The sequence below is a fragment of the Streptomyces sp. NPDC047043 genome, from assembly GCF_040644055.1.
Classification (GTDB): domain Bacteria; phylum Actinomycetota; class Actinomycetes; order Streptomycetales; family Streptomycetaceae; genus Streptomyces.
This window is the reverse complement of sequence record NZ_JBEYVO010000007.1, coordinates 286,755-344,425: the sequence shown is the minus strand read 5'-3', so window position 1 is coordinate 344,425 and position 57,671 is coordinate 286,755. Positions and strand designations below refer to the sequence as shown.

The following is a 57,671-nucleotide window of genomic DNA, read 5'->3' as shown; positions in this document are numbered from 1 at the left end:
GTCGTGGCCCTCCCCCTTCTGTTGACCCGCGCGTTCCACGCGAAGGCGGACATCCCCGCCGTCCTGCGGGACGCGCCGCCGCAGCTGCGCATCCGCCAGGCGGAGGTGCTCGGCCCGTCGCCGCTGCTCCTGTCCGCGCTCGAACGGCGTTTGTACGAGGCCGGGTTGGCCCCCGGCGACAAGTCCTCGACCGGGGTCGTACTGGCCTCGGCGGGGTCCACCGACCCGGAGGCGATCGCAGTGATCGCAGAAATCGCGCGGGAGTGGCGGCACACCGGTTGGTGCGCCGTGCGACCTGCGTTCGCCTCCGCATCTCTTCCGCGCACGGAGGACGCCGTGCGGGAGCTCAGGGCACTGGGCTGCGAGCGCATCGCCGTCGCCCCGTACGTCCTGGCCCCCGGCTTCCTGCCGGACCGCATCGCGCGAGGCGCGGCGGAGGCGGACGTACTCGCCGACGTGCTCGGCCCGGCACCGGAGGTGGCGCGGCTGCTGCTGGAGCGGTACGACGCGGCGCGGAGGCCGGTGCTGGCGGCTCTCGGCGCCTAGCGTCCGTCCGGCGGATCAGGTCGGCTGCAAGGCGGAGGAGGGAGTCGACGCGGAGCGATGGGTGCCCCTCCCGCTCGAGCGAAGCCGAGAGTGGGGGAGAGTGCCGCCAACGCCGCTGGGGTCCTCCCACGCCTTCAAGGCAGTGGGGGAGCGCGTGCCAGGGCCCGCGACGCCGAGCTGATCCGCCGGACAGGCCCTGGTCCGGCGTTTCCCCGGCCCCGCGCCTACGGATCACGGCACAGGTCGTCGCCGAGCGGAGTGCGCGCATACCGCACGACCCGGCCACTGCGTGTGCGGCTCAGCAGCCCCGCGTCGTGGAGAACCGCGAGGTGCTGGCTGACCGCGCCCGGGGTGACGTGCAGGCGGTGGGCCAGCTCCGTGGTGGAGGCGGGTTCCGCGAGGAGCAGCAGCAGTCGGGACCGGGGGCGGCCGAGGAGTCGTACCAGTGCCGTGTCGGTGGGCGGGGGCGGGGTCTCGGAGAGCGTGGCGCGGCCGTACGCCGGATAGATCAGGGTCGGCGGGCGCAGGGGGTCGATCAGGGGCTGGGCACCACGGGCGAACAGGGTCGGCAGCAGCACCAGGCCGCGTCCCGCGATGCTCGTGTCGGTCCAGGGGGCCTGGAGCATGAAGTCCCGTGTGGACAGGCGTAGTTGACCGTCGGTCCAGGTGAGGCGGTCGTCGAGTCCCGCGAACAGCGCCCCGGCACCCTGTTCGGCGAGTACCCGGCTGCGGTGGGCGAGGTCGGACTCCAGGATGCTCTGGGCGCGCGGCCACCAGTCCGTGGCGAGGCAGGTGTGCCAGTAGGCGTCGAGAGCGTCGGTGATGCGCGTGAGGAAGGCGGCCGGGTCGGTCAGGCCCCGGGCCACGACGGGCGGCAGGGCTTCCGCGGTCCGGTACGTGGCGTGGAAGTCGGCGACGACGACGTCCGGTTGTGTGGCACGGAGCCGGTCGAGCTCGTCGGGGAAGGCCGGGCGGGCGCGTTCTGGGCGCGGGGTGAGGAAGTCCGGCACCCACAACCAGGGAGCGGCGAGGGCGGCGAGCAACTCGCCGTCGAGCGCGTCGAGTCGGGGGCGGATGCGACGCAGCCAGGGCCGGTGGTGGGGGTAGCGGGCCGGGTCGTGCAGACAGCGCAGCGAGAACACCGCCTCCTGCAGCGGGGAGTACGCGAAGGAGGTGGTCGCGAGGTCACCGACATCGAAGCGGAACTCGATCATTGAGCGCCACGCTAAATCATTGTCGGCGGACATGCACCACCGGCTTCGCTGTTCTCATGACCACGACACCCGCCTCACCGGCCTCCGAACAGGACGGCGACAGTACGACCGCTGCCCGCCCCGACCGGGCCACCCGGGCCGCCGGTCTCCTCCCCGCCGACCCGGCCCTGCGCCGCGCCACCGTGCTGACGCTCTTCAACTCCCTCGGAAACGGGCTCTACTTCCCCCTCGGCGTCCTGTACTTCACCCGCATCGTCGGCCTCGACGCGACCGCGGTCGGGCTCGGCCTGACGGTGGCCGGACTGGTCGGTGTGGCGGCGGGCGTACCGGCCGGGCGGGCCGCGGACCGGTGGGGCGCCCGGCAGGTGGGGGCGCTGCTGTGGGCGGGGACCGGGGTGGCCACGGCGGCCTACGTCCTGGTGCAGTCGTACGCCGGTTTCCTCGTGGCGGTCGTGTGCGCAACCGGGCTGCAGATGGCGAGCCGCGGGGTGCAGGGCGCGATCTACGCCGATGTGCTGCCGGCGGCGACCCGGGTGGAGGCGAGGGCGTATCTGCGGATGGTCACGAATGTCGCGATGGGCCTGGGGGGTGCGTTCGGGGCGATCGCGCTGCAACTCGACACGCAGGGCGCGTATGTGACGGTGATTCTGGTGAACGCGCTGTCGTTCGTGGCGCCCGCGCTGATGGTGCGGCGGCTGCCGCTCGCCCCCCACGTGAAGGAGCGGGTCGCGGCCGACGCTCCCGTCGGCGACCGCTGGCGTGCCGTGCGGGATCTGCCGTACCTCGCGGTGACCGTCCTGAATGCCGTGCTGGTCGTGCAGTACACCCTGTCCGAGGTCGGTCTGCCCCTGTGGATCGTCGAGCGGACCGAGGCGCCGCGCTGGACGGCCGCCCTGCTGATGATCGTGAACTGCGCGCTGGTGGCCCTGCTCCAGGTGCGCGTCGCCCGCCGGGCCTCCCAGGTCCCCAGTGCCGTACGGGCGATGGGCTGGGCCGGACTGCTGCTGGCCGCGGCCTGCGCGGTGTACGCCGTCTCGGCCGGCCTCTCCCCCGTGTGGGCCGTGCTCGCGCTGGCCGTCGGCGCGGTGGTCCAGGTCTTCTCCGAGGTGCTGATGGCGGCGGGCGGCTGGACCCTCGGCTACGAACTCGCCGACTCCCGTGCCCACGGCGTCTACCAGGGCGTGTTCGGCGCGGGCATGTCCGCCGGGATGATGGCGGGCCCGGCCCTGGTCACGGTGACGGCGATCCAGCACGGTGGGGCGGGGTGGGCGGCACTGGCCGTGCTGTTCGCGGCGGCGGGGCTCACGGTGCGTCCCGCCGTGCACTGGGCACGGCGGGACGGGGAGTGGCGGGGCGAGGCGGCCTGAGTACTCAGGACTTGGTCGTGGCCGTCACCGTGGCCGCCGGCCCGGTGCCCGCCGCCGTCACCGCGGCGACGGTCACCGTGTACGCGGTGCCTGGTTTCAGTCCGCCGATCACCCGGAACATGCCCTTGGCGGAGGGCTGGGTGACCAGGACGTCCCGGCCGGTGACATCGATCGGGGAGCGCCCGTCGGAGACGGTCACCCGGTAGCCGACGATCTTCGCATCGCCGGTCGCGGTGGGCGGGGTCCAGGCGAGGGTGGCCGCCGTGGATGCCGTGCGCAGCTTGGGACTTGTGGGTACGGGCGGCAGGACACTCGCGGCGGTGGGCGTCAGCGGCAGCGAGGCGAGCGATGCGGCGCTGTTGCCGTGCGCGTTGCTCGCGGTGACCGTCACGGTGAACGGCCCGCCCGACGACGGCAGTCCACCCATCCGGACCAACGCCGTGCGCCTGAACTCGGCGGCGGACACGCCCTGTTGGCCGACCTGCTTGCCGCTCGCGTCGTACGCCCGTGCCGTGTACGACGTCACGGGTGAACCGCCGTCCGCGAAGGTCGGGTTGAAGGTCACGTACAGGGCGCCCGCGCCCGCCGTGCTGGTGCCGACGCGGGACGGCGCCTCGGGTACGGACAGGGCGCCGATCCGGCGGTCGAGCAGATCCTTGTAGGAGGCTTCAAGTCCCGCATTCGCCATGACCTCTGACGGTACGTCGGAGACCGCGGACACGATCCGGTTCCCGGTGGTCACCAGTCCCTTGTTGTCGCCGTCGGCCGTGCCCTCCTCCCACCAGTTGTCCTTGACGAGCGTCGGGTCGTTGTTGCCGAGGTCGTCGCGGTAGTCGGTGTGGCGGGAGGCGACGTTTGCGTACGAGGCGTTGTAGAGAACGTTTCCCTCGACGGTCTCGTAGGTGCAGCCGTTGTCGGTGTAGACGTTCTTGCCGAGGCCCCACTGGTCGTGGATGACGTTTCCGGCGACCTTCTCGCCGTCGGCCATGGAGGTGCCGGTCAGGCCCTGGGTGTAGATGCCACCACCGTCGTCGAGCATCTGCATGTAGTCGAAGATCAGGTTGTCGCGGACGGTGTTGTCGTGGCTCGGGTTCGGGGTGGCCGCGTCGCCGATCTTGTCGGGCCAGCCGCCCCAGCCCATCGAGATCGCCGAGTAGCCGACATGGTCGATCTGGTTGTGGGCGATGGTGTTCTGCTGGGTGTAGCCGTTGAGGATGGCGACTCCGCCGTGGTACTCGCGGGGCAGCCCGTAGAGGTGATTGTTCGTCACCTGCACGCCGGAGGCGGGCGTCTGCCCGTCCACTCCCCCGATCTCCAGACCGTTGCCGGAGATGTCGGTGAAGATCGTGCCCCTGACGGACGAGTCCTTGCTTCCGGTGCCCAAGTCCAGTCCGGAGGCGCCGAGATGGGCGAAGACGTCATGGGTGAACTCGATGCGCTGCCCGTACGCGAACGACACGTTGCCGGGCATCTTCGTCCAGGACGCGAACGGGCACGTCCCGCCCTCGACGTACTGGCACAGGCCCTGGGTCGCCCAGCCCTTGTCGCCGGTGATGGTGTAGCCGGCCTGGATCTCGGAGAAGCCCTCCGGCTGTGACGGGGTCAGCCAGGTCGCGTAGCTGAACTGGATGCCGCGGAAGACGATGTCGTGCACGGGCGCGTCCGCCGTACCCCGGCCGTCGACCAGCTTCTCGGCCGCCGCGGCCTCGACGTCGGCGCGGGCGAGGTCCTCGCCCTTGCGGGGCAGGTAGTAAACGGTTCGCGCGCTCTTGTCGAGGTACCACTCACCGGGCTGGTCGAGGAGTTCGTAGGCGTTCTCTACGTACGTCGCCTTGCCGCTGTTGGTGAGGTGACCCGGGCCGACCATGCTGACGGTGCGGCCGGGGATGTCCGGGAACTCGACCCGCTTGTTGGAGTTGTCCCAGCAGGGCTGGACCATGGTGATCGTGGTGCCCTCGGCCGAGGCGATGCGGCAGCGCGGCTCGGTCCACTGGCCGAGGCCGTTGCGCTCGATGTTCCACAGGGCCTCGCCGCTGGTGTAGACGAACTCGGCGTCGGAGGGGTGCTTCCAGTGGGCGATCGTGTCCGAGGAGGCGGTGTAGCCGGTGGCCGTCTGGGTCAGGTCGACGGGCACGGCACCGCGGGCCCGCTGGGCGCGCACTCCGTCGACGTACAACTGCCGTGTGTCGCCGAGCCCTTGGGGCGCGGGCGCGGACCACAGCCCCTTCCGGCCGGGGACCTGGTGCCAGCCGACGACCTGGCGGCCGCCGCTGACGACGGTGGCGCCGGTGCCCTGCCAGACCACCCGGTGGCCGTTCGCGCCGGAGTCGCGGGCGTCGAGGACGAGCGGGCCCGCCTGGCGGTAGGTGCCGGAGGCGAGGTGGACCGTGAGGTCGGACTTCAGGTCGGCGGTCCGTGCGCGGACCAGGTCGCGGGCCCGTTGCAGGGTGCGGACGGGATGTCGTGCGCTGCCGTCGGCGTGGTCGTTTCCGGCAGGTGAGACGTAGAGGTCGGAGGTCGCTGCCTGGGCCGGGGCCGCGAGGCCCGGGACCCCGAGGGCCAGCACGGCGGTGACAAGGGTGACGAGGGCGGCTCTTCGGTGCGTGGGCATGTACCCCTCCCGTGGGATCAGCCTGTACCCAACGCCGGGAAAGGTAGGAGCATTTGGGAACCCCAGTCAATGAACGGGACGGAAAACGACGGAAGTCGCCTCCCTTTCGTATGGAATCATCGGATCAGTCGAAGCGAAGAGATCCCGTGCGGGTGCGCTTCAGCTCGAAGAAGTCCGGGTACGTCGCCAGCACGCGGAAGCTGTCGAAGAGTGCGGCCGCGCGGGCGCCCCGCGGGATCGCCCGCAGCACAGGGCCGAACCACACCGTTCCGTCGACATGGATGGTGGGCGTGCCCACATAGCCACCGGATTCCGGCTCGACGCCCGCCTCGTGGCTGCGATGGACGGCCTTGTCGTACGACGGGTCGTGTGCGGCGGTGGCGAGGTCCGCCGCCAGGCCCAGTTCGGCCAGGGACTCGGCGATCACGACGGCGAAGTTGTCGGCGGAGTCCGCCTTGCGTTCGTGGATGCGGGTGCCGAAAGCCGTGTACAGGTCGCGCAGGACCTTCTCGCCGTGCTGCTCTGCCGCCGCCACGGCGACCCGCACCGGGCCGATCGACCTGTCGACCAACTCCCGGTACCAGTCGGGGAGTTCGTTGCCGATGTTGTGCAGGTAGAGGCTCATCGCGTGGAAGCGGAGGTCGAGCGGGCGCTCGCGCTCGACCTCCAGCAGCCAGCGGGAGGTGATCCAGGCGAAGGGGCAGGCGGGGTCGAACCAGAAGTCGACGCGAGTGGGTGCGTTGCCAGTCATGCCATCGACGCTAGTAATCGAATGGCGCAGTAACACGGCCCAATCACGGACTGGTTCACTGACCCAATTCGGGGTCCCGTCCGCTGGAGGCGAGCGCGCGGTCGAACACGGGCGCGTCGTCCGGCACCGGCACCGGGTCGGCGAAGCCGTCGTACTGGCGGTAGAGGTCGCCGTGCTCGTCGACCACGTGGAGGACGAAGCGGGCCGCGTCGTCCGAGATGCGGAACTTCTGGCCGGTGGCGGTGGCGACGTCCCAGCCGTGCACGGCCATCTCCTTGATGACCATCGAGGCGATCTGGGTGGCGGGCATCTTCGCCATGCCGAGGTCGACCTCGCCCTGCCACGCCGCGGGATCGGCCCAGGCCGCGACGGCGCGGTCCAGCTGGGCGGCGTAGGCCGCGGGCCAGTCGGGGTCGGCGGTGAAGTCGCGGGCGGTCAGCTCCTCGGGGAGCTGCTTGCGCAGGGCGCGGTGCTCCAGGCCGTGGGAGGTGTAGAGGACCCAGTGGTTGACCAGGGCGCGGACGTCCCAGTCGGTGCAGTGGGTGGAGTCGCCGAGGCGGTCCGCCGGGACGCCGCGCGCCACGCGGGCCGCCTCGGCGGCACACTCGGTCATGTACGTGTGCAGGTGCTTCGGGTCGTCGTACGTCATGCACCCACGCTAGGAAGAGCCCGCTCAGGACTCTTGAACAAACGCGACAGCCTCGTCGGCGAGGCGGACGAGATCCTCTACCGGCATCGATCCCGGGGCCCGGCGCTCGCGCGCGAACGTGTTGGCGAGGTGCTGCAGGAGGTCGTTGAGCGGGGTCGGGACGCCGTGCAGGCGGCCCAGCAGAGCGATCTCGCCGTTGAGGTAGTCGGCCTCGATGTTGCCGGTGCCTCGGGTCAGGGACTGCCAGGAGGAGCCGCCGCCGCGCGGGGCGCCGTCGAGGGAGACGAGGTCGACCTTGTGGCCGCGCAGCGCCCGCTGCTCCTCGACGCTCGCGTACGCGATGCCGGCGGCGTCGAGCACGGCCTCGCCCTCGGCGCGCACTCTCTGGTACAGCTCCCCGGCCTTGTCGCCGGCGATCGGTCCGGCGACGGCCTCCAGTGCGTTGCCTAGGTTGGCCAGCAGCTTGGCGTACTGCCAGCGCGCCACGTCGGGCACGACCGGAGCCTCGAAGTGCGACTTCTCCAGGTCGGCGGCGACCAGCCGGGCGGTCTCGTCGGTGCCGTGCGGATGGCGGCCGAGGTGGAGCATGCCGGTGAGGGGGGCGCCGCCCGCGGAGACGGAGCCGGGCTCGAGGAAGGTCGAGGGCAGCCAGACGCAGACGCCGTACACCCGCCGGAAGACGCGCAGGGCGAGGCGCTGGCCCTCGACCCCGTTCTGGGCGCAGAACAGCGGCAGCCGCTCGGCCGCCGTCCCGCCGCCCGCGACCGGCGCCGGGCCCCAGGCCTGCAGGGCGGCCACCGTGTCCTGCGTCTTGACGGCGAGGACGAGCACATCGTCGGCCCTCAACTCGCCCAGCCCGTCCGGCCCTTCGACCGTCGGCAGACGGTACGTGTACTCGCCGTCCGGCACCCTGAGCCGCAGCCCGCCGTCCCGCAGCGCCGCGTGGTGCGCACCCCGCGCGACCAGAACCACGTCGTGCCCCGCCCCCGCGAGCCGCCCGCCGATCGAACCGCCGACGGCTCCTGCTCCGATGATGATGTAGCGCATGGGAGGAGCCTCGCACAGGCGTGTGTACGTTGCATGAAGCGCCGGGTTGACCTTGCCCCTGGGGCAGGGTCGAGGGTCCCGGCATGGACAGCATCGGTTACCTGAAGCAGACGCCGTACAGCGAGCCGGGGAACCTGGACATCGGCGGGCTGCCGCGCGATCCCGGCGAACTCGCCCATCTGGTACGGCACTTGATCATTCACCGGGGCGAGGGAGAACTCCTCGGACACGAGATCCCGCGCGAGCGCCTGCACCACGACGCCGAGTCGCGGTACGTCAGCGAGATCCTGCGGATCCTGCGCGAGCGCTCGGACCGGCCGCTGATCGAACCCCGCGCCTACGAGGAGCGTCTCGTGGGGACCTGCCGGGACTTCGCGCTGCTGCACGTCTCGCTGTTGCGGGCGACGGGCACGCCGGCCCGGGTACGCGGCGGGTTCGCCACGTACTTCGTCGACGGCTTCCACGAGGACCACTGGGTCACCGAGTACCGGCTGGCGGACGGGAGTTGGCGGCTGGCGGACCCGCAGGTGCTGCATCCCGGGTACGGCCTGGACTTCGATCCGCTGGACGTGCCGCGGGACCGGTTCGTGGTGTCCGGCGACGCCTGGCGGGCCGTGCGCGGCGGGGCGGCCGATCCGGGGACGTTCGGGCTGTCGTGGGACGAGAGCCTGCGGGGCGCCTGGTTCGTCCGGCACAGTCTCGTGCTCGACCTGGCCTGCCGGAACGGCGTCGAGACCCTGCCGTGGGACGGCTGGCTTCCGCTGGCCGGGGTCGAGAAGGACGCCCCGGTGTCCGCCGACGACCTCGGCCTCCTCGACACCCTCGCCGCCGCCACCGAGGAGGAGGCCCGCCTCCTGTCCGAGGACCCCCGGCTGGCCCCGCCCCGGGAGATCGTCTCCCTGGCGCCCTACCTCGGCCTCCGCACGGTCACTCTGCCGTGAGCTCCACCAGCTTCACGACCGTGTTCCAGTTGCGGGTCGTGGCGATCAGGCCCTTGTTGATGCGGGGCTTGGCGAGGTGCTCGGCGAGCTTGGAGCGGCCGAGGCCGTCGGGGGCGTAGAGGTACAGCTCGCGATCGCCGAGCCGGAACTCCTCGGGGAGGTACGCCTCCCGGTCGATCTCCGCGAAGCGCGCCGCGTCGACCGGCGCGGAGAAGTACGTGACGTGGAGCTCCTTGGCCTCCAGCTCCGCGGCCGGGAAGGGGCACGCCTCCACGATCGCCGCCAGATACGCGTGGTCGCGCACGATCACGTCGACGGAGAAACCGAAGTGGTGCTGGATCGCCTGCCCGAGCTCGGCGGCCAGCGACTCCTCGTCCCCGTGGTCGGAGGCGAAGACTGCCTGACCGCTCTGCAGATGGGTGCGTACGCCGTCGTAGCCGAGGCCGTCCATGAGCTGCCGCAGCTCGGCCATAGGGACCTTCTTCCTGCCGCCCACGTTGATCCCGCGCAGCAGTGCCGCATACGTCGTCGTCATGGCGCACACCCTAAGGCGGCCGTCGTGCCCCGTGGGGGTGGGCACGACGGCCGTGTCCGCGCGGGCGGACTGCGCGAAACTCTGGTCGAACCACGGGCCCGGATCAACACCTACACGCACCTGTGACTTGTTCAACAAGGTTTCGTAATAACAAAGCCGGAGCGATGCCGACGGACCGGACACGACTCCGACACGGCCCGGCATGGGGCGGCCACCCTGATCACTACCGCCCGGTAGCCCGGATAGATGTAAGGGGCCGTCGTCCTCCCCAGCGGTGAGAGCGCCGGGTCCGACGGGATGAGTTCGGGCCGCAGCACTTCACCGGGCAGCACGACGAGATGGCCTTATCCCGCCCATACCTTCGAAGCGAAAGGTGGCGGCAGGGGGCTGCCACCGGAGTCAAGGGGGCAAGCCCGTCATGGGGAACGGAGATTCGCGGGTGCGGGGCATAGCCGCCCGGGCCGGTGGCTGGAGCGCCCGGCACCGATGGGCTGCCGTCGGCATCTGGGTGCTGTTCGTCGTCCTGGCGATGGGGCTCGGTTCGGCCGCGGGCCGCGTCGACGTCAAGGACAGCGACCAGCTCAAGGGCGAGACACACTCCGCCGCCAAGATCATCGAGGACGCCGGGATCGAGGAGCCGGCCAGTGAGACGGTCCTGATCCAGGCGAAGGACGGCAGCCTGAAGGCCACGGACGCCGAGTTCAAGGCGGCCGTCGGCGCGGTCGTCAAGGCTGTCGACGGGACCGGCAAGGTCACGGACGTGAAGTCGCCGTACACCACGGACACGATCTCCAAGGACGGGCGCAGCGCGCTGGTGCAGTTCGACATGCGCGGCGACGCCGAGACCGCGGGCGACCGCGTGGAGCCCGTGCTGAAGGCCGTCGACGGGGTGCAGAAGGACCACGGGACGCTGCGGATCGAGGAGATCGGCGGCGCCAGCATGCAGAAGACGTTCGACGACGCGTTCGGGGACGACTTCCAGAAGGCCGAGCTCTCCGCGGTGCCGGTGGCCCTCGGCATTCTGCTCATCGCCTTCGGCGCGCTGGTGGCGGCGCTGCTGCCGGTGGCACTGGCGGTCACCGCGATCATGGCGACGATGGGCCTGATGGGCCTGGTCAGCCATCTGCAGCCGATGAGCGACACCGCCAACTCCGTGATGCTGCTGGTCGGTCTGGCCGTCGGCGTCGACTACTGCCTGTTCTACCTGCGCCGCGAGCGCGAGGAGCGCGCCGCCGGACGGGACGCCCGGACGGCCCTCAGGGTCGCCGCCGCGACCAGTGGCCGGGCGATCATCGTCTCCGGTGTCACGGTGTGCGTGGCGATGGCGGGCATGCTGTTCACCGGTCTCGCCGAGTTCGAGGCGATGGGCCTGGCCTCGCTGATGGTCGTGGCGGTCGCCATGGTCGGCTCCGTGACGGTGCTGCCCGCGCTGCTGTCGCTGCTGGGCGAGCGGGTCGAGAAGGGGCGGATCCCGTTCCTGCGCAAGGCCATGGAGCGCCGTGCCGCCCGTACGGGCGGAGAGAGCCGCTTCTGGACGGCCGTGCTGCGCGGGGTGCTCGCCAAGCCGCTGGTCTCCGTACTGGTCGCGGCCGGTGCGCTGCTGGCGATCGCGGCTCCCGCGATCGGCATGAAGACCCAGAACCTCACCCTGGACCAGGAGTTCGGCGACTCGCTGCCGATCGTGCAGACGTACAACCGCGTCAACGACGCCTTCCCGGGCGGCTCCGAGCCGGCCGAGGTGGTCGTCAAGGCGAAGGACATCAACGCCCCCGAGGTGAAGTCCGCACTCGCCGACTTCCGTGAGCGGGCGATCAGTTCGGGCGCCTCGCGCGGCCCGGTCGAGATCAAGCTGCACGACGCGCAGAACATCGCCTACGTCTACGTCCCGCTGGTCGGCGGCTCCGACCTGGACAAGGCGGGCGCCAGTCTGGAGAAGCTGCGCGACGAGGTGCGGCCCGCGACGCTCGGCAAGGTGGACGGCCTGCAGGCGCCGATCACCGGACAGGTCGCCGGCTCGCACGACTTCAACGACCAGCTCGGCGGCGCGGTCGTCCCGGTCTTCGTGTTCGTGGTCGTCTTCGCCTTCGCGCTGATGCTGCTGTCGTTCCGCTCGCTGACGGTCGCGATCACGTCGATCCTGCTCAACCTCCTTTCCGTGGGCGCGGCCTACGGCATCCTCGTCGCCGTCTTCCAGCACGGCTGGGGCGCCTCGCTGGTGGGCGCGGAGGGCGTCGGCGCGATCATCACCTGGCTGCCGCTGTTCCTCTTCGTGATCCTGTTCGGGCTGAGCATGGACTACCACGTGTTCGTGGTCTCCCGGATCCGCGAGGCGCGCCTCAGGGGCCGTACGACGAAGGACGCGATCCAGCACGGTGTGGTCACCACGGCGGGTGTCGTCACCAGCGCCGCGGTCATCATGGTCGCCGTGTTCGCGATCTTCGGCACGCTGTCCATGCAGTCCATGAAGCAGATGGGCGTCGGCCTCGCGGCCGCGGTGCTCATCGACGCGACGATCATCCGGGGCGTGCTGCTCCCTGCGGTGATGGCGCTGCTGGGCGAGCGCAACTGGTACCTGCCCAAGTGGCTGAACCGGCTGCCGGACCTCACGCACGACGAGTCGGCGGAGGTCATCACCCACTCGGTGCCCGAGCAGGGTGAGCGGCTGAGGGTCTGAACCCTCCTTCGACAGAGGGTCCGAACCCTCCTGTGACGAGGGCCCGTTGGTCTCCCGGGGGAACCAACGGGCCCTCACTCATGCGCGCCTCCGCTCGAGTTCGGCCTCGATGAGGTCGGCCGCCCTTTCCGTACCGCCCTCTTGGGCCATCCCGGCCTGGATCTCCTTGAGACGGCGGGCGACTTCAGGATCACCGACCAGCGCGAGGGCGGTCGCCCGCAGGGTCTCGGCGGTGGCCTCCTCCGTGGCGAGACGGCGCGCGACACCGAGCCCCTGGAGCGTGTCCGCGTTGCCGAACTGGTCCACGGCCTGCGGTACGGCGATCATCGGCGTACCGGTGGCCATACCCTCCTGGCTGCCGCCCGCCCCCGCGTGCGTGACGAACAGGTCGGCCTGCTTGAGGACCGCCAACTGCGGCACCCAGGACCGCACTTCGACGTTGGCGGGCACCTTCCCGAGCTCGGCCGCGTCCACCCGCTGCCCGATCTGCAGGACCAGATGCCAGCCCGGCAGATCCCCGAAGGCCCGCACACACTCCCGGTAGAAGGCGGGCCGGTCGGTGAAGGCCGAGCCCAGCGACACCAGCACCACCTTCTCGGCACCGCTCGGCCGCTCCCAGTCACCCTGCGCCGCACGGTCGCCCTGACAGGCGCCGACGAAGCTGTACACGCTCTCGTCGACCCGGTCGGCGTTCGGCTGCAGCGCCTTGGGGATCAGGACGAGCGACCGGTCCGGCCGCCCCGCGAACGGATCCGGATGCAGATCGACCCCGTTCTCCTCCAACCAGGCCTGGAAACGGGCGTAGTAGGCCTTTCCGCGCTCGGTGCTCTTCGGCTCCGCCCACATCGGCCCGGCGACCTCCTCCTCATACCCCTCCCAGGCGACGAGGTTCGGCGAGAGCGAGATCGCGGGCACGCCCCAGCGGTGGGCGAGGACACGGGCCGGGTAGGCGGTGATGTCCTGCAGGACGAGGTCCGGCTCGTCGCCCTCGTACGCCTCGATCAGCTGCGGCAGCGCCTGGATCGCGTCGGCGAGGAAGATCTCGACGTGGTCGAGGAGCTCACTGCCCCACTCCGCCGGGTCGGCGTCGGCCCCCGGCAGCGTGGAGTTCCACAGCTTCGGCTCGGCACCGGTCTCGGCGACCTTGTCCGCGAACGCCGGCGGAATCGCGTACGTCACCCGATGGCCACGGGCGACCAGCTCGCGGATCACCTCGAGACTGGGGTTCACATGGCCGTGGGCGGCGATGGAGAACATGGCGATGTGTGCACGACTGGTCATGTCCAAGAAACTAGGCGAGACGATACGTCTCGTGCAACCTCATTCGTCACGCCATCAGCACCTCGTGCAGCCGCGGCCACCGCCCCGGCGGCACCTCCCCCACGAGCACCCGCGGGTCCAGATCCGCCGCCCGGAACGCCGCGTCCACCCGGCAGGAGGAAGCAGGAGGAAAGGGTGGTGCTGTGCGGCGCTCAGCAGGCGCGGCTCAGTGGATGCGGCTTCCCGGACCGGTCAGGGCACCGGGGCCACGCCGCATCCGGATGGAGTGCGTGGTGCCCCGGCCGTGACCGGAGATGATGATCGCGTTGCAAGCTGCCACGGACGGCACGCCAGGCGGGCGGCCGTCCGCCGGGCAACGGGATTTCGGGAGCCGCCGGTCAGCGCTGGTAGCGGGCGAGCACCAGGTTGCCGTCCTTCTCCAGGCGTCTGCGCAGCTCGCCGAGGCCGATGGCCCCGCTGTAGTACTCCTGGAACGCGGGTGTCGCCACCTTGTCCTTCCACTCGGGGTAGCCGCGTACGGACTGCGCGGGCGCCGACCGCAGTTGCTGCGCCAGGGCCGTACCGGTCGCCCAGCCGTTCTCGGCCGTATGGAGGGCAGGGTCCTTCAGCGCCTCGGTGCCGGTCGGCAGCATCCAGTCGCCCAGCGCCAGCCGCACCATGTTCTTCGGCCGGAGCAGGAAGTCGACGAACTCGGCGGCCTCCTTCTTGTGCGGGCTGTCCTCGGCGATGGACAGGGTCTGCGGACTGACGCCCTGGGTGAGCCCGTCGGCGCCCGCCGGGGCGGGCAGCACCTGCCAGTCGAAGCCCTTCGGCGCCTGCTGCACTATCTGCTGGCGGTAGGAGAACCCGAGCGGCACCATCGCGTACTTGCCGCCGAAGAAGCCGGGCAGGGTGTCGGAGCCGCCGCTGCCCAGGGTGGTGGGCGAGGCGCTGTGGTCGGTGTTCGCCTGGTCGTGGATCGTACGCGGGACCACCTGGTCGGCGGCCTCGAAACGGATCGTCACCCTGCCGTCCGCGCCTCGGTGGAAGAGCTGTCCGCCCGCCGAGAGGGAGAGGTTGAGCGTGGCGGAGACGGGCTCCTTCAGCGGCCAGGCGACGCCGTACTTCCCCTTGCCGCTCAGCTGCTCGGTCGCCTGCCGGAACTCCGCCCAGGTCCACGGCTGTTCGGGGGTCGGTATCCGTATGCCGGACTTCTTCAGCCAGGTGGCGTTGGCGATGAGCACGCGCGGTTCCTGGAGGAAGGGCACGCCGTAGATACCGTCGCCGAAGGTCGCCGTCTCCCAACTCCGTTGCGGTATGTCCGACTTGAGGCGGCCGGGCAGCAGGTCGCGCAGGTCGGCGAGGTAGCCGCCGTAGGCGAAGTCCGCGAGGTCGTCGGAGGCGTCGTGGATGATGTCGGGGGCCTCACCGCCCTCGAAGGAGGTGAGCAGCTGGTCGTGGACGCTGTCCCAACTCCCCTGGACATACTCGACCTTGACGTCCGGATGGCTCGCGTTCCACTCCTTCACCAGCTCCTTGTTGGCCTCGACGGACTCCTGCTGCCAGGCCAGCGACTGGAAGCGCAGGGTGATCCGCCCGCTGGCCGAGCCGCTGCGGCCGCCGCCGGTGCAGCCGGCCAGCAGCAGGATCAGGACGGCCGCGAGGACCGCGCCGGCTCTGGTGCGCATCAGTTCTTCACCGCCCCGGTGAGCATGCCACCCGTGATCCGCCGCTGGATGACCGCGAAGACGACCAGCGAGGGCAGCGTCGCGAGGAAGGCCGCGGCCGCCAAGGGGCCCAGGTCTGCGACGCCCTCCGCGCCGATGAAGTGGGTGAGCACGACCGGCAGGGTCTGTTTCTCCGGTGTCTTCAGCAGGACGAGCGCGAAGAAGAACTCGTTCCACGCGGTGACGAACGCGAACAGCCCCGTCGCCGCGATCCCCGGCGCGAGCAGCGGCACCACGACCGAGACGAGCGTACGGGCCCGCCCGGCCCCGTCGACCGCCGCCGCCTCCTCGACCTCGGCGGGCACCGCCCGCACGTAACCGGCCAGCATCCACAGCGCGAACGGCAGCGCCCACACCACGTACACCAGCATCAGCCCGAACAGCGAGTTGATCAGCCGCAGGTTCTTCAGCACCAGGAACAGCGGGATGATCACCAGGACCAGCGGGAACGCCTGGCTGACGACCACCCAGCCGGTCGCCGCCCGGGTCAGCGGCGTGCGGCGGCGGGCCATGACGTAGGCGAGCGGGGTCGCGATCACCACGGCGACGACCGCCGCCCCGGCCGCGGCGAGCAGGGAGTTGCCCGCGGCGTGCAGCAGCGGCTGCTCGTCGAAGGCCTGCCGGAAGTTGTCGAGGGTGGGCTGCCGGGGGATCCAGCCGGGGTGCAGACTGCCCAGCTCGCGCGGCGACTTGAACGCGGTGGACAGCAGCCAGAGAAAGGGGAAGGCGAGGAAGACGAGATACGCGAGCAGGGCCGCGTACTGGCCGACCCGGGTGGTCGTCCTGGTCCTCATGTGTCGTCACCTCCCCTGAGCCGGCCCACGAGGAAGACGGCGAGCAGCAACGAGATCACCGCGACCATCACGCAGCCCATCGCCGCCGCGTACCCGAACTGCCCGTAGCGGAAGGCCTCTTCGTAGGCGAACAGCATGGGCAGACGGGTGCGGCCGCCGGGGCCGCCGTTGGTCAGCACGTAGACCAGGGCGAAGGAGTTGAAGTTCCAGATCAGGTTGAGCGCGGTGATGGCGAGGGCGACCGGTCTGAGGGCGGGCCAGGTGACCGTGCGGAAGCGGCGCCAGGCGCCCGCGCCGTCGACCGCGGCCGCCTCGTGCAGTTCGCGCGGCGTGTTCTGCAGTCCGGCGAGCAGCGCGACCGTGGTCTGCGGCATACCGGCCCAGACACCGACGACGATCACCGCGGGCAGGGCGGTCCCGAGGCCGCTGAGCCAGTCCCGGCCGTCGCCGAGGCCGAGGTCGTGCAGCGTCTCGTTGAGGACGCCGGCGTCCGGGTTGTAGACGAGCGTCCACATGATGCCGACGACGACCTCGGGCATGGCCCAGGGGACGATCGCCAGGGCGCGGGCCAGCCATCTCAGCCGCAGGTCCTCGTTGAGCAGCAGCGCGAGGCCGAGCGCGAGCAGGAACTGCGGCACGGTCACGCCGACCGCCCACACCAGCCCGATCCGGAACGACTCCCAGAACAGCGAATCGTGCAGCAGGTCCTGGAAGTTGAGGCCGCCGATCCACCGGGTGGACTGGGTGCGGCCGGACTGGGCGTCGGTGAAGGCGAGCAGGATGCCGTAGAGCAGCGGTCCGACGCTCAGCACGAGGATCGGGATCAGCGCGGGCAGCACCAGGAACCAGGCCCCGCGGTCGGGCAGCCGCCGGTCGCCGGCGGCGCGTGGCGCGCGCTGTGCGGACCGCCTCGTCGCGGTCACCAAGGTCACGTATCGGCTCCTTTGCGCGGCTCGTGACGTCCGGACCCGGCCGGCCTCCGTCATGGTCGTGAAGGGGGTATGCACCGTCAAGACCGCGCGCACACGGTCCGACCTGTGCGAATGCGAGACTGGGCCGGTGGATGGCGCGATCTCGACGCCGTTCACCGATGCATACGCGGACCTGGGAGGACGGCGATGGACGAGGCACGGGCGCGGGACGTACTGGCCGCGGCGGGGGTACTGCCCGGCCCGGCACGGGACGCGCGGCTCCTCGCCCTCGGCGAGAACGCGGTGTTCGCCGCGGGTGACCTGGTCGTCAAGGTGGGCCGCGACGCCGAACTCCTGGACCGGGCGCGCCGCGAGCTGGACATCGCACTCTGGCTCGCCGAGGCGGGCGTGCCCGCGGTGCGGGCGGCGGAGCCCAAGCCGTTGCTGATCGAGGGTCACCCGGTGACGGTGTGGCACCGGATGCCGGATTCCGTACGGCCGGCCGAGCCGCGGGATTTGGCCGAACTGCTACGGGTCGTCCACGCACTGCCCACTCCCCCGGTCGATGCCTTCGAACTGCCGCCCCGCGAGCTGCTGGGCGGGGTGGAACGCTGGCTGCGGCTCGCGGGCGACGCGATCGCTCCCGCGGACGCGGCGTATCTGCGCGAGCGCCGCGACGGCTTCGCGGCGGCCGCCGCGGCGCTGACCCCGCATCTGCCGCCCGGTCCCGTCCACGGCGACGCGCTGCCCCGCAATGTGCACGTCGGCCCGGACGGTCCGGTCCTGGTCGATCTGGAGACCTTCTCCGCCGACCTGCGCGAGCACGACCTGGTGGTCATGGCCCTCTCCCGCGACCGGTACGGGTTGCCTGCGGCGGCCTATGACGAGTTCACCGAGTTCTACGGCTGGGACGTGCGCGAGTGGTCGGGCTGCTCGGTGCTGCGCGGGGCCCGCGAGACGGCGAGCTGCGCTTGGGTCGCCCAGCACGCACCGACCAACCCCAAGGCCCTGGCCGAGTTCGAACGCAGGGTGGCGTCACTGCGGGACGGGGACGAGTCGGTGCGCTGGTATCCGTTCTGAGCGGCACGCAGGCTCACGCCCCGAAGGAACACGAACGCGCCCGCGGACAGGAGGGCGCGGCCGAGGCCGATGAGTTCGTCGCCGTGCCGTACCTGGTGGCGGCCGCTGCCGCAGGCGCTCAGGGTGACCAGCGCGCCCGACCAGTCCAGCGCGGCCAGCCGGTCCAGCCGGCCGAGGCGACGCCCAGCACACCGGCGGGCGGCCTTCCGGCCGGCGGATCACGGGTGACGGGGGATCGGGGTCACTGCTCCCGGCCCGGTCGTGCGGCGGTGTCGGCGGCGTCCGGCCCGGGCCTCTGGGCGTCGCGGTTCTGAATCGTCCGCGCGGCCCGCCGCAGTTCCGTCAGGACCGTGCGAACCGCGTTGCGGGCCGTGCGTTCCGGGCGGCAGAGGGCGTCGATGTGGCGTCTCGCCTGCACGCCGCTGAGGGGTCTGAGGACGAGAGCGGGATGCGGGCGCACCGTCCAGCGCGGCATCAGGGCGAGACCGCCTCCGGCCGCCACGACCTCGGCCACCACCGCGAACTCGTTGATGCGGTGGGCCAGATGGAGGCGGCGGCCCGCTGCCGCCGAGATGGCCTCGATCGTCGCCATGACCGGGAAGCCGTCGTGGACGGTGATCCAGGGCTGGTCCGCCACGTCTCGCGGGGTCACCACGCGTTTGGCGGCGAGCGGGTGGCCGAGCGGCATGGCCACGTCGAGGGGCTCGCGCAGCAGCGTGGTCGCGGTCACCGTGTCCGGCCACAGCGGGGCGTGGTCGAGGCGGTGGGCGAGGACCAGGTCGTACGCACGTGTGAGCCGGGGAAAGTCCTCCTGCGCCACGTCCTCGTCGGCCAGCCTCGGCACCGGTGCGCCGGGCCCGGCGAGCGCGCGGACCAGCAGCGGGAAGAACGCCGCGCCCGCGCTGTGGAACGCCGCCACCGACACCTCGCCGTCGGGCCGCCCGAGGAAGTCCTCGACCGAGTGCCGGGCACGCGCCAGGGCCGTCTCCACCTCGGCCGCCGCTCCGGCCAGTGTCCGACCGGCGTCGGTGAGCACCAGCCGTCGCCCCCTGCGCTCGGTGAGCGGCACCGGGATCGAGCGCTGCAGCAGCCGTAGCTGCTGGGAGATGGCCGACGGGGTGACCAGCAGCGCCTCGGCGACCGCGGTGACGCTGCCCAGTTCGCCGAGCTCCCGCAGGATCCGCAGCTGCCGTTCGTCCATCCCTCCAGTGTAGGAAGCCGATGTAGGGATACTGAAAGATCATTGAAGCAAGTGGTACTGGGCTTCATCGACGGCCCGGTGCACCGTGGGCACATGTCCGACGTCCGCCGTACCGATGCGGTACTCCTTCTTGTCGCCCTCGTCTGGGGCTCGAGCTATCTGTCCGCCCAGACGGCCACCTCCGCTCTCCCCGTCCTGCTGGTGCTGTTCGCGCGATACGCCCTGTCCGCGCTCGCCTGTCTCGGTCTCGTCGCCGTCCGCCGTGGACCGCGCCGCTGGACCCGTGACGAGCTGCGGGCCGGGCTTCCCCTCGGCCTGACCCAGGCCGCGGTCCTGGTCGTGGAGACGTACGGCGTCGCGCACACCAGTGCCGCCAACGCGGGGCTGATCATCAGCCTCACCATTGTGCTCACCCCGCTCCTCGACCGTCGGCGCGGTGGACTGCCTCCCTCCTTCTTCGCCGCCGCAAGCGTGTGCGTCCTGGCGGTCGGGCTGCTGATGTCCGGCAACGGATTCCACGCTCCCCGTTCCGGCGATCTGCTGATGCTCGCCGCCGCGCTGGTGCGGGCGATCCATGTCTCGCTCGTCGGACGGCTCACGGCCGGCCGCGCCGTCCGGCCGCTGCATCTGACGACCGTGCAGACCCTCGTCGGCACGGCCCTGTTCCTGCCGACGGCCGTGGGCGGGCTGCCGACGCTCGCCCGGGCCGGCACGGCGACCTGGACGCAGCTCCTCTATCTCGCCCTGTTCTGCAGCGTGTTCGCCTTCCTTGCGCAGACCTGGGCCGTGCAGCGCACCTCCGCCAGCCGGGCCAGCCTGCTGCTGGGCACGGAACCGGTCTGGGCCGCGGCGGTGGGCATAGCCCTCGGCGGCGAGCACCTCACCGCGCTCACCGCCCTCGGCGCGGCCCTGATCGTCGCCGGCACCTACTGGGGCCAGTCCGTGGAACGCGCCCGTCGCACAGCTGCCCCACGCAGGATCGACGTCCGACCCGACGGACCGCATGAAGAGGACATCCGATGCGCGACCACGACACCAACCAGCGTCTGATCGCCCTGCTCGACGCCTCCGCCGTCGACTACCGGCTGATCGACCACACCCCCGAGGCCGTCAGCGCCCTGCGCGGGCACCCCGTGTCCGAGGCGGCGAAGTGCATCGTGCTGCGGGTCAAGGTGGACCGGCGCACGACACGTCATGTCCTCGCGGTCGTCCCCGGGGACCGGCGCGTGGACCTGGCAGCCGTACGGACCCTGTTCGCGGCCCGGTATGCCGGGTTCAGCGATCCGGACTCGGCCGCGCGGCGGCCCGTGCCGTCCCCGGCACCGTGCTGCCCTTCAGCTTCGACCCCGCGCTCGAAGTCGTCGCCGACCCGGCTGTCGTCGCACAGCCGCGGCTGTACTTCAACGCGGCCCGGCTCGATCGCTCACTGATGATCTCGGGCCCTGCCTACGAGCTGCTGGCCCGGCCGCGGGTCGAACGCATCGCGAGCCCCGCCCCGGTGTGACCGCGCGCCTGACTCAGACCGGTTCGTCGGCCGGCTCGCGCAGCGGCCACGTGCCGTCGATGACCGCCGTCGTGTCTCCCTTGCCGCGCAGGAAGTTCTGGAAGTCCGCCGCCCACTCGGCGTACCACTCGATCTGACGGCGGTGCAGCTCCGCCGGGCCGAGGGCCGCGATCTTGGGGTGGCGGGCCGCTATCGCGCAGGCCAGGCCGGCCGCGGCGAGGGCGTCGGCGGAGGCGTCATGGGCGGCTTCGAGCGCGACTCCGTACTCCGTGCAGACCGCTTCGAGGTTGCGCTTGCCGCGGCGGTAGCGGTCGACCCAGCGGTCGATGGTGTACGGGTCGATGACCGGGGCGGGGTCGAGGCCGCCCAGGCGCTCGCGCAGCGACGGCAGTCCGTACCTGCGCAGTTCGGCGGAGAGCAGGCTCAGGTCGAAGGCCGCGTTGTAGGCGACGACCGGGACGCCCGTCTTCCAGTACGTCACCAGGACGTCCGCGATGGCGTTCGCCACCTCGTCGGCCGGGCGGCCCTCCGCGGCCGCCCGCTCATTGCTGATCCCGTGCACCGCCACCGCGTCCGCCGGGATCTCCACTCCCGGATCCGCCAGCCACTCCCGGCGCCCTATGGGCTGCCCGCCCCTGACCTCGATCACGGCCCCCGTGACGATGCGCGCCTCGCGCGGATCGGTCCCGGTCGTCTCCAGGTCGAAGCCGATCAGCAGCTCCTGGTGCCAGCCCATCGGCGGCCCCCCTTCTTGGTGGTGCTTTCCCCCAGTGGTCTCCACCTTCCCATGTGCCACTGACAATCCGAGGACCGCGTTCCGCTTACCGCGGGGACGGCACCGGGGGACGGTTCAGGACACCGGGCGCGAATCCACCCAAGACGTTTCGAACTCCTCGCGGTACGTGGGGAAGAGTCCACTGTCGACCCCAGGGTCCATGTCGTCCGACTTGACCACCCGGCTCCCGTTGCGCAGGACGAGCACCGGCGCCTCCATACCGCGCGAGCGCCGCAGATAGGACTGCACGACGGCGACGCCGTCCGAGCCGTCGCCGTCGACGAGGTAGGCGGTGAAGCGCGGGGTCTCGTCGTAGACCTGGATCTCGAAGGCGCCCGGGTCGCGCAGCCGGGACCGCACGCGGCGCATGTGCAGGATGTTCATCTCGACGGAGCGGCTCAACTCGCCGCGTTTCATGCCCAGTTCGCGCTCGCGCCGCTTGACCGCGCTGGAGGCCGGGTTCAGGAACAGCAGCCGCACCCGGCAGCCCGCCTCGGCCAGCCGCAGCAGCCGGCGTCCGGAGAAGTTCTGCACGAGCAGGTTGAGGCCGATGCCCACGGCGTCGAGGCGGCGGGCGCCGCCGAAGATGTCCTCGGCGGGGAACTGGCGCAGCAGCCGCACCCGGTCGGGATGCACGGCGACCACGTCGGCGTAGCGGTCGCCGACCAGGTCCTCCACCGCGTCGACGGGCAGCCGGCGTGCGGACGGCACGTCACCGCCGGCGCCGAGGATGTCGAGCAGCTTCGCCGAGGCCCGCTCGGCCTGGCCCAGCACGGCCTCGGACAGGGCCCGGTTGCGGGAGACCACGTTGCGGGTCACCTCGAGCTCGTCCAGGGCCAGTTCGACGTCGCGGCGGTCGTCGACGTACGGCTCGAAGCACGGCCAGTGCTGCACCATCAGCTCGCGCAGCTGCGGGAGCGTGAGAAAGCTGAGGACGTTGTCGTCGGCCGGGTCGAGCAAATAGCCCTTGCGGCGGCTCACTTCGCGTACCGCGACCGCCCGCTGCACCCATTCCTGGCCGGCCGGCCCGGCTGCGGCGACCACCCAGTCGTCGCCGTGGACGGGTTCGTAGATGGGCCGCAGAACGGCGGCCACGACCGCGCGCAGCCGCTGTTCGACCAGGTTCAGCCAGATGTAGGCCCGGCCGGCTCGCTGCGCGCGCGTACGCACCTCACGCCAGGCGTCGGCATCCCAGTCCAGCTCCGGCCCTATGGAACTCGTCGCCATGGGCCTGGCCAGGGACACCGTGCCGGGCGGGACGTCTGCGGAGTTCCCCTCGTGACCCTCGTCACCAGGGGGCAACTCCAGCCCTCCCGACCCCACCCGCGCACCGCCTTCCGCTCCCCCGAGCACTCCCCGTGTCAACGATCAAGGAAGGGTACTCCGGGAGCGGTCGGCGGTGCAGCCGGATGGACGGGTCGTTTCTCAACTACGTGCTTCCCAGTGGCCGTTCTGCCAGGAGAGCTCGTCCGGAGTGAGCGGATTCATAGCCGTGACGTCCCGCGGGGCTATCGCGAAGCCCTGCCAGTGGACCGGCATGGGCTGCTGGTCCTCGTCCCGGGCGATGTGGTGGAAGCCCACGTTCATCCAGACGATCGGGTGCGTGAGGGTCTGGCCGTTCACCCACTTGTCGACCGACTTGCCGGCTCCGGCGGGGCAGTTGCCGGGGTTGTTGCTGGCGAACTGCTCGCACTTGTTGTACTCGGTGAAGTACACGTCGTGCTTGGTGAAGCTGCGTCCCGGGTACCTGGTGGTGGGCCCGGGCACGATCTCGTACGAGCGCGCGTGGTCGTCCTTGTTCTTGCCGGTCGCGCTGACCACCCGCCACCAGCGGTAGGTCTTGGCGTCGCCCGCGAGTTCCTTGGTGACCTTGGTGCGGGTGGTCTTGTTGGTCGGCGCCTCCTGGCCGTGAGCGGGCGCGCTGACCGCCGAGTCGTACTGCTCGACCTTGGTCTTGGAGGAGCCGTCGAGGCCGAAGTCCAGCCGCCAGAAGACGTTGTGGCTGTGGCTGGTGGCGGAGGCCTTGGCGCCCTTGCCGATGGGCCAGCCGCGACCGTCGCCGGCGTCGTAGTCCTCCCAGGAGAGGCTTCCGGTGGCGCCGACGTTCATGTTGACCGTGCCGTCGTCCTGGAAGCGCCACTCGGTCATGTACTCGTACCAGCCGACCTGGTTGACCGTGTACACGAGGAGGTCCTTGCCCTGCGCCTGATAGACCTTGTTCGCCGTGTCGCCCTGCATCCGGTAGGCGTGGCCGCGCGAACGGGTCGTGGTGCACAGGCCGTTGACGTTCGGGTGCGCCGGGTCGATGGCGTCCGGGACCTTGACGGACTTGATGGTGCCGCCGGGGCACTCGCCCGGCGCCAGGTTCACCAGCCCCTGGGCGAAGCCGAAGCCCGTCAGGTCGTCGTACTCGACGCTGCCGTCGTCGTAGGGGACGTCGATCTGGGCGAGCCGGGCGCTGTTGAGGACCTTGATCGGGGCGCTCTCGCCCTTGGGCTGGTAGGAGACGTTGTCGAGAACGAGGCCGGCCTTGCTGTCGTAGCGCCAGCACATCCGCCAGGTGGTACCGCTGGAGAGCTTCTGTTCGATCTTGTACGCGGTGCTGCACTCGGCCGCCGCCGCGCCGGCGGTCTTCGGCTGGGCGGCGGCCGGCCCCGCACCGGTGGTCGCACCGGCGGCCAGCGCGGCCACCGACAGGCCCACGGCCGCCCGCGTGCGGGCACGGCTGATTCTGTTGACGCGCATGGGCGAAGTGACTCCCTTACAGGAGGAGCAAGTTGGAAAAGTGAACGGAGGGCGGCTCAGCCGCGGTGGAGCTCGGCGACCTTGCGGGCACTGAGGTCGATGACCAGGTACCTGGCGTCGATCCAGGGCCCGTTGACGACCTTCGGGAACAGCCGCACGCAGCGGTGTTCGCCGCACTTGTCGAGCACGGCGGGCTGTGCGCCCGGCGTGGCCCGGTACACGGCGCCGTTGAGCAGCAGCTGGTCCGGCGAGGTGAGCTCCTTGCCGGTGGCGTCCTTGTAGTCCGCCTTCAGGCCCGCGCCGAGCGGGTCGGCGATCAGGAGGCTCGCGGCCTCGGCGTTCTCGGCACGGCTCATCGGCGGCTGCACGCCGTGCTGGGTGCCGGTCTCCTCGACCTTGCCGGTGTCGAGGTTGACGGTCTTGGTGACGAGGGTGTCGTTCTTGTAGTCGTAGAACGTCACGTCGGCGCGCCGCGGCGCGTTCGGGTCGTCCGTCTCGTCGTTCTCGGGGTCCGCGAGATCGACGGTCAGGCGCTGCGGGCCGCGCTTGCCGTCCACGTTCTCCGCGGAGTTCAGCAGCTGCCGGTTCGCGGCGATCTGCTCGGCCCGCTTCGTCTCGTCGTCGGTCAGCGGGTCGTTGCCCTTGCCCTTGTCACCCTCGGCGGGCGCCTGCTCGACGACGCCGGGCTTGACGGCGCCGTCCTGCCCCTGTCCCGCCTGCTGCGCCGCCTGGGCGCCTGCCTTTGCGCCCCCCGATTCGTCGGCTCCCGCCGTCCCCGGCAGTGTGATTCCGACCATCACGGCGGTTCCGGCCACCGCTATGGCCGCACCGGCCACCACCTTGCCCAGATGGCGGTGCACTATCTTGCGCACATCTTCCCCCTACTCCCCCTTCATCCCCGGGAGTACGTGTTTGCCCCACTGGTTCGGCATACTGCGTATGCACTGGTCGATCGGTAAGAGGGACGTAAGTCATAGGTGGTTCCATCACTTTCGGGGACACTCGACGCCAAGGCACCCCCGGGGGCGCGCTCCACCTGAAAGAGTCGTATCCATGCAGGTCTGGCCTGGCGAGGCGTATCCGCTCGGTGCCACGTACGACGGCGCCGGCACCAATTTCGCGGTCTTCACCGAGACCGCGGACCGAGTAGAGCTGTGTCTGCTGCACGACGACGGCTCGGAGACGGCGGTGGAACTCCGCGAGAGCGACGCTTTCGTACGGCACGCGTACGTGCCCGGCATCATGCCGGGACAGCGCTATGGCTTCCGTGTGCACGGCCCGTACGCCCCCGAGCGCGGTCAGCGCTGCAACTCGGCGAAGCTGCTGCTCGACCCGTACGCGCGCGCGATCAGCGGCTCCATCCGCTGGGGCGAGGAGGTCTACGGCTACCACTTCGACGCCCCCGACAAGCGCAACGACCTGGACTCGGCGCCGCACACGATGACGTCCGTCGTGGTCAACCCGTACTTCGACTGGGGCGACGACCGCCGCCCGCGGCGCGGCTACCACGAGACGGTGATCTACGAGGCCCATGTGAAGGGCCTCACCATGCGCCACCCGGGGCTGCCGGAGGAACTGCGCGGCACCTACGCGGCCCTCGCGCACCCGGTGATCATCGAGCATCTGGTGGAGCTGGGCGTGACGACGCTGGAGCTCATGCCGGTCCACCAGTTCGTCAACGACCACCGGCTGGTCGACATGGGCCTCAACAACTACTGGGGCTACAACACGATCGGCTTCTTCGCCCCGCACAACGCCTACGCCTCCTGGGGCGACCGCGGCCAGCAGGTCCTGGAGTTCAAGTCGGCGATCAAGGCGCTGCACGAGGCCGGCATAGAGGTCATCCTCGACGTGGTCTACAACCACACGGCCGAGGGCAACCACCTGGGCCCCACGCTGTCCTTCCGGGGCATCGACAACCCCTCCTACTACCGCCTCACCGACGACCCCCGCTACTACATGGACACCACGGGCACCGGGAACTCCCTGCTCATGCGGTCCCCGCACGTCCTGCAGCTGATCATGGACTCGCTGCGCTACTGGGTCACCGAGATGCACGTCGACGGCTTCCGCTTCGACCTCGCGGCGACCCTGGCCCGGCAGTTCCACGAGGTGGACCGGCTGTCGTCGTTCTTCGACCTGGTGCAGCAGGACCCGGTGGTCTCCCAGGTGAAGCTGATCGCCGAGCCGTGGGACGTCGGCGAGGGCGGCTACCAGGTGGGCAACTTCCCGCCGCTGTGGACCGAGTGGAACGGCAAGTACCGCGACACGGTGCGCGACATGTGGCGCGGCGAGCAGCGGGCGCTCGCGGAGTTCGCCTCCCGGCTGACGGGCTCCTCGGACCTCTACCAGGACGACGGCCGCCGCCCGCTGGCCTCGATCAACTTCGTGACCTGCCACGACGGCTTCACCCTGCACGACCTGGTCTCGTACAACAACAAGCACAACAAGGCCAACGGCGAGGACAACCGGGACGGCGAGAGCCACAACCGGTCGTGGAACTGCGGTGCGGAGGGCGAGACCGACGACTCCGAGGTGCGGAAGCTGCGGGCGCGCCAGATGCGGAACTTCGTGGCCACGCTGATGCTCTCCCAGGGCGTGCCGATGATCAGCCACGGCGACGAGTTCGCGCGCACGCAGCGCGGCAACAACAACGCGTACTGCCAGGACAACGAGCTGGCCTGGGTGAAGTGGCTGGACCCCGACGCGGAGGAGGAGGACTCGGACGTCGGCGAGCTGCTGAAGTTCACGCGCGCGATGGTGTGGCTGCGCAAGGACCACCCGGTCTTCCGCAGGCGCCGCTTCTTCCACGGCCGGCCCGTGGAAGGAACACATGACGAATTGTCGGACATCGCCTGGTTCACTCCCGAGGGCAAGGAGATGACCCAGCGGGACTGGGACTCGGCGCCGGCCTCGGCACTGACCGTGTTCCTCAACGGCAACGCGATCTCCGAGCCGGGCCAGCGCGGGGAGCGGATCACCGACGACTCGTTCCTGCTGATGTTCAACGCCTCGCCCAAGACGCTGGACTTCGTGGTGCCGGTCAACCACGGCCGCCAGTGGCAGGTCGTGGTCGACACCGCCCGCACGAACGGGGTACCGCCGGACACCGGCCCGAAGGTGCAGGCCGGGGACCGGCTGACACTGGTGGACCGAAGCCTTACGGTGCTGCAGCGGCCGGTCTAGGGGTCGGTTCGGTGGTCCGGTCGGTGTACGGCTTCGGGCGCGCGATCAGCGCGATCGCGCACGCGAGTGCGGCGGCCAGGCTCGCCGCCGCGAAGGCGGCCGCGGGGCCGTGTGACTCGGCGAGGCGGCCGGTCACCGCGACGGCGAGGGCCTGGCCGCCGACGATCGCGCTCGTCGCGACGGCCATCGCCTCGGCCAGCCGGGTGGGCGGCACCGCCCGCTCGGTGAGCCCGAACACCGTGATCAGATGCGGGGCGTAGGCGACTCCGAGGACGGTCACGACCGCGTACAGGCCGACCATGCTGTGCGTCCACAGGAGGGGCAGAGAGAGGACGAGCGCGGCAGCGGTCGCCAACCGCCACCGGGTGGCGAGAGCGACTCGCGCGGGCACGGCCGCCATGGAGAGCCCCGCGACAGCGCTCATCACCCCCATCGCGGCGTAGACGAGTCCGGCCTGGTCGGAGTGGTCCAGCCGCTCGGTGAGCGCGACGATGCCGGATTGGCATGCCCCGAACATCGCGCCCTGAAGGGCGAGGGCTGCACGGAGCGAGTGGACCGAGCGCGGGGTGCGGGGGCGTGGGGTGGAGACGGGTGTGGGTCGGGGCGGGGGCGCCACCTCCGCCGTCGGATGCAGCGCGAAGCCCGTGCCGCACACGGCCACCAGGACGGCCGCCGCCGCCATGGCGAACGCGGGATGGGCCAGGACCGCTGCCAGGCCGACCAGAGCCGGGCCCAGGACGAAGGAGATCTCGTCGAGGGTGCTCTCGAAGGAGAGCGCGGTACCGATCGTCGTGTCGGAGGCTCCGGCTCGGCGGGCCAGCGCCACCAGCCGAGCGCGGCCCAAGGGGCCGATCAGCGGTACCGTCGCGCCCGCCGCCGCACCGAGCAGGGCCAGCCACGGTGCCGGTGGCTGCGCCAGCGCACCGCAGGTCAGCGCGGTGATCGCGAGCGCGTTGGTGAGGGAGAAGGCGAGGACGACCGTCCGCTGGCCGTGCCGGTCGGCGAGCCGGCCCACCAGCGGGCCGCAGGCCACCTGCCCGAGCGCGAGCGCCCCGCCGGTCAGTCCCGCGGCGGCCGGCGACCCGCTGGTGCGGGCGACGAGCAGCACGCTGCCGAACTGGATCGTGGCCGTCGGCAGCCGTCCCAGGAAGGACACGACCGGCAGCAGCGGCCCGGTCAGACCGATGACGTCTTTGTACGTTCGCCCCGTGCTCCCCATCACTCGAAGCTAGCCACGCGCGCGTGCACCCGTGGAGGGGACGATGACACGAAGGACGGCAGGGCGGGTACGTAGGTTTGCATGACACCTGAGCGACCCGACCCCACGGTGCCCACGGCCACCTACCGGCTGCAGCTGCAGCCCGAGTTCCCGTTCGCGGCCGCGGCGGCCACCGTGCCGTATCTGGCCTCGCTCGGCGTCTCGCACCTGCACCTGTCGCCCGTGCTGGAGGCCGTGCCGGGCTCGGGGCACGGCTACGACGTCGTGGACCACGCGCGCGTGCGCGAGGAACTGGGCGGCGAGCAGGGGCTGCGTGCGCTGGCGGGCACGGCGCGGGACCACGGTCTCGGGCTCGTCGTGGACATCGTGCCGAACCACATGGCCATGGCCCCTCGCCACAACCGCGCCCTGTGGGAGGTGCTGCGGGAGGGCCCCAAGTCGCCGTACGCGCGCTGGTTCGACATCGACTGGGAGGCGCAGGGCGGCCAGATGCTGCTGCCGGTGCTGGGAGGCCCGCTCGGCTCGGTCATCGGTGAGCTGCGGGTCGACGGTGACGTCCTGCGCTACTACGACCACGTGTTCCCGCTCCGCGAGGGCACCGAGGAGCTGCCGCTGCCGCAGCTCCTGGACGCGCAGTGGTACCGCCCGGTGTGGTGGCGACTGGCCCGCACCGAGCTCAACTACCGGCGTTTCTTCAGCATCTCGGAGCTGATCGGGGTGCGGGTCGAGGACCCGGAGGTGTTCGAGGCCACGCACGCGAAGCTGCTTCAGCTGCTGCACGAGGGCGTGGTCGACGGGCTGCGCATCGACCATCCCGACGGGCTCGCCGACCCCGACGGGTATCTGCGGCGGCTGCACGAGGCGACCGGCGGCCGCTGGACGGTAGTGGAGAAGATCCTCGCGGACGGGGAGCCGCTGCCGGCCTCCTGGCCGGTCGCGGGCACCACCGGCTACGACGCCCTGCGGCACGTCGACGGCGTCTTCACGGACCCGGCAGGGTTCGGGGAACTCCTCGGCCAGTACCGGCGGTTCGCGGCCCCGCAGACCGACCGCGGCGGCGACTGGGCGGCGACGGTGCGACGGGCGGCGTACAAGGTGATCACGCACGAGCTGGCCGCCGAGGTGGACCGGCTGACCCGGGTGGCGAGCCGGCTGTGCGCCACCGCGCCGGACCCCGCGCTGCGCGACCGCGCCCCCTGGGCGCTGCGCACGGCGCTGCAGGAGCTTCTCGTCCGCATGGAGGTCTACCGGCCGTACGCCTCCGGGGACGCCGCGGCCGTCGTCACCGAGGAGGCCGCCGCCGAGGCCCGGCTCGCCTTCGTCGTGCCGGAGGAGGCGGGCGCGGTCGACGTCGTACGGAATCTGGTGCTCGGGCGGCACGGTGACGGGCCCGAACACGTGGAGTTCCGGGCGCGGTTCGCGCAGACCGCCTCAGCGCTGCGCGCCAAGTCCGTGGAGGACACGGCGTTCTACCGCTATGTGCCGCTGCTGTCGGCGACCGAGGTGGGCGGCAACCCGGGGAGTCCGGCGGTGGCCCCGGAGGACTTCCATGCCTACTGCGCGCGCCTGCAGCGCGACTGGCCGGCGACCGGGACGGTCGCGTCGACGCACGACACCAAGCGCAGTGCCGACGTACGGGCGGCGCTGGCCGTGCTCACCGAGTGCCCCGGCCGCTGGGCGGACGTGCTCGCCGACGTGACGCGCGCCGGGGAGGGCGTGCCGGACGCGCAGATGGCGTGGGCGGCCTGGCAGACCGTGTTCGGGCTCGGCACGGCGGACGAAGAGCGCGTGCAGCAGGCCCTGTTGAAGCATGTGCGGGAGGCGGGGCTGTTCACGAGCTGGACGGAGCAGGAGCCCGCCTACGAGGAGGCGGTGGCGGCGTTCGTCGCGACGGGACCGTGCGGGGCGCCGGGCGAGCACGTAGTCGCCCTGCGCGCCGCGCTGGAGCCGTACATCCGCGCCAACGTGCTGGGCACGGCGCTGCTGCACCTGACGATGCCCGGCGTGCCGGACGTCTACCAGGGCACGGAGGGCGAGTACCTGGCGCTGGTGGACCCGGACAACCGGCGGCCGGTGCGGTTTCCGCCCGAGGATCCCGGCGCCAAGGGCGCGGTGACCGCGGCGGCACTGCGGCTTCGCGCACGCCGGCCCGACGCGTTCGGCGACGCGGCGACGTACGCCCCGCTGACCGCCGAGGGTCCCGCGGCGGGCCACTGTGTGGCGTTCGCGCGCTCCGGGGAGGTCGTCACGGCCGTGACCCGGCTGTCGCTGCGGCTGGCGGAGGCGGGCGGCTGGCGGGACACACGGCTGGAGCTGCCGCCGGGGCGGTGGTCCGACGTACTGGCTCCGGAGCGGGAGTTCACGGGGCACGCGCGCGTGGAGGAGCTTTTCGGGCGGCTGCCCGTAGTGCTGCTGGAGCGGGTCGGTGCAAGGGCGTAGACAACTCGCACCGGCGCGGTCGGCCGGCGGCCAACTCACCCCGGGGGCACGCGTGTTCGTCGCGCGCTGCCGAATCGTCCCGGGCGCCGGCGCGCACCCGCGTGCGCTCCCGGAGTATGTGCCGACCGGTCGGCGCATGGTGATGAGCGACGACTCAACCCCTGAAGCAGGCGTCGACAGCACGCCTGCGCCCCGGACGTACGGCTTCCGCGCCCCGACCGGCAGCAAATCGCCCTTGCTGCCCGCGGCAAATGCATCTGGGCGCCCCCTGGAGCCTCCCCCGCCCTGACCTTGACAGTTGCAGGCGGCCGTGGGGTACTGCGGATTGCGAAGCCGGGCGGACGTGTCGGGGGTGAGTCTCCTGCCGCAGCTGCGCTACCCCACCGTGACCCAACTCGTGTCGTCCGCGCAGGCGTTGGCTGCCCGGCGAGCGGGCCTGTGCGTGCTGAGACAAGTGGGCGTGTCCCGGGCGGGCAGACCCTTGCACCTGCTGTCCGTGGGCCGTGCCCGGCGTGCCGTGCTCGTCGTCGCCGGCGCCCACGCCAACGAGCCGACCGGCGGTCCCACACTCCTCGCACTCGCCGAACGGGTGCTGTGCGAACGGGAGTTGAGGTCCGGCACCTCCTGGCACTTCCTGCTGTGCGCGGACCCCGACGGGGCGAGCCTGCACCGCACCCCGGCACCGCGCAGCCTCTTCGACTACCACCTCGGGTTCTTCCGGCCCGCGGCCGAGGAGCAGCCGGAGTGGTCGCCGTCGGTGCTGCCACCGCACCGGCTGCCGCCCGAGACGCGCGCCCTGACCCGGGTCATCGACGAGCTGCGCCCCTACCTCCAGGTGACCCTGCACGGCACCGATCTGGGCGGCAGCTGGGTGCAGCTGACCAAGGACATACCGGGTCTCGCCGAGCCGTTCGCCAAGTCCGCGGCCGAGCTGCACATCCCGGTGGAGACGGGCGCCTCGGACGCCGCGGGCTGGGCCGCGTCCGGGCCCGGGGTGCATGTGATGCCCTCGCCCGGCGCGGGCGCGGCGTACCCGAGCATGCCGGACGACGCACGGCACAGCACCTGGTACCACACCCACCGGTACGGCGGCCTGACCGCGGTGGTCGAGGTGCCGATGTGGGCGAGCGACCTGGTGGACGACCCGGCTCCGCATCCCGCGCCGGCCGCGGCGATACGCCGGCTGGGGCGCCGCCTGCTGCGGGACGGGCTGGAGGTGGAGCGGGTCCTCGCCGAGGCGCTGCCGCGTCTGGAGGGCGTCGAGGGGCCGCTGCTGCGGGCCGCGAAGTGGGCGCTGGAGCTGGTTCCGGGCCTGGCCGCGGACTGGATGCACACGCCGCCCGCCGACGACACGATGGCGTACGTGGGCAGCGTGGACGCGTTCGGCCGCCGGCTGCCGCTGCGGGCGGCGGCGATGCTGCTGCGGATCCTCCAGGAGGCCGACGACCTTGCGGCGCCGCGTCTGGAGCGGCTCGTGGCGACCTGGAGCGACGCCTTCGCGGCGCGCTTCCGTGCCCGCTGGGTGCCGCTGGAGCACCAGGTCGAGCACCAGTCCCGGACGGTCGTGGCGGCGGCACTGCACGCGCGCGAACGCGCGGCGTGAGGGAGGGTCCATGACGAGCACGCGCGCGTGAGGCCGAAGCCCCCACGCGCGCGTGCAAGTCGTCGGCGGTACCGGCGTCAGCCCTCCAGCGCGAACACCGACCCCGTGCGCGCGGCCATGACGCACCCGCTGGAGAAGGTCTGGGTGTACTCGACCCGGTGACCGCCCCACTCCCCGCGCGCCTGGACGACCACGGGCGCGTAGATCATCGGGCAGAAGACGTCCTTCTTCTGCGGGAGGCGGGAGATGTCGCCTTCCACGGCCGTCAGCTGCGCGCACGCCTCGGCCGCTCGCCTGTGCCCGAGGGGCGGGTCGCACAGCAGCAGGGTGCTGTCGGAGTGGATGCCGCCCTTGGTGACCGTCAGATAGAGGTAGTTGCTGTCCTGGAAGGGCTGCCGGGGCGCCGCCTGTGCCTGGGCCGCGGCGGCGAGGAGTACTGAGGCGGCCAGCAGACCGCCCCGAACCGCTTTCGCTGTGGTGCTGATCGTCATTCCCGATGCATCGGCACGGCGGCCTCGGAACCCCAGCCCGACTCACCCGAACGGGAGCATGCGGGCGCGTACTGCCCGGCGAGTTCGAACGCGGCGAGCACCACCCCGGACTGGTACTCGACCTGGCGCGCGACCGGTATCCAGCGCGCCCCGCAGCCCTCGCGGTAGTCGGCGCACCACTCCTCGATCAGCCGGTCCAGGTCCGGCAGCACACCGGACGGGTCGCGGCCGGCGGCCGTGACGAGCTGGTGCAGCAGTCCCGCGGTGCGCAGGGCCAGCCGCCGTCCGGCGATGCGCAGGGCGGCCAGATGGGCGGTGCTGAGCGGCGGGAGCGGGCGCGCCCCGTCGGCGATGTCGGGGTCCCAGGTGTCGGCGAGGCCGGGGCAGACCAGTAAATAGTCGTCCACCGGGGCGAGCAGACGGGCCGCCTCCGGCGCGCCCGCGAGATGCGGCCGCAGACGCGCGAGGAGCACCTCCAGCAGCCGCGCGTCGCGGCGCAGCGTGTGGCTGACGGTCCGCAGCACGGCGGCCGCGTCGGCGGGCGCGGAGCCGTCCTCCACGGCGGCCACGCCCCACATGGGCGCCTCGACGACCGCCGTCACGGTGCCGTGCCGGTGCGGGTGGAACCAGGTCGACTCGACGGCGGCCTCGGTGATGGCCGCGGCCAGGTCGCCGGGCCGGGGCGGCGGGATGCGGTAGACGGCGGGGCCCAGGCTCGGCCAGTACAGGGTGTCGTAGGGGCCGAGTTCGCGGGGGATGCCAAGGCGCGCGGCGGTGTTCGCGACGCGGCCCGCGAGGCCGGGCAGGTCGTGGGTGAGTTCGACGAAGGCGCCGCCGACGTCGACGCCGTGCAGCGAGCACTGCAGGAAGGGCCGCAGCTCGTCCTGGAGGTCGAGCAGGGTGCGCGTCTCCGGCAGGGCGGCCGCCGCCGCGCCGTCGGGCAGCCACTCGGGCTGCTCCAGGAAGCCCGGTCTGAAGAAGTTTCGGAAGTACCGGCCCATCGTGTACGGGCCCTGCAGCCAGCCCTCGTTGCGGCGCAGCCCGTCGGGGTCGAGGCACAGCAGCAGGTTCCAGGTGGCGTCGGCGCCCTCGGTGAACCGCGGGTCGGCCAGGGCGCGTTCGGCCAGCCGCAGCACCGTGCCGCCGCCGACCGGTTCGTTGGCGTGCGGCCCGGCGACGACGAGGGCCTGGCGGCTGCCGCGACCGACGGAAAGCAGCCACATGGGAGTGCCCGCGCGCGAGGTCCCGACGCGGCGCAGGCGGGCGTCCCGGGGTCGCCGGGCGACGAGTGCTGCCGCCCGCCCGCCCAGCTCGTCGACGGTCGGGTAGCGGAGGTGGGGCGGCAGGGCACACCTCCACAATGTGGCGCCGTCGGTTCACCTGATGTACATGGCGTACGCACAGTCAGTCACGACTTGCGGAGTACGTCAACACCATGGAAGAGAAAGGGGTTTGGGCCATCCCAGCAGGTCAACGCGGTGTCATGCTCAGGCCAAAGCTAAGTCATGGTTCAGTCGGCGGCGAGCCGGAAGGACATGCGCCCGAAGCCGATCTGGTCGCCCTCGCGGACGACGGCGGCTCCGATCACGCGCCGGCCGTTCACCGTCGTGCCGTTGGTGGAGCCCAGATCCCTCAGCACCCACATGCCGCCCTGGCGGCTGAGTTCGGCATGCACGCGGGAGACGGTCTCGTGCGTGAGGCGCAGTCCGTTGGCCGGATCGCGACCGATCCGCAGCGGGTGACCGTTGCCCGGGTGCGGCAGCAGCAGCTTGGGGAGGCGCTCGGACTGCCAGGCCCTGCGCAGCCGTACGGTGAAGCCGGAGATCGCCTCCACGGTGCCGAACACCATGCGCGAGAGGCGGCTCTCCTGGGGCAGGTCGGCGGTGAGGACGGCGAGTTCGTCGGAGCGACGGGCGGCGAGGGCCAGCTCCATGCGGCGGATGAACGTGTCGTGCGACAGCCGTCCCATGGCGACGCCGTCACGCAGCACCTGCAGCGCCTTGTCGCGCTCCGCGTCGGAGAGCCGCGCGGGGTACGTGTTGAACTCGAAGGACGACGTCACGTTCGTGATTGTCGGTCAGTGAACCCCGGGTGTCCAGAAAACGAGAAAACGGCCGCCACGCACGCGTACCGGACGACACCTGCCGCAAAAGGGAAGATTCAAAAGCCATTTGATCTCGTTTGAAGCACCATGGACGGGCTACATCACGGTGAGCAGACGAAGGGGAACCGTCCGTGCAGTTCGAGGTGTGGGCACCGCAGGCCGGCCGTGTGACGCTCCAGTGCGAGGGCACCACGCGCGCGTTGGAGCGCGATCCGGAGCGGGAGGGTTGGTGGCGTGGCGAGGCCGAGGCGCGGGACGGCTCGCGGTACGGGTTCGCGGTGGACGACGGCCCGGTGCTGCCGGACCCGCGCTCGCGCCGGCAGCCTGACGGCCCGGACGGGCTCAGCGCGGTCGTCGACCACGGGCGGTACGAGTGGCGCAGCGAGTGGGCCGGACGTCCGCTGCCGGGCGCGGTGGTGTACGAGCTGCACGTGGGCACGTACACGCGTGAGGGCACCCTGGACGCGGCCGCCGAGCGGCTCGGGCATCTTGTCGAACTGGGCGTCACGCACGTCGAGTTGATGCCGCTGTGCCCCTTCCCGGGGCGGCACGGCTGGGGCTACGAGGGCGTGTCGCTGTGGGCCGTGCACGAGCCGTACGGCGGACCCGAGGGGCTGAAACGGTTCGTCGACCGGGCGCACGAACTCGGCCTGGGTGTGGTCCTGGACGTCGTACACAACCATCTGGGGCCGTCGGGCAACTACCTGCCGATGTTCGGGCCGTACTTCACGGACACGCATCACACGCCGTGGGGTTCGGCGGTCAATCTGGACGCGCCGGGGTCGGACGAGGTCCGGCGGTATCTGCTGGACAGTGCTCTGGCCTGGCTGCGGGACTACCGGATCGACGGGCTGCGGCTGGACGCGGTGCACGCGCTGGCGGACACGCGCGCGTACCACTTCCTGGAGGAGCTCTCGACGGCGGTGGACGGTCTCGCCGCCGACCTGGAGCGGCCGTTGTTCCTGATCGCCGAGTCCGATCTGAACGACCCGCGGCTCATCACCCCGCGAGCGGAGGGCGGGTTCGGGCTGGACGCGCAGTGGAACGACGACTTCCATCACGCCCTGCACACCGCGCTGACCGGTGAGTCCCAGGGCTACTACGCGGACTTCGGGCGCGCCCCCATGGCCGCGGTCGCCAAGACGCTCACCGGCGGTTACTTCCACGACGGCACGTACTCGAGCTTCCGGGGCCGCCACCACGGGCGCCCGCTGGACCGTGCGCGGGTGGCCGCCCACCGGCTCCTGGGGTACGGCCAGACGCACGACCAGGTGGGCAACCGCGCGCAGGGCGACCGCCTTTCGGCGACCCTCTCCCCGGGCCTGCTCGCCTGCGCGGCCACCCTCACGCTCACCGCACCCTTCACGCCGATGCTGTTCATGGGCGAGGAGTGGGCGGCGGGCACGCCCTGGCAGTTCTTCACCGACCACACCGATCCGGAGCTCGCCGAGGCCGTACGGCGGGGCAGGCGGCGGGAGTTCGCGGCGCACGGGTGGGCCGAGGAGGACGTACCGGATCCGCAGGACCCGGCGACCCGTGAGCGCTCCTGCCTCGACTGGGCGGAGCCGGAGAGCGAGCCGCACGCGCGCGTGCTCGCCTGGTACCGCCGCCTCATCGCCCTGCGCCACGAGCAGGCCGACCTCACCGACCCGGACCTCGCCGACATCAAGGTGGCGTACGACGAGCAGGAGCGCTGGCTGGCCTTCCGCCGCGGGGACGTCCGGGTCGCCGTCAACCTCGCGAAGGAACCGGCGGCGATTCCGCTCGGCCCGCGGCACGCGCGCGTGCTGGCCGCCTGGGAGCCGGTGGAGGCACCCGGCGCGGACGGGGTGCTGCACGTACCGGGCGAGTCGAGTGTGGTGCTGCTGCAGGGGTGAACGGCTCTAGAGGCCGTCGTCCGGGTCGTCTTCCCTGAACTCCGTCACCCTCTCCAGCAGGATCGCCTCCCAGGCGCGGCGGAGCCGGAGGGCGAGCAGGGGCAGGGGGCCGGTGGCGTGGCCGGCGAGGTGTTCGGCGAGGCGGACGACCGTGTCGCAGCGGGCGAGCCAGAGGCCGCGCAGGCAGGGGCGGGCGCCGTAGCCGGCCAGGGTGGCGGCGCGGACGGCGGCCGGGGAGCCGACCGCGGTCGCGAGGCCGGCGATGTCCTCGGCGGGGTCACCGACGGCCGCGGCGGTCCAGTCGAGGACGCCGCGCACCCGGCCGTCGGCGCTGACGACGAGGTGCTCGCCCCTGAGGTCGTGGTGGACGAGGACGGCGGTGCCGGGCTGGGCGGCGAGCTGGACGGCGGCCGGCAGGGTCAGCTGGTGGAGGCGGGCGGGGTCGAACTCGTCGGCCGCGGCGAGCCTTTGGGCGGCGCGCTCGGCGGCCCGGCGCAGCGCCTCCAGGGAGCGCGGCGCGGTGCGCGGGACACCGAGTGTCTCGGCCTGTCGGACGGGCACCTCGCGCAGCCCGGTGAGCAGCCCCGCGAGGTCGGCCTCGCCGACGGCGGACACGTCGTGCTCCTCGGCCGTGCCGCCGGGCACCTTGGTGTCGAGCGTGTACGTCAGGCCGGGCGCCCACTCGCCGTGCGCGACACTGGTCGGCACGGCGACCGGCAGGTGCGGGCGCACGAGGTCGCGCAGGCGCAGTTCGCGGCGCTGGCGGAGCGCGGCCTCGCGGTCCGGGGCGAGGCGCAGCACATGGCGGCTGCCGACCCACCAGGTGGAGTGCTCGCCGCCCTCGGCGACGGGCCGCACGTCCAGTCCGGCGGCGGTGCCCGCGCCGTCCTTGAGCAGGGAACTGACCAGCCGGCGGACGGTGTCCGCGGTGGGTGTCGGTGCCTGGGTCATGGTCGCGCCGTAGTCACTCGGGGGTGTGCTGGGGCTCCTGGTGCTCGCTCAGTCCACTATGACCATCTCGCGGTCGGTGTTGTTGAGACGGCGGCCGCCGTTCTCGGTGACCGTGACGATGTCCTCGATGCGCACGCCGAACCGGCCGGGCAGATAGATCCCGGGCTCCACGGAGAAGCACATGCCGGGGACGAGGAGCTGCCGTTCGCCCTCGATCATGTACGGCGGCTCGTGCGTGGTGACGCCGATGCCGTGCCCGGTGCGGTGGATGAAGTACTCGCCGTACCCGGCGTCGGCGATGACCGCGCGGGCGGCCCGGTCGACCTCCTGGCAGGCGACGCCGGGCCGCACCGCCCGGAAGCCCGCCTCCTGGGCCTCGCGCACGAGGTCGTGCACCCGGCGCTCCTCGTCGGTGGGCTCTCCCACGTGGACCGTGCGGGAGGTGTCGGAGCCGTAGCCGTCCTTGAGGCCGCCGAAGTCGAGGACGACCATGTCGCCGTTCTCGATGACGCGGTCGCCGACCTCGTGGTGCGGGTTGGCGCCGTTCGGTCCCGAGGCGACGATGGTGAAGTCGACCTGGGAGTGCCCGAACTGCCGTAGCAGATCGGCGAGATCGGCGCCGACGTCGGACTCCTTGCGGCCGGCGAAGGGAACCTTCCGGATCTCCTCGAACGCTGCGTCCGCGGCCGCTCCCGCGGCCGCCATCAGGTCCAGTTCCGCCGCGTCCTTGACGGCGCGGAGCATCGGCAGGGCCTCGGTGAGGGAGGCGTATTCGGTGTCGGGCAGCGCCCGCTGCAGGCCGAGCAGGTGCATCGCCCAGGCGTTGTCGCTGATGCCGAAGCGGCCGGTGCTGGCGAGGAGGGCAGTGGTGGCGGCGTAGGGGTCCTTGCCGTCGGTCCAGTCGCGCAGCGTCAGGGCGGGCGTACCGGGGGTCTGGTCGGCGTCCGGGGCCTCCAGCGTGGGGACGATCAGGACGGGGGCCCGTCCGTGGGCGAGGACGAGCAGGGTGAGCCGTTCGGTGACCGCGGTGGGCGCGTACCCGGTGAGCCACACCAGGTCCGGCCCCGGTGCCACCAGGAGCCCGGCGAGACCGGCGTCGGCGGCCGCCCGCGCGGCCCGGTCCATTCGGGCCCGGTAGTCGTCGGCGGTGAAGGGCGCGCGCGTGCTGCCGGTCATCCGGGCCTCCCGGGGCGGGTGAAGGGACCACAAGGGACTACGGGCAGCATCCTGCCCGCAGGGAGAGGGCGGCGCGACCGGTCTGCGGGTCTTTCGGACGCTGCGTCGGTCATGCCGTCAGCTCTCCAGGGCGAGACGGACGCCGAGGAGCAGCAGCACGCCCCCGGAGACCTGTTCCAGGCGCCGGCGCACCCCGGCGCGGGACAGCACGGCGCGCATCCGGCCCACGAACCACACGTACAGGCCGTAGTAGCCGACCTCGTAGACCGCCCAGAGCGCGGCCAGCCCGACCATGGCGGGCAGGTGCGGGGCGCCCTCGGGCACGAACTGCGGCAGGAAGGACATGGCGAAGATCGCCGCCTTGGGGTTGGCGAGGTTGAGCAGCAGCCCGCCGCGGTAGGCGGCCCAGCCGCTCTTCTCCGCGCCCTCCCAGCCTTCCGCGGCCTCCTGGCCGCGTCGCGCCTGCCGCAGCGCCTGGATGCCGAAGCCGACGAGGACGACCGCGCCGACGATCCGCATCACGTCGTACGCCATCTCGGAGGCGGCCAGCAGCGCGGTCAGGCCGAACGCGGCGACGACGCCCCAGACGAAGACACCCGTCTCGTTGCCGAGCACGGTCAGGAAACCGGAGCGTCTGCTGCGCAGCGACTGCTTGATGATCAGCACCGTGCTGGGGCCGGGCGAGGCGGCGATGAGCGTGCAGGCGCCGAGGAAGGCGAGGAGGGAGCTCAGCATGGGGGTCATCGTGGCGCAGGCCGTGGGAGCGGACCAGTCATTTCCCGGCGCGTTAATGGGTTAAGGATGCCAAGCCATTAGATCTAATGCTTAGATGAAGCCATACCGTTAGTCGATTTTCGGGGAGGCGTACGACCGTGCTCGTACTGGCGCACATCAGCGATCTGCATCTCGACGGGACCGCGCGGACCACGGAGCGCGCCGAGCGGGTGCGCGACCGCCTGTGGGAGTTGCCGGGGCGGGTGGACGCCCTGCTGGTGACCGGCGACATCGCGGACCACGGCACGGAGGCGGAGTACGAGGAGGCCGCCCGCATCCTGGGGCTGCGCGAGGGCGAGGCGCCGTTCCCGGTGCTGACCTGCCCGGGCAACCACGACAGCCGGGCGCCGTATCGCAAGGCCCTGCTGGGGCGTCCCGCGAGCGACGGGCCGGTCAACAGCGCGCACGCCTTCGACGACGGTGCGGTCCTCATGTGCGACTCCGGCATCCCCGGCAGCGACGACGGGGCGCTGGACCAGGAGACGTACGACTGGATCGAGGCGACGCTCGACGAGCTGGACGCGAGCCTCCCGGTACTGCTCGCCCTCCACCATCCGCCGGTCGCACTGCACCACCCGCTGCCCGACCGCCACCGGTTGCGCGAGGCGGGCCGGCTGGCCGCGCTGCTGGAGCGGCGGCCGGAGGTCGCGGGGCTTATCACCGGCCATGCGCACACGCCTGCCGCGAGCATGTTCGCGGGGCGGCCGCTGGCCGTCGGCCCCGGGGTGACCTGGACGCTGCGGCTGCCCTGGGAGGGCGAGCAGGTGGCCGACCGGGAGGCTCCCGTCGGGCTGGCCTTTCATGTGCTGGACGACGACGGGCGGCTCACGACCCACTTCCGGGTGGTTACGTGACGACACCGGGGATCGCCGTCAACTGCTGGTAGCCACCGCTCTGGTGACGGACAGTCAGGACGATCCCGGTGCCGGGGCGGGCGTGGGCGACGGCGTGGGCGAGGTCGGCGGCCGAGTCGATGCGGGTTCTGCCGAACGCGAGGAGTACGTCCCCGCGGACCAGGCCCGCCGCGAAGGCGGGGCCGGGGACGTGGACACCGACGACCAGGGCTCCCGCCTTCTGCGCGTCCACGGCCTCAAGGCCGAGGGTCGCGGCGGGGGATGCCGCCGGCACGGTCGGCGTCGCGAGCGAGGTGGTGGGCGTGTGCGGGGCCGGGGGCGTCGGAGGCCTCGGGACCTGTGCGTGTCGTTGCAGGTCGGCGAGCTTGCTCATGCCGATCACCGTGGCACCCACGGTGCCGATGCCGACCCCGGACAGCACCAGGACCGTGCCGACGAACAGGGCGAACAGCACGGCCCTCAGCCGTCGGGCCCGCCGCCGCGCGGCGTGCGGGCGCCGGGCAGGGGCACCGGGTCTGATGCCGCGGCCGGGGTCCTGGCCGGGCATCGGCTTGGGGCGCAACGCAGTGTGTTCCATGATCTCCTCCGGGTGAAGCTCTACCCGGAGCCCCGGCGCATGACGAGCCACGAACGAGTGAGACTGACTCACCGTCAAGGGCGGGAATCCTTCGTCCACTTGGGGCGGAACCGGAGGTCACGCGGGTGCGCCCAGCGCCTCCGCCAGCGTCGCCGCAGCCCCGCGGGGTGAGCCTGCGTACACCAGTTCCGTCCGGTGCACGAGGCGCGGGTGCGTGAGGGGAACGGCCACCGTGCCCGGCACGTCCGCCGCCGAGTCGGGCAGCAGGGTCAGCCCGTGGCCCGCGGCGGCGAGGGTGGTGAGGGTGCGGACGTCGGTGCCGTCGTAGCGCAGGGCGGGGCGGAAACCGTGGCCGCCGTTCGCGGCGCGGAGCTGGGCCAGCGGGAGGCCCGCGTCGGGGGCGTCCAGCCAGCGGGCGTCGGCGAGGTCGCCGAGGCGCAGGCCGGGGCGGTGGGCGAGGGGGTGAGCGGCGGGGAGGAGGACGCGTACGGGCTCCTCCTCCACGCCGTGCGTGGTCAGCGGCGCCACGTCGGGCAGTCGCAGCGGGTCGCTGGGGGCGGCGAGGCCGTCGACGAGGCCGAGGCCCGCCGTGCCGGTGGCGACTTCGGCCGGGATCTCTTCGCGGGGCAGCACCCGCAGGGTCACGCCCGCGGCCGGGAGTGCGGCGACGGCACGCGCGGTGAGTGCGGTGGGGGTCGTGGCGAGTGTCAGGCCGTGTTCGGGTGCGGCCGCCATCCGTACGACGTCGGCGCGGGCCGCGTCCAGGCGCAGCAGCAGCGGGCCCGCGTGCTCGAGCAGCCGCTCGCCGGCAGGGGTGGGCGCGACGGGGCGGCGGGTGAGGAGGGGCGCGCCCAGGTCCTGTTCGAGGGCGGCGATGTGCTGGGACACCGCCGACTGGGTGTAGCCGAGCTCGCGCGCGGCCTCGGAGAAGGAGGCGAGGCGGGCGACGGTGACGTAGGTGCGCAGGAGGTGCGGGTCCATGTCGGCCAGGATGCACCGGCCTCATCAGCTCTGCTTATCGAGGGTGCAGAAATCATCGTTGGACGTGAATCTCGCGTCGCGCCCAGGATGAGGGGCATGACACACACCGCAGCGCGTATCGCGAAGATCGCCCTGGTCGGGGACCGCTCCCCGCACGTCGTCTCGCACACCCGCATCCCGCTACTGCTCGATGCCCTCGCCGAGCGCGACCGCATCGGCCTCGACGCGTACTGGATCCCGACCGAGGACGCCGAGGCCGAGGACGCGGTGCGCGGGTTCGACGCCGTGTGGGTGCTGCCGGGCAGCCCGTACCGCAGCGAGGCGGGGGCGCTGACGGCGATCCGCACCGCGCGCGTGGAAGGCATCCCCTTCCTCGGCACCTGCGCCGGGCTGCAGCACGCACTCCTGGAGTACGCCCGCAACGTCTGCGGGCTCGACCGGGCCGCGCACGCCGAGAACGACCCCGACGCCGACGATCCGCTCATCGAGCCGCTGGCCTGCTCGCTCGTCGGCCACGAGGCCGTGATCACGATCGAGCCGGGCTCGCTCGCCCACACGGTCATCGGCTCACAGCGCACGGTCGAGCGGTACCACTGCGCCTACGGCCCCTCCCGTCACCTCGACACCCTGCGCGCGCACGGTCTGCGCTTCTCCGGGCACGACCAGGACGGCAACATCCGGATCGCCGAACTACCGGGCCACCCCTTCTTCCTGGCCTCCCTCTTCCAGCCGGAGCTGGCCGGCGACGGCTCGCACCCGCACCCGATGGTCCGGGCGCTGGCGCGAGCCGCGGTGGAACGGGCCGCGGTCCTCAGCTGATCGACACCGCCGCCGGAGGGTGGTCCGGGAGGAAGGTGTGGGTGCGGCGGGCCAGGTAGTCGGCCTTGTAGCGGTCCACGTTCCGGTGCCAGTGGAGGATGCCCGCCAGCCAGTTCTCCAGGTCCTTCACATAGCCCCGCATGACCTCGCGCGCCTCGTCCGACAGGGCGAAGTCGTCGTAGACGACCGGGAGTTCGTGGGCCGCGACATGCTCGAACTGCTGCATCCGCTGGGTCATCAGGTCGTGGACGACGCCGAGCGCGGTCGGGTAGTCGACGCCGAAGAAGTTCTGCACGACGAGGATCGCGTTGTGGATCTCGCCCTCGTACTCGATCTCCTTCTGGTACGAGAAGACGTCGTTGATGAGGCATGCGTAGTCGACGGCGGCGTTCTCCAGGGAGCGGACCGGGCCGCTGCGGTAGACCTCGGGCGGGACGGCGGGGCCGTGGCCCGTCCGGCACAGGCTCATGGTGAGGTCGGAGCCGAAGGTGGCGCGGCGCATCTCCAGGTAGTCGACCGGGTCGGGGATGCGGTGCTGCAGCTGGTTGGACAGCTCCCACACCCAGCTCTCGGTCATCACGTTCACCGAGTCCTTGAGGGTGCGCCGCTGGTCGGGGGTCATCTCCGCCGTCGTGCGCGCCCACAGGTCGAGCAGGCCGCGCTCCATGCCGTTGACCGGGACGAGGGACTCCTCGCCGTCCACGGGCATGCAGTCCGACAGGCGCTGCGTGGTCAGGCGGGCGGCGGCCAGGTCCCGGCGGTGACCGAAGACGAGGGGGTAGTAGTCGTCGCCGTACGTGCCCCAGGCGAGCCACTGGGCGCTGAGGTCGAGCGCCTCGGGGCTCGCGTCCGGGTCGATGCCCGCCGAGCACAACGGGAGGTCGTACGCGGCGAGTTTGTCCTCGTCCCAGACGCCCTCCTGGAGCATGCCCATGGCGTGCATCCAGGCGGTGAGGCGCGGGCGGGCGGATTCCAGGTGCGGGCTCAGCCCGACCTGGAAGGGCATGTGGAAGTCGGGGAGCCGGGACGGGCCGACCTTCTGGAACGGCACATGCGTGTACGCGCGCAGCCGCTCGGCGCCGGCCGCAGCGAGCAGGGCGCCGACGTCGGCCGCGGAGGTGCCGGGACCGGTCAGGCCGTGCCACGGGTTGGTGGACTGCGCGCGGGCGTTCATGTAGCGGCTGGAGCGCATGTGCCATTCGTGGCCGCCGGACTGCCAGTCCTGAAGTCCTTGCGCGTACTTGGCGACGGCGGAGACCTCAGGTGGGGTGAGGCCCTTCTCCAGGGCGAGTGCGGGCACTTCGGTGAGGGCGGTGTGCTCGAACTGGTGGAGGCGGGAGGTCAGGATGTCGTTGACCGTGTCGGCGGCCTCCTGTGTGGTGCAGCCGAAGAAGGTCTCCAGGACGAGCACGCCGTTGCTGTTCTCGCCCTCGTCCTCGACCTCGCGCTGGTAGGAGAACAGGTCGTTGCGCAGGTGCACGGCGTCGGAGAACGTCTCCATCAGCACCCTGAGCGGCCTCGACTCCGCGACGGCGTCCGGGACTTCGGCCGTCGCGTACTCCACGAGCCCCGCCGACCAGGGCGCGCCGCCCACCTTGCGGCGCATCTCGATGTACTCGACGGGGTTGGCGATCCGCCCCTCGTTGATGTTGGACAGCTCCCACAGCGACTCGTTGAGGAGATGCTCGGTCGCGACGGCGAAACGGCGGCGCCAGTCCACCGACATCGAGGGCACGGTGCGCGCCCACAGGTCGGCGAGTCCGGCCTCGACCGGGTTCTGCGGCTCCGGTACGGGAGTCGAGAGGTCGAGCGGCATGAACAGGGGCAGCCGGTCCAGATAGGCCTTGCCGCCGACGCGGTCCTGGGTGCGCTTGAAGATCTCCAGGAAGTGGTCGTCGAAGAAGAAGACCCACACGTACCAGTCGGTGATCAGCGACAGCGCGGGGCCGTCGCAGTCAGGGTGGGTGTAGGCGCAGAGCAGTCCGTAGTCGTGTGCGTCGAGGTCGGACTGCTCCCAGATCCCGGACCCCTCCAGCATGCCCATCTCGCGCGCCCACTCGGTCGAGTGGGCGCGCGCCTCGTCGACGTGCGGGTTCAGCCGCGCCTGATACGGCATGTAGAAGTGCGGGAGTTCGAAGGGCTGCTGCGTCATGGCCGGGCCCTACCCGCGGCCCTCCGGGACCATCCGCGAGCCCGGACATGATCACACCATCGCGTGAATCAGGGGTGAATCCGGGAGTCTGGCGGGCTCTTGTGGCGTTCATCTCTACGCGCGCAGACTGACGAAGTTCAGCCTCTCCTCCCTCGCTCTCCTCGCAGGAACGGAGTCCCGATGAACCACCGCCCCAGACTCTTCTCCCGCCGTACCGCACTCGCCTCGCTCGCCGGGGCCGCGCTGACCGGCACCGCCGCGCTCCCCGCCGCGGCGGCCCAACGCCACGGGCGCACGGTGCGGTTCGCGACCTTCAACGCCTCCCTGAACCGCGGCACGCAGGGAGCCCTGGTCACCGACCTGTCCACACCCGGCAACACCCAGGCGCAGAACGTCGCGGAGACCATCCAGCGCGTGAACCCGGACGTGCTGCTGATCAACGAGTTCGACTACGACGAACACGGCACGGCGGTCGGGCTGTTCCTGCGCAACTACCTCGCCGTGGGGCACAACGGCTCGCGGCCGATCCACTTCCCGTACCACTTCACCGGCCCGGTGAACACGGGCGTGACCTCCGGCGTGGACCTCGACGGGAAGAACGGCGCGGTGACGACGCCGGGTTCGGACGCGTACGGGCAGGACGCCTTCGGGTACGGCTGGTTCCCCGGGCAGTACGGCATGGTCGTGCTCTCCAAGTACCCCCTCGACACGCGCGCGGCGCGCTCCTTCCAGCACTTCCTGTGGAAGGACATGCCGGACAACGTGATGCCACCGGGCTACTACAGTGACCAGGCCCGCGCGATCTTCCGGCTGTCCTCCAAGAGCCACTGGGACGTGCCCGTGCGCATCGGCCACGAGACCGTGCACTTCCTGGTGTCGCACCCGACGCCGCCCACCTTCGACGGCCCCGAGGACCGAAACGGCCGGCGCAACCACGACGAGATCCGGCTCTGGGCCGACTACACGGGCGGGCGCCGCCGCAGCGCCTACCTGTACGACGACAAGGGTGTGCGCGGCGGGCTGCGGCCCGGGGCGCGGTTCGTGATCGCGGGCGACCTGAACGCGGATCCACTGGACGGCGACAGCTACGACCATGCCGTACGGCAGCTGCTGGACCACCCGGCGGTGCGCCTGCCGGCCACCCCGCCGGCGAGCGCGGGCGGCGTGGAGGCGGCGCGGCTGCAGGGCGGTGCGAACGCCTCGCAGATCGGGAATCCGGCGTACGACACGGGCGACTTCAACGACAGCGCGCCCGGGAACCTGCGGGTCGACCACATCCTGCCGTCCAAGGGGCTGACGCCCGGCGCGAACGGGGTGTTCTGGCCGACGTCCGACGATCCGCTGTACCGCCTCGTGGGCGACGGCACGACCGTGGTGACCTCGGACCACCGGATGGTGTGGCAGGAGGTCCGGGTGGGCTGACCGGACACTGTGCCCGTACTGCCAAGTAGGGGTGAAGGCAGGGGCGTTCAGGTGGCGGACCACGATCCGGGGGCCCTAGGCTCGGGCGCCACATGGAAGCCGACCGGCCGTAACGGCCCGGGGGAGGTAGGCCGTCATGACCGAGGCACCGCTGCGCGCCGAACTGCTGTTCGCCCACGACGTGTCCGAGGAGCTGGAGGGGGAACTGGCCGCGGGGTTCGGCGAGTTGGGGGCGCCCACGGTCCGGGTGCGGCGGGCCGTCGACCATCGCGGCCCGGCCGAGCTGCAGTGGCTGGTCCTGGCGTCGCTGCCGCTGCAGGCGTTCCTGAGCGGGCTGGGCGGTGAGGCGGTCAAGGACGGCTACCGCGCGCTCAAGGACCTCGTGGGACGGCTGACCCGGCGCGGCGGGGGCGCAGCACCGGAACAGACCCCCCGCCCGCTGGTGCTCCACGACGCGCGGACCGAGCTGCAGATCGTCCTCGAGGGGGACCTGCCGCAGAGCGCGTACGAGCAGCTGGCGGTGCTCGATCTGACCCGGTTCACCGTCGGCCCCCTCCACTACGACCGTGCGCTCGGCCGGTGGCGGTCCGAGCTGGACGAGGCAGCGGGCTGAGGCGCGGCGACGAAGTGCCGTACGGCGACGTGCACCACGGATCGGGGGCCGGGGACTGATGCAGCCCAGTGAGCTGAAGCGGGCCTTACGGAACTGCGAGGAGGGCGAATCCCTTCTCGCCGCCGGGGACTTGGAGGGAGCGGGGCAGGCGTTTCGGGCGGTGCTCGCGGGGGTGGGGCCGCTGGAGGACGGGAGTGCGGAGGGGGGCGGGCCCTGCGGGGACGAGCCCTGCGGGGGCGAGCGCGAGGGGGACGGCAAGCCCGAGGACGGCGGCTACGACGGGCGCGGCGCGGGTGACGGGGTGGTGGCCGGTGGGGACGCGGGGGGCGGTACAGCGGTCGGTGCGGGTGGCGGGACGGCAGCGGGTGCGGGTGGCGAGACTACGGCCGGTGCGGACACGGACAGCGAGACGACGGCCGGTCCGGATGCGAGCAGCGGGACGGCAACCGGTGCGAACACAGGTGGCAAAACTGCGGCCACTGCGGACACGGACAGCGAAACGACGGCCGGTCCGGATACGAGCAGCGGAACGGCAACCGGTGCCGACGCGGGCGGCGAGACTGCGGCCACTGCGGACACAGGCGCCGGGACAGCAGCCGGTACGGACACAGGCGCCGGGACAGCAGCCGGTACGGACACGGGTGGCAAGACTGCGGCCACTGCGGACACGGACAGCGAGACGACGGCCGGTCCGGATACGAGCAGCGGGACGGCAGCCGGTGCCGACGCGGGCGGCGAGACTGCGGCCACTGCGGACACAGGCGCCGGGACAGCAGCCGGTACGGACACAGGTGGCAAGACTGCGGCCACTGCGGACACGGACAGCGAAACGACGGCCGGTCCGGATACGAGCAGCGGAACGGCAACCGGTGCCGACGCGGGCGGCGAGACTGCGGCCACTGCGAACACAGGCAGCTGGGCGGCAGCCGGTGCGAACACGGGTGCCGGGACAGCAGCCGGCACGGACACAGGCGCCGGGACAGCAGCCGGTACGGACACGGGTGGCAAGACGGCGGCCACTGCGAACACGGGTCGTGGGGCGGCAGCCGGTGCGGACGCGGATGGCAGTGCGGTCCACGTGGGTGGACGTGTGGCGGGTGGGGTGGCGGGCGATGTGTTGCCTGCCCGGAGTGGCGGGGCGGCAGGCGGCGCGGGCTCTTTCGCCGGTTGCGCGGATGACGGCCTAGCTGACGAGTCCGTCGATGCGGTCGCGGCAGACGCGGCGCCGGCTCCGGGCAGTACCACGTCCCGGCCCGGGCCCGTCCGCGAACCCGGTGTCTCCGCCGATCGGCTTGCCGCGCGGGCGCATGTCGGGCTGGGGCGGTTGATGCTCGGGGCGGGGGAACCCGGAAGAGCCGAGAAGGAGTTCCGGCGGGCCGCGCGGCTGCGTCCGGCTGACCGGGATCCGTTGTACTGGCTGGGGTGTTCCGCCGCGCACCAGGGGGTGCACCGCCAAGAGGCTTACGCGACGGCCGAGTTGAGGTTCACAGAGGTCGTGGAGCGGTGGGGCGGGGACGGGCCGAGTCTGGTGCAGCGGGCGTACGTCCGGGTGCGGCTCGGCCGGCCCGCGGACGCGCTCGCCGACTTGCGGTCCGCGGAGCGGGTCGGCGCGCTGGACGCGGAGGCCCGTTGGGTGCTGGCGGCGTTGTCGGGCGCGGCGGCGCGGGACGTCGCCCGGCTGTTGGGTGCGGCCGCGCGAACCGCGATGGGGCGGGCGCAGGGCCGCTCGCGGGCGCACGACGACTGGAGCCGAGCCGCGGCGCTGCTGGACCGGGCCCGTCAACTCGACCCGGGGGGACGGGATTTCGCGCTGCCGCACGCGGTCGCCCTCTGCCTGAGCGGACGCCGCGACGACGGCCTCACCGTGCTCACGTCCGCGTCCCGCTCCGCCCCCACCGACCGCCGTCTCGCCCACAACCTGGCGCTGATGGCTTGGCACGCGCTGACGCCCGCCGACGGGGAGACCGGCGAGGGTGGCACGGCGGGTGGAGGCAGCACGGCCACCGAGGACAAGAGGGGCGGCAGCAGAACGGGCCGGGCACCCGCCGCCACCGGCGCGGGCAGCACGGCCGGAACCAGCGGGGCGAACGGCACGGCCGGGGCAGGCGACGAGGATGAGCCTGGCGGCGCGAGGACGGTGACCGGTGCGGGCGACACGGCCGAGCCGCGACGCACGGCAGGCGTCGGCCACGCGGGCGAGCCCGGCAGCGAGGGCATCACGACGGCCGCCGGCAGCACGACCCCCGCGGATGGCACGATCGACGCAGGCCAGGCGAACCGACCAGCCTATACCGCCGACCCGAGCCACGTCGGCCGACCTGCCGGTCCGGGCGGCTCGGGCAGCGCAGGCAAAGCAGGCAGCACGACCGACCCCGCAAATGCCTGGAAGCGCTGCATCGCACTCTGGGGCGGCCTGTTGCACGACTCCGCTTTCTGGGAGCGGCGGCGGGGTGAGGCGGCCGGGCGGTATGGGGTGGCCGTCGGGGACAAGGATCTCGTCACGCTCCGCGGTGACCTCCAGGATCGGCTCGAGGCGCTCATGCCCGAGGGCGACGCAGGCGGCCGTACCTCTCCCGAGGCGCTGCTGCACCGGGAGATCGAGGCGGCGCGGCTGCTGGCGGACGCCGGCGGGCTGCCGCTCGCGACTGCTTCCGGGCCCCTCGTCTGCGGCCCCCTGCGGATCGTGGAGCTGGGCAGGGAACCGGAGTTGGGAGCCTTCGTCAGCGCGGCGGGCGATGCGGCACCGGCGCTGCGCCAGGCCTTCTCGCACCTCGGCCTCGCCCAGGCCCTGCTCCGGCTCGACCGTCCCGGCGAGGCCCTCGCCGCCCTGTCCGGCCTCCGCTGCCCGAGCTGCCGCGCCCGTTCAGCCACCAGCCCGAACGGCACCCCGGCCGCCGTAGAAACCAACCCACCCCCAACCCACACCCCGACCACGGCGCACGAACACTCGCAGGCGCACCCCGCCCAAACCCCTCGCCGCCCGGACCGCGCCGCCGTCTGTGATCCCGGCTGTGTCCACTTCGACGCCCGTAACCCGGCCTACGCAGGACAGGCCGGCAGGCACCGGCAGTTGATGCTGGACGGGCGGGCGCTGGCCATGGCGGCGCGGCTTGCTCAGGGGCAGGTGGCGCTCACTCCCGTCGCGCCCGATGTGCGTACGGCGGCGGCGAGTTGGCAGAAGGCGCTTGTGCACGCGCGGGCGATCGGGCAGGGCGCGGAGGTCGAGGCCATCGTCGCCGACACCGCGCTCGGTGCGGCCAAGGCATTGCACCGAAGCGGTGACATCAATGCCGCCGGGGCGACCTTGGAGGCCGCCTATGCGCTGCTCGACGAAGGGCAACACGACCGGCTGAAGGGGCAGTTGGCGCGGGTACTCACGGAGCGGGGCATCACTCGGGCCAACGCCGACATGGAGCGGCTGGAGGCGCCCGCCGCCGATCTGCGCCGCGCGGTCGAGCTCAACCCGCATCTGCACCGCGCCCAGGTCAACCTCGGCGTCGTCCTGCGCATCCTCGGGGCCCGTATGCGCTGGTCGGGAAGTCTGGTGGGCGCCAGGAACAAGCTGAAGGAAGCGGTGGACCACCTCACGGACGGCTTGGCGCACTTTCCCGAGGATCCGGAACTCGCCGAGCTCCGGGATCTGGTGCAGGACGATCTCGCCCTGGTTCACTCGGAGTTGGAGCAAGGGCGGATCGGGGGACTGCCGGAGTGATGGAGTACGAGGAACTGCGCTTCCGGGTGCGCCCGGTCGGCGTGCACCGTCATGTGCTGACGGTCAGCGGGGTCGGCGGCGCCGCGGAGGTGCTCGCGGTGGACGACGGCCGGCCCGAGGCGTATCGCAGGCGCTGGGAGCGCCTGGTCGAGGCCGAGTTGGGGTACGCGCCGCTCGGCGACCAGGATGCCGCCTCCCGGCTGCGGGACCTGGGCCGGGACGTCTTCGGTCTGCTGCTGGGCCCGCGGGCGGCGGAGTATCTGGGCGAGGCGCAGGAGTACGTACGGCAGTTGCAGCCCGCGCGCGGGCTTCGCCTGCGTTTCGATCTGCCGCCCGCCCTGCGCTCGCTGCCGCTGGAGGCGCTGTGCGCGCCCGCCACCGAGCCGGGCCAGTCGACGGCTCTGCACGACAACCTGTCGCTGGTGCGGTCGCTGCGGGGCGGGCCGATCGGCCACCGGCTGCCCGCGCCGCAGGACGCGCCGAGCAAGATCCGCCTGCTGGTCGTGCACGCCTCGCCGGACGGCGAGGCACTGCCGGTCGGTGAGGACGAAGTCGCCCTTCTCTTACGGGATTTGCCGCAGGTCGCCGTCGAGACGACGCTGGTGCGGCCGGCCACCCGCGACCGGCTGGAGGCCGCGCTGGGCGAGCGCTCGGACCTGCCCACCGCCGTCCTGCTGATCGCCCACGGGTCGTACGACACCGAGCTCGGCAAGGGCATGGTGCACCTGGAGACCCCGGGCGGCGGCACCGACCTGGTGCCCGCGGACCTGCTGAGCGGCATGCTGTTGCGGGCGCCCGGGTTACGTCTCGCGGTGCTCAACCTCTGCTCCGGGGCGGACAGTTCGCACACCGAGCCGTTCTCGGGGCTCGCCCAGGCGCTGATCGGGGGCGGAGTGCCCGCCGTGGTGGCCATGCACGGGCGGGTGAGCGACCGGTCGGCGGGGCTGTTCGGGCCCGCACTGCTGAAGAAGATCGCGGCCAACCAGACGATCGACGAGGCGATGGCACACGCCCGCCGCACCATCTCCTACCAGCGCGGACACACCGCAACCGAGTGGGCGACGCCCGCACTGTTCCTGCACGAGGAATGCCGCCACGGCTGGCTGTTCAAGGCACGCGAGGTACGCGACGGCGAGCGCGCCGCGCACGATCCGCTGCGGCAGGGCGCCGAGGCGCTGGGAGCCTTCAACAACCCCATCGGGGACGTGAATTCGGCCCAGCTGATCGAGGCGGCCCGCTTCCAGCGGCTGCGCAGGAAGTGGGAGGACGTACGCAGCATCCTCGCCACCGACACCCAGCGGTACCGCAAGGAGCAGCAACTGCTGCGGGAGGAGGCCGCGTACGAGCTGGCCTGGCCCAAGGTGCAGGGGCTGTGCGAGCTGCTCGCGGACGAGGAGGCGCCGGCGGCGCAGCACGCGCTGTCCGCGGTCCGAGGTGCGCTGCCGGACGGCGATCGGGCCTGGCTGCCCCTCCTGGACAAGGAGGTGCTGGACCTCTCCCGGCTCACCGGGCTGCTGGAGCGGGCGCACACCGCCGGACGCGAGGCGGACTGGGCCACGGCGCTCGCGCTGTGCGAGGAGCTCCTCGCCGAGCGGCCGGCCGGGTTCGGCGACACGGTGCGGCTGCGCGCGGCCGCCGCCGAGGAGCTGGCGCTGACGGACGCCTGCGAGCGGGCGGCAGCGGCATGCGCCGCGGGCGACTGGGCCGGCGCGTCCACCGCCTACGGCCACGCCCTCGATCTGCGGCGCGACCACCGTCCGGCGCTGGCGGGCACGGCGTACGCGGACGGCCGCAGCGCCGAGGACGACGGTGACTGGCCCGCCGCGGCGGACGCCTTCGGGCGCTGCCCCCAGCTGTACGACGCGACGGCCCGCGGGGCCTACGCCCGCGCCCGGGCGGCCGGCGCGGCCGGCGACTGGAGAACGGCCCACGAGGCGTTCGCGCAGGCGTCGGCGCTGTACGCGGCCGCCGACGTGACAGCCCCGGACGTACCGCAGGAGGACTTCACGCAGGAGGCTGCGGCTCGCAACGGACATGCGGCCGTCCCGGACTCGGGGGGCGTCGCCCTCGCCCCGTTCGCCGGCACCGCGGCCTCGAACGGGCACGCCCACCCCCGGTGCGCCCACTCCCCCGGTCTCTCCTCCTGGCTGGACTACGCCGCCGCGCGCGTCGCCGAGGTCGAGGAGCGGTGGGAGGAGGCGGCCGAGCGGTTCGCCGTGGCCGTCGGGTTCGACGACGCCGTGGTGCGGGCCCACCATGCGCGGGGCCGTGCCGCCGTCAAGGACGGTGCCTGGTGCGAGGCGCTGGCCGCGATGCGGGCGGCCGAAGCCGAACTGGAACCGGAGGCCGACACTGCGGGAGCGCATCGGCCGGAACCGAGGAACGTCACGGTCGTCGGCGGCGACCAAGTGACCGATTCCCCGGTCGAGTTGGCCCATGGCCTGCCCGACCCCGACCCCGGCTCCTGGGTCCCGGAGTTGCAGGAGCGGGTGCGCGAAAGTGCCGTGGCCGCCTCCGAGTCGGGGCAGTGGGAGCGGGCGCTGGAGTGTCTGCGGCTGTTGCCGGACACGTACGAGGACACGTGGGTGCAGCGGCGGTTCGCCGAGGGCAGGGTCGCGGAGGCCGCCGGGGAGTGGTCGGCGGCGGCCGAGGCGTACTCCGAGGCCGGTCAACCGGATGCGCAGGCACGGCTGCGGTACGCCCTCGGGCGGGCCGCTGCACTGTGCGAGGAGTGGGACGCGGCCCGGGAGCACTTCGCCGAAGTGCCCGACCACATCCATGACTTCCCGGAGCCGCCCGAGGCGCTGCGGCTGTACGCGCAGGGCCGGGCCGCCGGTGCGCGCGGTGACTGGAAGGCCGCCGTACTGGACTTCGGCGGGTTGCCGGACAGCCATGCGGACGGCGATGTGGGCCACCGCCGCAAGTACGCGCGCGCAAGGGTCGCCGAGCAGCAGGAGGACGCCAGACCGGACACCTGGACCTCCGTGCTCGGCCACCTGGACGGCGTACCGGACGAGGCCCTGGACGGGGCGGTCGGGCTGCTGCGCCGCAAGGCCACCGGGCAGCACGCGCTGAGCCTGGCCGAACTGGAGCGGGCCCGCGGCCTGTTCGAGCCGTACGCCGCGGACGACGCGGAGTTCGCGCTGCTGCACGGCTATGTGCTGGCGCGGCTGCACGAGCGCGACCAGGCCTGGACCGAGGCGCTCGCCGCCTACGAGGAGCTGCCCGGCAGCCATGCCGACGTGGCGCCGCGCACCCGGTACGCCCGGGCGCGGGTCGCCGAGGCGGTCGCCGGAACCGCCGAACAGTGGGGTGCCGTACGGGAGTTGTACGCGGAGCTTGCAGATGCCTTCGCCGACGACGGCGGCTGTGCGGACGCCGCGGTGCGCGCCCGGTACGCGCGTGCCCGGCACGCCGAGGCCGAGGGCGACTGGGAGGAGGCGTGCCGTACGGCCGACGCGCTGCGCGGTCACGCCGACGCGCCCGTGGTCGCCGCCTATGCGCGGGGCCGGCTGACGGAGGCGCAGCGGGACTGGCACCGGGCGGTGGACGCCTTCCGCGCGAGCGGGCCGTACCGGGACGCGGAGGCGCGGCTCGCGCACTGCGAGGGGCGGCTGCTGGAGGAGCAGGGCCGGTTCGCGGCGGCCGCGGAGGCCTACGAGCGGGCCGGCGGCGACCACGAGGGTGCGCGGGCGCAGGCGGTGCGGCTGCGCGGGGTGCTGCGGCTGGCCTGGGTGGACGGCGCGATCGGCGAGCCGCTGGTGGCGGACCCGTTCGCGCTGCGGGACGAGACGTTCCCGTATCTGGCGCTGCGGGACGCGGGCGTCGGTCCCGGTTCGTCGATGGACGTGGTGAACAACCTGTCGTTCACGCTGATGGAGCGCGACGGCACGACCTGGACCTGGCCGGAGCGGGTGGCCTGGGACCGGCTGCGGGTGCCCGCGCGACGGCTGGAGCTGGACGCCCTGCTGTACCGCTGGCACGCCCCGGCCGCGGTCCGCGAGGCGGTCGCGCACCTCGCCCCGGACGACGGCTCCGATCCGCTGGACGCGCTGTGCGAGCGGTTCCCGAAGGATGCCCCGCTGCTGCTTCTGCTCGCGCGCGGGCGGGACGCGGCCGTCGCGGCCTGGGAGGAGCGGCTCGCGAAGACGCCCGGCGACATGACGGTGGTGCACGGACTGGCCGTGGCCCGGCTGTGGCAGGCGCGGGAGCTGGAGCACAGCGGCGCCTGGGAGCACGCGGTGCGGGCCTGGGAGGAGGCCCTCGCCTACTGGGCGGCGGTGCTGAGCGACGAGGGCTACTGGGACGGCTGGCGCGCCGAACGCGCGGGCTGCTATCAGCGCAGTGTGCCGCTCGACGACCTCGCGCGGCTGCGCCGGGACCTCAGTCTGCGGCTGTCGGAGCATCTGGCGGCGGGCGAGGAGACCCACACCGACCAGGACCGGCCCGAACAGGCCGGGGCCTACCGGCAGTTGACCGCGCTGTTCGAGGCGGAGCTGGGCGGGGCGCGGGTGCTGAAGGAGGTCGGCGGGCTGCCGACGGTGCCGGGCACGGCCGTCGCGCTGGCCTGCGGGCCCCGGTATCTGCGCATGCTGCGGCTTCAGGTGCCGCTGGCCGAGCGGGTCGCCGAGCTGAGCGCGGCCGCCCAACAGGGCCAGGATCCGGGCGAGTTCGCGGTACGGAAGCTGCGCTGGGCCTTCTCCGTGCTGTCACCGGCGTATGCGCTGGCCGAGGCGCACCGGTTCGAGGAGGCGCTGGTGGCGCTGCCGGCACTGGCCGCGCTCACCGAGCTGCCCGAGGACTGCGCGGGGCCCGGCGCGGAACCGGCCGCGCACGTCCAGGGCTGCGACCACTGCCGGGACTTCGTGCGCCGCGACCCGGCGTATCTGCGGCTGACCCGGCGGCAGGCGCGGTTCGTGCAGGACGGTGCGGCGCTCGCGGTGCAGGTGCGGCTCTCGCTCGCGCAGACGGCGCTCACCAGCGGCCTGGGCGGGCTGGACCGGGCGCTGGCGCAGTGGTCGCAGGCGGTGCTGGTGTCCAAGAGCGCCGGTATGCAGGCCCGCACCAACCGGGCGATCGTACAGATGGTGCTCGGCCGTATGGAGGCGCTGATCGACACGCCGTACGAACAGCGGGACGCCGCGCTGGACGAGGCGGTGGTGCTGGCCGAGCAGGTCAAGCCGGTGCTGCAGCCGCTCGCGCACGATCTGGCCGGGCAGCTGGACGCGCAGCTGTCGCTGGTGCTGTCGATGCGCGGCGTGTGGCGGGCCTCCTCGCGCGGGCGCCACGGCCTGCCGCTGGACGTGCCGGCGGCGGAGGCCGACCTGCGGCGGGCACTGGAGCTGAACCCGGAGTCGGGCCACGCCCGCGGCAATCTCGTACGGGCCCTGGTGTACACGCTCGAGGAGCGGACCGCCGATCCGGTGGAGCAGCTGGGGGTGCTGCACGAGGCGATCGGCCTGCTGCACACCGGTCTGCGCCAGGAGCTGGCGCACAACTACCGGGAGACCCTCGCCGAGACGCTGAACGCGCTGGAGCGGCTGGTGTCCGAGCGCATCGGCATCGACGGGCTGGCCGAGCTGATGCGGGCCATGGCGCAGGAACAGCCCGCGGACGAGAACGATCTCGCCGGACTGGCAAGGAACTTGGCGGACCGGGCCCGGCGGACGCTGGAGGACGGCGACGTGGCGCTGGCGGTGCATCTGCTGATCCGCGCGGCCCGTACGGACCCGTCGTCGGCGCAGGTCCGGAGTTTCCTGCTGGACGCGGTCGGCCGCTGGCGCGAAAGGCTGGCCGGCCGCGGCGACAAGGAGGACGGCGCATGCTGATCCAGGACCCGGCCGGTCGCGCGACCGGGACGCCACCCCACGCGGCATCCGCCGAGCACGGCGTGATCCGCGCGGCCCACACGGAACCTTCCTCGACCCGGATCCACAGTCCCCTGCACCACACACTCCGCCACTCGCACGACCGACCGCACGGCCGCCGCGACAAGGAGGACGGCGCATGCTGATCGAGGATCCGGCCGGTCGCGCGACCGGGACGCCACCCCACGCGGCATCCGCCGAGCACGGCGTGATCCGCGCGGCCCACACGGAACCTTCCTCGACCCGGATCCACAATCCCCTGCACCACACACTCCGCCACTCGCACGACCGACCGCACGGCCGCCGCGACAAGGAGGACGGCGCATGCTGATCGAGGATCCGGCCGGTGGGCCCACCGGGACGTCGCCCTATGCGGCGCTGGCCCCGGCGGGCGTCACGCCGTGGACGACGCAGGCCGAGATGCAGGACGTCTCCTTCGAACTGCACGAGCGGGGGCTGATGTCGCCGCAGACCCAGCAGGCGTGGAACGACCTGCGCAGCACCCGCCGCCGGCTGCTGTTC

General features: G+C 72.3%; 44 protein-coding genes and 3 pseudogenes (2 of these 47 cut by a window edge). 20 read left to right on the top strand and 27 right to left on the bottom strand.

Translation table 11 applies throughout. From position 1 onward, the window contains the following. Positions 1-546: the 3' portion of a sirohydrochlorin chelatase gene (locus tag ABZ880_RS13750; RefSeq protein ID WP_361261061.1), read on the top strand. 195 nt of this gene lie to the left of the window's left edge; the window shows 546 of its 741 coding nt (coding positions 196-741); its start codon lies off the left edge, out of view; the stop codon is at positions 544-546. A 224-nt stretch (positions 547-770) separates the two neighbouring features. Here ABZ880_RS13750 and ABZ880_RS13745 read toward each other — a convergent pair whose 3' ends face one another. Beyond that, positions 771-1,760: an ArsR family transcriptional regulator gene (locus tag ABZ880_RS13745; RefSeq protein WP_361261059.1), complete on the bottom strand. Its 990-nt coding sequence runs from the start codon at positions 1,758-1,760 to the stop codon at positions 771-773. A 56-nt stretch (positions 1,761-1,816) separates the two neighbouring features. Between ABZ880_RS13745 and ABZ880_RS13740 the strand changes: the two genes are divergently transcribed. Then, positions 1,817-3,127, top strand: coding sequence for an MFS transporter (locus ABZ880_RS13740; protein ID WP_361261057.1), 1,311 nt, complete (start codon positions 1,817-1,819; stop codon positions 3,125-3,127). Positions 3,128-3,131: 4 nt separating this feature from the next. Here the strand turns inward: ABZ880_RS13740 and ABZ880_RS13735 are convergent, their stop codons facing one another. The 4 genes from ABZ880_RS13735 to ABZ880_RS13720 form a co-directional block, all read right to left on the bottom strand. Beyond that, the gene (locus ABZ880_RS13735; protein WP_361261055.1) at positions 3,132-5,738 is read right to left on the bottom strand and encodes a right-handed parallel beta-helix repeat-containing protein; all 2,607 of its coding nucleotides are present in this window, start codon (positions 5,736-5,738) and stop codon (positions 3,132-3,134) included. A gap of 124 nt (positions 5,739-5,862) precedes the next feature. After that, positions 5,863-6,489: a DsbA family protein gene (locus tag ABZ880_RS13730; RefSeq protein ID WP_361261054.1), complete on the bottom strand. Its 627-nt coding sequence runs from the start codon at positions 6,487-6,489 to the stop codon at positions 5,863-5,865. Between the two features lie 55 nt (positions 6,490-6,544). Continuing rightward, positions 6,545-7,138 (bottom strand): TIGR03086 family metal-binding protein, encoded by a 594-nt coding sequence (locus tag ABZ880_RS13725; RefSeq protein WP_361261052.1) that lies wholly within the window; start codon positions 7,136-7,138, stop codon positions 6,545-6,547. A 24-nt stretch (positions 7,139-7,162) separates the two neighbouring features. Then, complete coding sequence (locus tag ABZ880_RS13720; protein ID WP_361261050.1) at positions 7,163-8,185, bottom strand: 2-dehydropantoate 2-reductase N-terminal domain-containing protein; 1,023 nt, start codon at positions 8,183-8,185, stop codon at positions 7,163-7,165. A gap of 83 nt (positions 8,186-8,268) precedes the next feature. Between ABZ880_RS13720 and ABZ880_RS13715 the strand changes: the two genes are divergently transcribed. Beyond that, positions 8,269-9,126, top strand: a complete 858-nt coding sequence (locus tag ABZ880_RS13715) for a transglutaminase-like domain-containing protein (RefSeq protein ID WP_361261049.1) — start codon at positions 8,269-8,271, stop codon at positions 9,124-9,126. On the opposite strand, the gene ABZ880_RS13710 is transcribed toward ABZ880_RS13715, so the two are convergent. Next, a complete protein-coding gene (locus tag ABZ880_RS13710) occupies positions 9,113-9,661 on the bottom strand; it encodes a DUF1697 domain-containing protein (RefSeq protein ID WP_361261047.1) in 549 nt (182 codons plus the stop codon). The genes ABZ880_RS13715 and ABZ880_RS13710 overlap by 14 nt on opposite strands. 418 nt (positions 9,662-10,079) lie before the next feature. On the opposite strand from ABZ880_RS13710, the gene ABZ880_RS13705 reads away from it, so the two are divergent. Continuing rightward, positions 10,080-12,335, top strand: a complete 2,256-nt coding sequence (locus tag ABZ880_RS13705; protein ID WP_361261045.1) for an MMPL family transporter — start codon at positions 10,080-10,082, stop codon at positions 12,333-12,335. Positions 12,336-12,413: 78 nt separating this feature from the next. On the opposite strand, the pseudogene mgt reads toward ABZ880_RS13705, so the two are convergent. The 5 genes and pseudogenes from mgt to ABZ880_RS13680 all read right to left on the bottom strand — a co-directional run bounded on the left by mgt (position 12,414) and on the right by ABZ880_RS13680 (position 17,048). Then, positions 12,414-13,659 (bottom strand): annotated as a pseudogene (mgt, locus tag ABZ880_RS13700) (macrolide-inactivating glycosyltransferase). Positions 13,660-13,662: 3 nt separating this feature from the next. Then, positions 13,663-13,767: pseudogene (locus ABZ880_RS13695) on the bottom strand (ErmE/ErmH/ErmO/ErmR family 23S rRNA (adenine(2058)-N(6))-methyltransferase); the annotation flags it as partial. A 226-nt stretch (positions 13,768-13,993) separates the two neighbouring features. Further along, entirely contained in the window at positions 13,994-15,283 is a 1,290-nt protein-coding gene (locus ABZ880_RS13690) for a sugar ABC transporter substrate-binding protein (protein WP_361261043.1), read from the bottom strand. Next, complete coding sequence (locus tag ABZ880_RS13685) at positions 15,283-16,116, bottom strand: carbohydrate ABC transporter permease (protein ID WP_361261041.1); 834 nt, start codon at positions 16,114-16,116, stop codon at positions 15,283-15,285. Before ABZ880_RS13685 ends, ABZ880_RS13690 begins: the two co-directional genes overlap by 1 nt. Further along, on the bottom strand, positions 16,113-17,048 hold the full coding sequence (locus tag ABZ880_RS13680) for a sugar ABC transporter permease (protein ID WP_361261039.1): 936 nt from the start codon (positions 17,046-17,048) through the stop codon (positions 16,113-16,115). The genes ABZ880_RS13685 and ABZ880_RS13680 overlap by 4 nt, the downstream gene beginning before the upstream one ends. Positions 17,049-17,234: 186 nt before the next feature. On the opposite strand from ABZ880_RS13680, the gene ABZ880_RS13675 reads away from it, so the two are divergent. After that, positions 17,235-18,107 (top strand): aminoglycoside phosphotransferase family protein, encoded by an 873-nt coding sequence (locus tag ABZ880_RS13675; RefSeq protein ID WP_361261037.1) that lies wholly within the window; start codon positions 17,235-17,237, stop codon positions 18,105-18,107. 47 nt (positions 18,108-18,154) lie between these two features. Here the strand turns inward: ABZ880_RS13675 and ABZ880_RS13670 are convergent. Together ABZ880_RS13670 and ABZ880_RS13665 are read right to left on the bottom strand one after the other, a co-directional pair. After that, positions 18,155-18,265, bottom strand: a pseudogene (locus ABZ880_RS13670) (CHAT domain-containing protein); the annotation flags it as partial. An 83-nt stretch (positions 18,266-18,348) separates the two neighbouring features. Continuing rightward, entirely contained in the window at positions 18,349-19,308 is a 960-nt protein-coding gene (locus ABZ880_RS13665; RefSeq protein WP_361261035.1) for a LysR family transcriptional regulator, read from the bottom strand. 93 nt (positions 19,309-19,401) lie between these two features. Here ABZ880_RS13665 and ABZ880_RS13660 point away from each other — a divergent pair, with 93 nt between their 5' ends. Further along, complete coding sequence (locus ABZ880_RS13660; protein WP_361261033.1) at positions 19,402-20,358, top strand: DMT family transporter; 957 nt, start codon at positions 19,402-19,404, stop codon at positions 20,356-20,358. Next, entirely contained in the window at positions 20,328-20,738 is a 411-nt protein-coding gene (locus ABZ880_RS13655; protein WP_361261031.1) for a YbaK/EbsC family protein, read from the top strand. The genes ABZ880_RS13660 and ABZ880_RS13655 overlap by 31 nt, the downstream gene beginning before the upstream one ends. Positions 20,739-20,825: 87 nt before the next feature. Here the strand turns inward: ABZ880_RS13655 and ABZ880_RS13650 are convergent, their stop codons facing one another. From ABZ880_RS13650 to ABZ880_RS13635, 4 genes are all read right to left on the bottom strand, one after another. Beyond that, a complete protein-coding gene (locus ABZ880_RS13650; protein WP_361261029.1) occupies positions 20,826-21,548 on the bottom strand; it encodes a 3'-5' exonuclease in 723 nt (240 codons plus the stop codon). 114 nt (positions 21,549-21,662) lie between these two features. Beyond that, complete coding sequence (locus ABZ880_RS13645) at positions 21,663-22,910, bottom strand: SAV2148 family HEPN domain-containing protein (RefSeq protein ID WP_361261027.1); 1,248 nt, start codon at positions 22,908-22,910, stop codon at positions 21,663-21,665. A 102-nt stretch (positions 22,911-23,012) separates the two neighbouring features. Continuing rightward, positions 23,013-24,332, bottom strand: coding sequence for a copper amine oxidase (locus ABZ880_RS13640; protein ID WP_361261025.1), 1,320 nt, complete (start codon positions 24,330-24,332; stop codon positions 23,013-23,015). Positions 24,333-24,388: 56 nt separating this feature from the next. Continuing rightward, positions 24,389-25,204, bottom strand: a complete 816-nt coding sequence (locus ABZ880_RS13635) for a Tat pathway signal sequence domain protein (RefSeq protein WP_361261024.1) — start codon at positions 25,202-25,204, stop codon at positions 24,389-24,391. 181 nt (positions 25,205-25,385) lie between these two features. Between ABZ880_RS13635 and glgX the strand changes: the two genes are divergently transcribed. Then, positions 25,386-27,518, top strand: a complete 2,133-nt coding sequence (gene glgX / locus ABZ880_RS13630; protein ID WP_361261022.1) for a glycogen debranching protein GlgX — start codon at positions 25,386-25,388, stop codon at positions 27,516-27,518. Here the strand turns inward: glgX and ABZ880_RS13625 are convergent. After that, the gene (locus ABZ880_RS13625) at positions 27,493-28,737 is read right to left on the bottom strand and encodes an MFS transporter (RefSeq protein ID WP_361261020.1); all 1,245 of its coding nucleotides are present in this window, start codon (positions 28,735-28,737) and stop codon (positions 27,493-27,495) included. The genes glgX and ABZ880_RS13625 overlap by 26 nt on opposite strands. Before the next feature lie 81 nt (positions 28,738-28,818). Between ABZ880_RS13625 and treY the strand changes: the two genes are divergently transcribed. Continuing rightward, the gene (gene treY, locus ABZ880_RS13620) at positions 28,819-31,176 is read left to right on the top strand and encodes a malto-oligosyltrehalose synthase (protein WP_361261018.1); all 2,358 of its coding nucleotides are present in this window, start codon (positions 28,819-28,821) and stop codon (positions 31,174-31,176) included. 352 nt (positions 31,177-31,528) lie between these two features. Then, entirely contained in the window at positions 31,529-32,779 is a 1,251-nt protein-coding gene (locus ABZ880_RS13615; RefSeq protein WP_361261016.1) for a M14 family zinc carboxypeptidase, read from the top strand. 77 nt (positions 32,780-32,856) lie between these two features. On the opposite strand, the gene ABZ880_RS13610 is transcribed toward ABZ880_RS13615, so the two are convergent. The 3 genes from ABZ880_RS13610 to ABZ880_RS13600 all read right to left on the bottom strand — a co-directional run bounded on the left by ABZ880_RS13610 (position 32,857) and on the right by ABZ880_RS13600 (position 35,332). Further along, positions 32,857-33,270: an SSI family serine proteinase inhibitor gene (locus ABZ880_RS13610; protein WP_361261014.1), complete on the bottom strand. Its 414-nt coding sequence runs from the start codon at positions 33,268-33,270 to the stop codon at positions 32,857-32,859. After that, on the bottom strand, positions 33,267-34,631 hold the full coding sequence (locus tag ABZ880_RS13605) for a M14 family zinc carboxypeptidase (RefSeq protein ID WP_361261012.1): 1,365 nt from the start codon (positions 34,629-34,631) through the stop codon (positions 33,267-33,269). Before ABZ880_RS13605 ends, ABZ880_RS13610 begins: the two co-directional genes overlap by 4 nt. A 149-nt stretch (positions 34,632-34,780) precedes the next feature. After that, positions 34,781-35,332, bottom strand: a complete 552-nt coding sequence (locus ABZ880_RS13600) for an FHA domain-containing protein (protein ID WP_361261010.1) — start codon at positions 35,330-35,332, stop codon at positions 34,781-34,783. Between the two features lie 173 nt (positions 35,333-35,505). Here ABZ880_RS13600 and treZ point away from each other — a divergent pair, with 173 nt between their 5' ends. Next, a complete protein-coding gene (gene treZ / locus ABZ880_RS13595) occupies positions 35,506-37,251 on the top strand; it encodes a malto-oligosyltrehalose trehalohydrolase (RefSeq protein WP_361261008.1) in 1,746 nt (581 codons plus the stop codon). A 6-nt stretch (positions 37,252-37,257) separates the two neighbouring features. Here treZ and ABZ880_RS13590 read toward each other — a convergent pair whose 3' ends face one another. The 3 genes from ABZ880_RS13590 to ABZ880_RS13580 form a co-directional block, all read right to left on the bottom strand. Further along, positions 37,258-38,202, bottom strand: a complete 945-nt coding sequence (locus ABZ880_RS13590) for an aminoglycoside phosphotransferase family protein (protein ID WP_361261006.1) — start codon at positions 38,200-38,202, stop codon at positions 37,258-37,260. 48 nt (positions 38,203-38,250) lie between these two features. Beyond that, complete coding sequence (locus ABZ880_RS13585) at positions 38,251-39,378, bottom strand: aminopeptidase P family protein (RefSeq protein ID WP_361261004.1); 1,128 nt, start codon at positions 39,376-39,378, stop codon at positions 38,251-38,253. Positions 39,379-39,495: 117 nt separating this feature from the next. Next, on the bottom strand, positions 39,496-40,113 hold the full coding sequence (locus ABZ880_RS13580; protein WP_361261002.1) for a LysE family translocator: 618 nt from the start codon (positions 40,111-40,113) through the stop codon (positions 39,496-39,498). Positions 40,114-40,250: 137 nt separating this feature from the next. On the opposite strand from ABZ880_RS13580, the gene ABZ880_RS13575 reads away from it, so the two are divergent. Beyond that, positions 40,251-41,006, top strand: coding sequence for a metallophosphoesterase (locus tag ABZ880_RS13575; protein ID WP_361261000.1), 756 nt, complete (start codon positions 40,251-40,253; stop codon positions 41,004-41,006). On the opposite strand, the gene ABZ880_RS13570 is transcribed toward ABZ880_RS13575, so the two are convergent. Both ABZ880_RS13570 and ABZ880_RS13565 read right to left on the bottom strand, forming a co-directional pair. Then, complete coding sequence (locus tag ABZ880_RS13570; protein ID WP_361260998.1) at positions 40,999-41,583, bottom strand: PDZ domain-containing protein; 585 nt, start codon at positions 41,581-41,583, stop codon at positions 40,999-41,001. The genes ABZ880_RS13575 and ABZ880_RS13570 overlap by 8 nt on opposite strands. A 117-nt stretch (positions 41,584-41,700) precedes the next feature. Further along, positions 41,701-42,564, bottom strand: a complete 864-nt coding sequence (locus tag ABZ880_RS13565) for a LysR family transcriptional regulator (RefSeq protein WP_361260996.1) — start codon at positions 42,562-42,564, stop codon at positions 41,701-41,703. Between the two features lie 96 nt (positions 42,565-42,660). On the opposite strand from ABZ880_RS13565, the gene ABZ880_RS13560 reads away from it, so the two are divergent. Beyond that, the gene (locus tag ABZ880_RS13560) at positions 42,661-43,383 is read left to right on the top strand and encodes a hypothetical protein (protein WP_361260994.1); all 723 of its coding nucleotides are present in this window, start codon (positions 42,661-42,663) and stop codon (positions 43,381-43,383) included. On the opposite strand, the gene cyc2 is transcribed toward ABZ880_RS13560, so the two are convergent. Next, complete coding sequence (gene cyc2, locus ABZ880_RS13555; protein ID WP_361260992.1) at positions 43,376-45,535, bottom strand: germacradienol/geosmin synthase Cyc2; 2,160 nt, start codon at positions 45,533-45,535, stop codon at positions 43,376-43,378. The genes ABZ880_RS13560 and cyc2 overlap by 8 nt on opposite strands. A 180-nt stretch (positions 45,536-45,715) precedes the next feature. On the opposite strand from cyc2, the gene ABZ880_RS13550 reads away from it, so the two are divergent. The 7 genes from ABZ880_RS13550 to ABZ880_RS13520 form a co-directional block, all read left to right on the top strand. After that, on the top strand, positions 45,716-46,957 hold the full coding sequence (locus tag ABZ880_RS13550) for an endonuclease/exonuclease/phosphatase family protein (protein WP_361260990.1): 1,242 nt from the start codon (positions 45,716-45,718) through the stop codon (positions 46,955-46,957). A 136-nt stretch (positions 46,958-47,093) separates the two neighbouring features. After that, positions 47,094-47,570, top strand: coding sequence for a hypothetical protein (locus ABZ880_RS13545; protein WP_361260988.1), 477 nt, complete (start codon positions 47,094-47,096; stop codon positions 47,568-47,570). 1,477 nt (positions 47,571-49,047) lie between these two features. Beyond that, entirely contained in the window at positions 49,048-51,282 is a 2,235-nt protein-coding gene (locus tag ABZ880_RS13540) for a hypothetical protein (protein ID WP_361260986.1), read from the top strand. Next, positions 51,282-57,110 (top strand): CHAT domain-containing protein, encoded by a 5,829-nt coding sequence (locus ABZ880_RS13535; RefSeq protein WP_361260984.1) that lies wholly within the window; start codon positions 51,282-51,284, stop codon positions 57,108-57,110. The genes ABZ880_RS13540 and ABZ880_RS13535 overlap by 1 nt, the downstream gene beginning before the upstream one ends. Next, positions 57,104-57,295 (top strand): hypothetical protein, encoded by a 192-nt coding sequence (locus ABZ880_RS13530; protein ID WP_361260982.1) that lies wholly within the window; start codon positions 57,104-57,106, stop codon positions 57,293-57,295. Before ABZ880_RS13535 ends, ABZ880_RS13530 begins: the two co-directional genes overlap by 7 nt. After that, a complete protein-coding gene (locus ABZ880_RS13525) occupies positions 57,289-57,480 on the top strand; it encodes a hypothetical protein (RefSeq protein WP_361260980.1) in 192 nt (63 codons plus the stop codon). Before ABZ880_RS13530 ends, ABZ880_RS13525 begins: the two co-directional genes overlap by 7 nt. Next, positions 57,474-57,671: the 5' portion of a hypothetical protein gene (locus tag ABZ880_RS13520; RefSeq protein WP_361260979.1), read on the top strand. Its footprint extends 141 nt past the window's final position; only the first 198 of its 339 coding nucleotides appear in the window; its start codon is at positions 57,474-57,476; its stop codon lies beyond the right edge, outside the window. Before ABZ880_RS13525 ends, ABZ880_RS13520 begins: the two co-directional genes overlap by 7 nt.

Bases quoted from the DNA above. Each gene is read 5' to 3' on its own strand.
- ABZ880_RS13745 (WP_361261059.1), bottom strand. From the start codon at position 1,760: ATGATCGAGTTCCGCTTCGATGTCGGTGACCTCGCGACCACCTCCTTC.
- ABZ880_RS13740 (WP_361261057.1), top strand. From the start codon at position 1,817: ATGACCACGACACCCGCCTCACCGGCCTCCGAACAGGACGGCGACAGT.
- ABZ880_RS13735 (WP_361261055.1), bottom strand. From the start codon at position 5,738: ATGCCCACGCACCGAAGAGCCGCCCTCGTCACCCTTGTCACCGCCGTG.
- ABZ880_RS13730 (WP_361261054.1), bottom strand. From the start codon at position 6,489: ATGACTGGCAACGCACCCACTCGCGTCGACTTCTGGTTCGACCCCGCC.
- ABZ880_RS13725 (WP_361261052.1), bottom strand. From the start codon at position 7,138: ATGACGTACGACGACCCGAAGCACCTGCACACGTACATGACCGAGTGT.
- ABZ880_RS13720 (WP_361261050.1), bottom strand. From the start codon at position 8,185: ATGCGCTACATCATCATCGGAGCAGGAGCCGTCGGCGGTTCGATCGGC.
- ABZ880_RS13715 (WP_361261049.1), top strand. From the start codon at position 8,269: ATGGACAGCATCGGTTACCTGAAGCAGACGCCGTACAGCGAGCCGGGG.
- ABZ880_RS13710 (WP_361261047.1), bottom strand. From the start codon at position 9,661: ATGACGACGACGTATGCGGCACTGCTGCGCGGGATCAACGTGGGCGGC.
- ABZ880_RS13705 (WP_361261045.1), top strand. From the start codon at position 10,080: ATGGGGAACGGAGATTCGCGGGTGCGGGGCATAGCCGCCCGGGCCGGT.
- ABZ880_RS13690 (WP_361261043.1), bottom strand. From the start codon at position 15,283: ATGCGCACCAGAGCCGGCGCGGTCCTCGCGGCCGTCCTGATCCTGCTG.
- ABZ880_RS13685 (WP_361261041.1), bottom strand. From the start codon at position 16,116: ATGAGGACCAGGACGACCACCCGGGTCGGCCAGTACGCGGCCCTGCTC.
- ABZ880_RS13675 (WP_361261037.1), top strand. From the start codon at position 17,235: ATGGACGAGGCACGGGCGCGGGACGTACTGGCCGCGGCGGGGGTACTG.
- ABZ880_RS13665 (WP_361261035.1), bottom strand. From the start codon at position 19,308: ATGGACGAACGGCAGCTGCGGATCCTGCGGGAGCTCGGCGAACTGGGC.
- ABZ880_RS13660 (WP_361261033.1), top strand. From the start codon at position 19,402: ATGTCCGACGTCCGCCGTACCGATGCGGTACTCCTTCTTGTCGCCCTC.
- ABZ880_RS13655 (WP_361261031.1), top strand. From the start codon at position 20,328: ATGCGCGACCACGACACCAACCAGCGTCTGATCGCCCTGCTCGACGCC.
- ABZ880_RS13650 (WP_361261029.1), bottom strand. From the start codon at position 21,548: ATGGGCTGGCACCAGGAGCTGCTGATCGGCTTCGACCTGGAGACGACC.
- ABZ880_RS13640 (WP_361261025.1), bottom strand. From the start codon at position 24,332: ATGCGCGTCAACAGAATCAGCCGTGCCCGCACGCGGGCGGCCGTGGGC.
- glgX (WP_361261022.1), top strand. From the start codon at position 25,386: ATGCAGGTCTGGCCTGGCGAGGCGTATCCGCTCGGTGCCACGTACGAC.
- ABZ880_RS13625 (WP_361261020.1), bottom strand. From the start codon at position 28,737: ATGGGGAGCACGGGGCGAACGTACAAAGACGTCATCGGTCTGACCGGG.
- treY (WP_361261018.1), top strand. From the start codon at position 28,819: ATGACACCTGAGCGACCCGACCCCACGGTGCCCACGGCCACCTACCGG.
- ABZ880_RS13610 (WP_361261014.1), bottom strand. From the start codon at position 33,270: ATGACGATCAGCACCACAGCGAAAGCGGTTCGGGGCGGTCTGCTGGCC.
- ABZ880_RS13590 (WP_361261006.1), bottom strand. From the start codon at position 38,202: ATGACCCAGGCACCGACACCCACCGCGGACACCGTCCGCCGGCTGGTC.
- ABZ880_RS13585 (WP_361261004.1), bottom strand. From the start codon at position 39,378: ATGACCGGCAGCACGCGCGCGCCCTTCACCGCCGACGACTACCGGGCC.
- ABZ880_RS13580 (WP_361261002.1), bottom strand. From the start codon at position 40,113: ATGCTGAGCTCCCTCCTCGCCTTCCTCGGCGCCTGCACGCTCATCGCC.
- ABZ880_RS13570 (WP_361260998.1), bottom strand. From the start codon at position 41,583: ATGGAACACACTGCGTTGCGCCCCAAGCCGATGCCCGGCCAGGACCCC.
- ABZ880_RS13565 (WP_361260996.1), bottom strand. From the start codon at position 42,564: ATGGACCCGCACCTCCTGCGCACCTACGTCACCGTCGCCCGCCTCGCC.
- ABZ880_RS13560 (WP_361260994.1), top strand. From the start codon at position 42,661: ATGACACACACCGCAGCGCGTATCGCGAAGATCGCCCTGGTCGGGGAC.
- cyc2 (WP_361260992.1), bottom strand. From the start codon at position 45,535: ATGACGCAGCAGCCCTTCGAACTCCCGCACTTCTACATGCCGTATCAG.
- ABZ880_RS13550 (WP_361260990.1), top strand. From the start codon at position 45,716: ATGAACCACCGCCCCAGACTCTTCTCCCGCCGTACCGCACTCGCCTCG.
- ABZ880_RS13545 (WP_361260988.1), top strand. From the start codon at position 47,094: ATGACCGAGGCACCGCTGCGCGCCGAACTGCTGTTCGCCCACGACGTG.
- ABZ880_RS13535 (WP_361260984.1), top strand. From the start codon at position 51,282: ATGGAGTACGAGGAACTGCGCTTCCGGGTGCGCCCGGTCGGCGTGCAC.
- ABZ880_RS13530 (WP_361260982.1), top strand. From the start codon at position 57,104: ATGCTGATCCAGGACCCGGCCGGTCGCGCGACCGGGACGCCACCCCAC.
- ABZ880_RS13525 (WP_361260980.1), top strand. From the start codon at position 57,289: ATGCTGATCGAGGATCCGGCCGGTCGCGCGACCGGGACGCCACCCCAC.